Genomic DNA, 57671 nt, shown 5'->3' on the forward strand with positions numbered 1-57671 from the left:
GGATGATAACTCAGCAGCACTATAATGTTGCTTGCCCAGTGTTACGGTGCGCTGCGTACCCATATAGCGTTTAAACAGCGCGGTGGTTTGCAACGGGTGTGAGATCAACCGCTCCTTTGCTGATTTGCCTACCAATACTTCGCCGCTATTGTCGATACCAACTACTGAGGGTGTCAAATAGTCGCCCAAAGAGTTGGGGATTAACACACTTTGTTCGCCATCCCAATAACTGACTGCACTATTGGTTGTGCCTAAGTCGATACCTACCGTGATCATCACTACTTCCTGAGTTTGTAAAACCAGCGCCTAGTGTATTGACTTTGGGTATGGGAGTAAATCACTGCTACCGTTTTTGCATTTATTTTCTTATAGTCGTAAATCGACGAAAAAATATTCTGGGTAGTTGTACGTCTATTCTGTACACCTTGTCAGCGCAGGGCGCAGGCTTTCGAGCTTGCAAACCAGTCTTGCAGCATAAAAGGTAACGAATTTTTTCAGTTTTAGTTAAGAGAGGTATCTCAGTTATGTTTCCACAAGCGCCCAGTGCCGTTGTGATGATCCGGCCACACCATTTTTTGCCCAATGAAGAAACCCGGGCCGACAACAGCTTTCAGTCTCAGGACCAGCAATTTGATGGCGGCATCAGTCAACAGGCTTATGAACAAGTATCGCGTGTGGCAGAGCAGTTGGAAGAGGCGGGTGTAAGGGTCCACTTGTTTGAAGATCTGGGCACGGATACGCCCGACTCGGTATTTCCTAACAACTGGTTTTCGACGCATGCCGGAGGACAAATTGCCATTTACCCTATGTATGCGAAAAATCGTCGCAGGGAACGTCGCACAGACATTATTGAGCTGCTTAAACGTGAGTATCGGGTACAAGATGTGATCGATTATTCTGGTCTGGAATACGACGAACTGTTCCTGGAAGGCACGGGGGCTATGGTGCTTGACCATATCGAGCGCGTTGCTTATACGGCGCGATCTAAACGCACGGATTCACATGTGCTTGAGCGTTTTTGTAGTCACTTTAATTTCGAACCTATGGTGTTTGATGCCATCAGTGAGCAGGGGGTTCCTGTCTATCACACCAATGTCCTTTTGTGTGTTGGCAGTGATTACGCGTTGGGTGGGTTTGACATGATTGTGGACCCAAAACGGCGCGCAGAAATTAAACAAAGATTGCAGCTCGCAGGTAAAAAGCTGATAGAGTTGAGTGAGGCGCAAATCAATGCGTTTTGTGGCAACGCCCTGGAACTTAGCTCAGACAAGGGTCGTATTTTGGCGCTGTCACAAACGGCATATGATGCACTGGCGGCAGAACAAATAGCGGTACTAGAGTCATGTGTCAGCTTGTTACCGCTGGACGTCTCTGCAATAGAACTCGCGGGCGGTTCAGTGCGCTGCATGCTGGCGGGTGTGCACTTATCCCGGCGTTAGACGACGGGAACAAAAATAATAATTACAACAGGCAGGTGAGTATGATGGCATTTATTGTAGACCCGATTAACAATCTTCTTTGGGGACAGGGCCAGATACTTATTTACCTGCTGCTGATCGCCGGAGTGTGGTTTACCTGGCGACTGAAATGTGTTCAGTTTCGCCATTTTGGCCACATGTTCAGTGTGATGAAAGGTAGCATGAGTGGAGACAGTTCCGGGATCAGTTCTTTCGCTGCATTGTGTACCGGCCTATCTGCGCGGGTGGGCACAGGAAACCTCGCCGGCGTGGCAATGGCTATATCTCTGGGCGGTAGCGGTGCGGTATTCTGGATGTGGGTCATTGCGCTGCTTGGCATGGCGACCGGGTTTGCAGAGAGTGTCTTAGGTCAGTTGTATAAAGTCCGGGATGAGCATCGTGAGTTTCGCGGCGGCCCTGCCTATTACATTCGTGCAGGTCTGGGTAAGCCTAAACTGGCGGTGGTGTTTGCGCTGTGTTTATTCCTGGGGTATGGCTTTAGTTTCAGCGCCATGCAGGCTAATACAATTGCTGAGGCACTCAATAATACCTTTGCCATTAATCCGCTTTATACAGGCCTGGTGATTGCCGCGCTGGCTGGCATGATAGTGTATGGCGGCTTGCGCAGTATCGCCCGGTTTGCTGAACTGATCGTGCCATTTATGGGCCTGGCGTTTGTCGCAACGGCTCTGGTGATCTTAATTATCAATATTACCCAAGTGCCAGCTATGTTGCTGGATATTATTCAGTCGGCATTTGGCCTGACCGAAGCCGGTGCAGGGGCATTGGGCGCAGCCATTAAAAATGGTATCCAGCGAGGGCTGTATTCAAACGAAGCCGGGGCAGGCAGTGTCCCCCATGCTGCTGCAGGCGCGACACCCGTGCCCAATCATCCGGTTGCGCAGGGATATGTGCAAATGCTCGGTGTGTTTATAGATACTCTGGTGTTATGTAGCTGTACTGCTGTGGTGGTGCTATTGTCAGGGTTACCTGTCAGCGGCGAAATGGCGGGGATCAGTCTCACTCAAAACGCCATGCAGTCGCACTTTGGAGAAGCGGGCGAGTATTTGATAGCGGCCGCAATTACCTTGTTTGCTTTTACCTCTGTGGTGGCCAATTACGCTTATGCAGAGAGCAACCTGCACTTATTTAAATTGGATAACAAAGCAGGGCGCCTTGGTTACACCGCGGTTTACCTGGCTATGGTATTGTGGGGCGCAAGCGCCACCTTGCAACAAGTCTGGAGCCTGGCAGACATGGCACTGGGGTTAATGACCTTAGTGAATATTTACGCCATCATTCAACTCACCCCAACCATTATGAGTCTGACCAAAGACTATCAGGCCCAGAAAAAGTCGGCCCAGACAATCCACTTCGACCCTACCAAAGTAATCTACCAAGGCTCCCTACACGAGGATGTTTGGGTTCAGCAAGACCGAAGCAAAGCTTCGCAGCTTGCTGAACGCTCAGCCATGGACGGATGAGCCGGAAGCCCTCCACATGGAGGTGTTTCCACTCGTACCTAAGATTAAGTATCTCTTTTTTTGCGAACGCGAGACATGGATGTTGATGACACGCGTTACGCGCCGGAAGCCCTTCACAAGGAAGTGTGCCCACTCGTAGCTTAATATAGACCGAAGCAAAGCTTCGCAGCTTGCTGAACGCTCAGCCATGGACGGATGAGCCGGAAGCCCTCCACAAGGATGATGAGATGAACACCTCAAGTGCAAACGGCGTCGCAATGCGCCAATATTGATTTGACGATTCAATATAAATCACAAGAGGTGTTCAAATGAAAGTATGTCTAATTGGAATGGATTTGGCAAAAAATACGCTTCAAGTCTGTGGTGTTAACCAGACAGGAAAGCCTATTTTTAATAAAGCACTAAAAAGAAACAAGCTGTTGCCATTCCTGCTGAACTATCCAGACGCTATTGTCGCTATGGAAGCTTGTTCAGGCTCAAACGTTAGCCTGTAAGCAGATACCGGCTCCAGGCCGGTATGACCATGGTGTAGGTCGTTCATGTTTACAGATTGACTGTGATAACCTGCATACTAAGCGTTGTCATTGTGCATGATGCGTAAATCTACAAAGTACTTATACGGTTTGTACTCATCTCAGGGTGTCAAAAAAGCTCGGAGATAAGTACTTCATTTTCACAGTACTGGACTGAATTGCTATTTCACTATCGCACACCCGCGAAATTCTCCAGCCCATAAAAAGATCATAAACTATCTAAACCACAGAGCCTTTTGGCTCGTAATGTCACTAACTAATAAAGCTGGACAAGTCCTGAGAGCACATAATGCAGTTAACGAATGATGAGCAATCAAGAGTCATCGAGATGGCGTGGGAAGACAGAACGCCGTTTGAAGCCATCGAGCAGCAATTTGGATTAAACGAATCTGCGTTGATCAAGCTGATGCGTACTCACCTTAAGCCTGCCAGTTTTCGATTGTGGCGCAAGCGGGTTAGCGGTCGGACAACCAAGCACAGCAAGTTACGTCCTGCCGAGGTTTCCAGGGGCTATTGCCCGACACAGTATAAGCAGCGTTAACCAGCCGCTTTTATCTAAGCTGGCTGACCAGCGTGTGAGGCAGCAGGTCGTCTGCGCATCAAGAGTCCACCCAATATCATTAACAGCACCACAGCAGCTGAGCCAAATGCCCAGATCTGATTTCCTGAGGCTGGTTTATCTTGAACCTGATAGCTGGCGTCGAAACTCAAGGCCAGAGGGGCCTGGGGTACGTACACATATTTTTCGCCGTTGCGAGTACCAAATTCAGCACTTTGAATGGAGATCTCTGCGTTGGTGGCGTTATCGGGTGCAGTAAAATAAAGTCGGGCCAGGCGTCCACTACCAAGCGCACTTTTTGCCGGAGCGACCTGACTTACGATATACTGGATCTGACCTTTTTGAGAGTCTGCCTGGTTACGCAGGGTATACAGGTGATCCTCATCGAGAAAGTGGCCCTGTTCAAGCTGAACGCCTTTGGCTTTAGTGTCCTGATCAATCAAGGTCATGGTCCTGGCGTCGTAGTTGAGGGTTAGCTGTACGCCATACACTTCTGGCAAGCCGTCCACCATCACATCCACATAAAACTCGCTGCCGGTTTTAATGTGCGGATCCGAGGTATTAAGGTAAATACGTCCTTGCTCTGCAAATGCACTCAGACTCACCAGTAACACGGCAATACACACTATAAATTTCATCTTGTTGCTCCTTAAAATTGATATAAAGGGGTTAGCGTTAAACCCTAACCCCATTTATTAGTTACCAGCTTTGTGGTCCTTGTTTACCAAAGTTGGCACCCAGCAGGGTTAAATCTCGCAGGTTGATGGCGCCGTCGCGGTTAAAGTCGGCAGCCATGACGTAGCCATTTTGTTGACCTTCTATTGAGCGATAAGCGCCCAGCAGCAGGGTCAGGTCGGCAATGTCGATTTGGTTATCGCCATTGCTGTCACCGCCCACCAGGTTGATCTGACCAAAGTCGATATCAGCCTGACCCGCTGCCAGGTTGACCTGTTTTTCGGCCGTGAGATATCCCGGAGCACTTAACGCCATGGTGACGTTACCCAGGCCAACGCGGACAGAGAAGCTGCCATCCGGGTTAATGGTGACGGGCTGGCCGTTGATTAAGAGCGTCACAAAGGTGTAGTCGCCAGCGGTGCTCAGGCTGGAAATGTTGCCAGTTAAGGTGACGGACTCCGCAATGGTGAAGGCGTAGTCGGTACTGTTTTGTAGCAGGTAATTGCCTTGCTGGTCGGTCATTTGCGCTTGCAGGGTTAGATTAACGGTGCCCGCTTGCTCGGCAATCAGAGTAACAGCGGCAAAATCGCCTTCGCCCGACTTGGCGGTGGCCGGGGCCATCAGTGCGAGGGCACCATCCCATTGGTTGTCACTGATACCCATGGGCACGGATAAACGTTCATCCGACGGTAGAAACTCGCCATATTCACCACCAGAGATACGAGCTTTGCTGGTGTCACTCAGGCTCACCACGGCATCCAGGCCATATACATCGGCGCCCAATACGTTCAGTGGAAGCGTCAGTATGTCACCTTCCAGCACGGGAGATGGTGGTAAGGACAGAGCCATGGCATTGACAGGTACTGCTTCAAGCTGAAATCGCTGAGCATAAATATTGTAGTCTCCGACTGGTTCTTTGTGAGACCAGCCAATCACGAAGTCATTGGAGGTTGTAGCCTTGATAATGGGTGATACCTGTTTTTCTTGCGTTATATTGTTTACCAGGAACTCAGCACCGTGAGCTGTATCATCGGCTGTGAATACTTGCGCATAAACCCCGTCTTCGCTGCCATCTTGCTCAGTGCTTTGCCAGCTTATGATATAACCCCCATTGTCCAAAGCGGCTATAGATGGAGAAGACTGAACACCACCGCTAAAGGTGTTTACCTTAAACTCACTACTTTGTGCAACGCCGGTTGTATCATAGCGTTGAGCATAAATCCCTCTGCCAGCACTTTGCCATGTGATTAGAAAGTCACCGTTACTCAGTTGTGTACTTTTGGCTGAGGATTGTATAGATAATGCATATCCATTTGCTCTATATGCGCGACCTATAGTAGCTCCGCTAGCATCGAACCTTTGTGCACCGATCCCGTCATTATCTCCACCTATCTTTCCGCTCCAGACCATAAAAAAGCCACCGTTATTGGTGTTAGTAATATGTGGAGCGCTGGCATCTTGAACTGCATCGGTTTGTGCTACCTCTGTGCCATCAGCAGTAAAAACCTTTGCGTAAGAATAGTATTTATTACTAATACCACTGCGTCCATTAAACACATCTGTCCAGCCAATCGCGAATCCCCCGTTGTCAATAGCGGTGATTGAATGGCCGGCAAATCGCGCCGTGGTTGAAACGCCAACATAGATCTCGGTAGGACTGGCATAAACCTCAAAAGCTTGCCCAATAGGTGTTCCATCTTCCTGAAATTTTCTTGCAAACAGTTTTGACTTTGATTCACTCTGTATCCAGGAAAATACTAAGCTACCATCTGCCAATTGTGCGACCTTTGGCGTGATTTGATCACCAGTCGTTTCGCTGTTAACCCTGAATTCACTGCCCACAGGTTGACCTTGCGCGTTGAAACGTTGTGCATACACACCACTACCATCTCCATCTTGCTCTTGACTCATCCAGGTCGCAATAAATGTTCCATTGCCGAGTGGCGTTATGTCTCTCAAAAGCTGGTCATTGTCAGTATGCGTATTGACCAAAAATTCATTGCCAACTTTTAGAGGTGTTTGTGCCTGGCTGAGAAAGGGCAAGCTACATAAAAAAACAGGCAAGGTTGCACGAACAATACGTGCGCCCAAAGAGAGAGGATGGGCTGAGGTAGCCCGCTTTTCTGTTGCTTTTTTAGATACCATTTTCATTGTCAGTTCCTTGAATATATTGGGTATAAAATATTGAAATTACACTTCATCGAAATGCCTGCATAAATTACAAAGACAGCTTGTAGAGATAAATAGGGTATTTCCCCTATATCGGCTCAAATGCTTGTGCTGTGTCGGTTAAATTACAGCGATAAGCCTTGCTCAATCGCAAAACGCACCAGCTGAGCGGTTTTTTTAAATCCCAGCTTTTTCATAACCCGGGTACGGTGTGCATCTACTGTTTTGGCGGAGATAAACAGGGCTTTGCCAATTTCCTTGTTGGTTTGGCCCAGGGCAATATGGTGAATGACTTCTTTTTCCCGAATGGTTAACTCAAAATCAGTTTTATTATTACGATAGCTTTGCAATTCAGATTGATGGCTGTCACTGATGTATTGCCCGCCTGTGTGTACAGTATGAATAGCTTTGATCAGCGAGTGAAAGGCGTCGCTTTTGGGCAAGTACCCATGTGCACCTGCCTCGAGTGCATTGTCGATCACTTTTATGTCGCTATGCATGGTGAGTAAAATCACCCGGGTTTTTAGGCCTCGCGCTTTGATGCGCTGACACACGCTGAGCCCGCTGACTTCGCCCATTGTAATATCGAGAATGGCGATATCCGGCTCGTGCCTGAGAATGTGCTGCCAAGCCTTTTCACCGGAATCAACATCGGCAATGATAGAGCCGACCCTGGCAGTTTGGATCAATGCAAGCAGTCCCTGCCTGACGATATGGTGGTCATCCGCAACGATGATTTTCATTATTGTTTTTATTGATGGGTAATTTCTTATATTTCAACATATTACTAGCTTACATTGAAACGTTATCGGTACTGAGCAAGTAATTAGGTTTAATTTTAAGCTGCTTTTATAGACAGCTTTTTGTGAGTGGAAAACTTATTAACAAACCAGGAAAAACAATGAAATATACGGGAAGTTGTCACTGTAAAGTGGTGCAGTTTGAATTTGATGGTAGAAATCAGTTGTAAAGCAAATAGCCGCCATGCGACGGCTATTTCACGGGTAAGTTTGCTCAGGAGAGCTTAAAATTCCATTTGAAAAGTCAAAGAGACCTGACGAGACTTACCAATATATTGCTGACCGTAACTGGTAAACATCTTGCCCTCATTGTCGGCTTCTTTGAAGTAACTGCGGATATAATCTTTGTCGAGTAAGTTTCTGACATCCAGACGCACGCTGTAGTTATCCCACTTGTAACCCACTTGCGAGTTCACAATTAAGCGATCATCATTCACCGGTTCATTATTAAGGGCGTACTTGTCCGCTTCCAATGACACTTTAGGGTTCATGTAAGCTAAGCTTGATCCTGTGTATTTGGCGTTAACGTTGACGTACAGGCCATTGTCAAAGGTGTAGTTGGATGCCACATTGGCTGTCCATTCAGGAGCATCGGCGAACGGACGACCTGTCTGTGGGCCAAACTCGGTGAACTTGGTTTTTGCCAGGCCTGCCCCCGCGGTAACTGACCAATTTTTGCTTGGGTAATAGAATACTTCTGCCTCCCAGCCTTTTACCTCAGATTCACCGGCGTTGACGGTTTCTGTGTCGTACAGTGCTCCAGAAAGGCGTTGTTTTACCTGCTGATCTTTCCATTTCAGCATAAATGCATTGGCATTAACCACCAGCTTGCCATCTAGCCATACGGAGCGGAACGATAACTCATAGTTGTCGGTGTACTCCGGCTCGTAACTAAAGATACGAGAGCGGGCCATGTTAAAGCCAACCCCACCTGAGCGGTAACCTTTTTGGTAAATAAAGCTGGTCGATATATCCTGATTAAAGTGATAGGTCGCGCCCAGTTTAGGCAACCAGGCATTAAAGTCTTCAGTTGACTCAGGTTCTACGCCAGAGGCTGAAGCAGCAAAGCCATTCAGATAAGCATTGATCCCAGTTACAAGTGGGCTTAATTGTGCTGGTACCTGAGTTGGATCAGGTAGGTGGTTATCTATCGTGTAAGCGTTATCTGCGCTATTGGTTTGCTCTTCTGTGTCGTATCGCAGGCCAGCCAGTAAATCGATTTGATCTGTGACTGACCAGGTTACATCACCATAAATTGCTGCCGTCTTAATTTTTTGTGCTAAACCGTAGTTCATATTAAGGACAACAGGGTCGATATTAGGATACAAAGGCGCAGCCATCGCTGCTGTTTGCGCTGCAACTTCAACAGGAAGCCCTTGTTGCATCAGTAATCCGGTAACAGCCGTTGTAAAGTCCGATACACCCACCGCTTGTTGCAGGGTCAGGACACGTTGTCCCTCAGCTCGGTCATCAACATCAACCTGTGATGCATACAAGCCAAACGCGGCCTGAATATCGTCAGATTCATAGGTTAATCTGAGTTCCTGACTAAAGGTTTCATCTGTACGGCGATTGGCATTGTCTTTGACAATCTGGGTAGGTTGCATATCGCCATCCCAGTTATAGCCATAGTCAGATTCGTTGTATGTGGTAATGGAGTGGAATGATGTTGTCTCATTCACATCCCAGGTAACTTCCAAGTTATAGATATCGGTTTTGGTTTCTTCCCAGATTGGAGAGTTGAAATCTACGGTACGGTCAAACGGAGACTCACCAAAGTCGTAAAGACTCCAGAAAACACCAAAGCGATTTTCATTATTGGTGTAAGTCAGTAGCACATCGATGTCGTCATTTGGTTCAAACAGCACTTTGGTGCGCAGGGTCTGGCTTTCTTCGAAATTAGACGTATCACCGCGAGTAATGTTGTCAATGTCACCGTCGGTTTCTTTGTCTTCATAGCTGACTCTGAATGCCAGCATATCGTCTATCAGTCCCATACCACCGGCGAACGCAAATTCCTGCTGACCGTGTTGGCCAACGGTGGCTTTAAATTTAGCGGATGGCTCATAGGTTGGGTCTTGCGAGCGGATCATAATGGCACCCGCCAGTGCGTTGCGCCCTTGCAAAGTCGACTGAGGACCCCGGAACACTTCAACCTGCGCCAGATCCCAGACAGACAATCCGCCACTTTTAACCATACGAAATGGCAGCGGTGCGCCATCGAGGTACATACTGGTTAAGAAGCTATTACCGCCGCCTGATACTGAGAACGAGTCAACGCCACGTATTCTGAAGCCATCATTAAAGTCGCCAGATACGTTTGGCATCATAGAAAAGGCGTCATTGATATTCTGTAGGTTGTTTTGTTCCATGTCCTTGCTGGTAACGACTGCAACACTGCTTGGGGTGTCTTGCAAAGTCCGGTCTATCTTTTGACCTTGTACAACAATTACATCCAGTTCTTTTGTTTCATCTGCAATAGCGGTTGATGCAGTAGCGACAGAAACCAGTGCTAAACCAACAGATTTAGCCAGAATATTCAATTTCATACGTTAAGCTTCCAGAGAGTTTAGAGAGAGTTAAATTATTTTTCCGGGAATGATACTTGATTATTCTAAAAACACAAATGATATCCACTATCATTTGCAAGTGCGGACCTAAATAATCTCTTTTGTTTATCTCACTCTACGGTAGTCAATTGATGCGGCAATTTGATGGAGTACCCGCGGTCATGTAACAGTTGCCTGATTAGTGCTTCTGGTTGTGTTGCAGATCAGGTGTGAGCACACCTCATTGACAGGGGCAGTCATCTGCACTGTTAACAGTCATTCACGAAAAAGAGTGTACCCGATGGATTAGTGCCCGCTGAGGCTTTGTTGAATGTTGCGAAACAAACTCTGAACCTGACTGCGAATGCCATCAGAATTAGATCTTCTTAATATCAGGCTTTTTCAAATAAATCATGCCTCTAAATGTTTTTGTCTTGTATTTTTGTGGCGTCATGTTCACCTGCTTCGGCTTTTTGTCGCATTTTATTTGAGCGCCAACGCACACTTATTGCACTGCCTCTGCAAGTAACATACGGTTAATAAGTTTTTTAAAGTGTTATGTTGTAACGCTTTGGGTAATCGACACAATAATAATAGGGAAAATGTATGCAACAACTAAAACTTGGCCGCGCGATGCGCATTGCCTTGCTGGGTGCAGCCACGACACTGTGCAGTCTGCCTGGCCTGGCCGCCAAAAGTGATGAAGGGGTGTTATCAGCTGCCACCTTCAAGGGGATGGAATTGAGAAATATCGGGCCGGGCTTTATGTCGGGTCGTATTGCGGATATTGCCATCGATCCCAAAGATACCAGTGTCTGGTATGTGGGTGTGGGCTCCGGCGGGGTATGGAAAACCAATAATGCCGGTGTGACCTGGCAGCCTGTTTTTGACGATCAGCCGGTATATTCGATTGGTGCTGTGGTGCTGGATCCAAATAACAGCAATACCGTTTGGGTCGGCACAGGAGAGAACGTTGGGGGTCGTCATGTCAGCTTTGGTGACGGTATCTATGTGAGTCATGACGGCGGCGCAAGCTGGACCAATATGGGCCTGAAAAACTCTGGCCATATTTCAGAAATTATCGTGCATCCAACGGATTCAAATATCGTCTGGGTAGCCGCTCAGGGGCCGCTATGGAGCAAAGGGGGTCAGCGCGGTTTGTATAAAACTATCGATGGCGGTAAAACCTGGGACAAAGTACTGGGTGACAACGACTGGACCGGCGTGACCGACGTGGCCATCGATCCGCGCGATCCGAATGTACTGTATGCCGCCACCTGGCAGCGCCACCGAACTGTAGCTGCGTATTATGGCGGTGGCCCGGGTTCTGGACTACATAAATCAACCGACGGTGGTAAAACCTGGCAAAAACTATCTCAGGGATTACCTAAAGGGGAAATGGGTAAAATTGGCCTGGAAGTCTCGCCCATCAATCCGGATGTGGTATATGCCGCCATTGAACTAGACCGCCGTACCGGGGCGGTATATCGTTCTGCTGATCGTGGTGCGTCCTGGGTTAAAGGTGCCGATGCGGTAGCAGGCGGCACCGGACCGCACTACTATCAGGAACTTTACGCCAGCCCCCATTACTTCGACCATATCTATCTTGCTGGTGTGCGTTTACACGAGTCTAAAGATGGTGGTAAGTCTTTCAAAAGAATGGAAGAAAAAGACAAGCATGGCGATAACCATGCAATGGAATTTATCGCGGGTGACAAAAACTACATGATGGTGGGGTCAGATGGTGGTTTATATGAAAGCTTTGACAGCGGCATCCACTGGCGTTATCACGAAAACCTGCCTGTGACTCAGTACTACAAACTGGCACTGGATGACGACAAGCCGTTTTATAATATTTACGGTGGAACACAGGATAACAATACGCAGGGTGGCCCGTCTCGTACACTCAACAGCCACGGTATTCTGAACACCGACTGGAAAGTGGTGTTATTTGGTGATGGCCACCAGCCTGCAACCGAGCCTGGTAATCCGGATATTGTGTATGCTCAGTGGCAGCAGGGTAACCTGACCCGTTATGACCGCACTACGGGTGAGATGGTGTATATCAAGCCGCAGCCTGGCAAAGGTGAAAAGCCCGAGCGCTTTAACTGGGATGCCCCTATTCTGGTTAGCCCACACAAGCCATCGCGTTTATATTTTGCCTCACACCGGGTGTGGCAATCTGAAGACCGCGGCGACAGCTGGACGCCAATCTCCGGCGATCTGACCAAAAATCGTGAGCGTATTCATCAGCCTATTATGGGCGGTAAGCAAGGCTGGGACGGCGCCTGGGACATGTTTGCGATGTCGCAGTACAGCACCATTACCTCTTTGTCGGAGTCGCCATTGGTCGAAGGTTTGTTATATGCAGGTACCGATGATGGCCATATTCAGATCACCGAAAATGGTGGCAAATCCTGGCGTAAGGTGGATGTAAAACGCCTGCCTAAGGTACCAGATACGGCATTTATCAACGACATTAAAGCCGATCTGTTCGACCCGGATACCGTCTATATTGCGCTGGATAACCACAAATTTGGCGACTATAAGCCTTACTTGCTGAAAAGCACCAACCGCGGTAAATCCTGGAAGTCGATTGCCAGCAATCTGCCTGATAAGCACTTAGTGTGGCGTGTGGTACAGGATCACGTTGATCCGGACCTGTTGTTTGCCGGTACTGAATTTGGCCTGTTTTTCACCATTGATGGCGGTAAGCGCTGGGTAGAGCTGACGGGCAACGTACCGACTATTTCGTTCCGCGACCTGGCCATTCAGCGTCGTGAAAACGACTTAGTGGGTGCCAGCTTTGGCCGCGGTTTCTTTGTACTGGATGACTATCGGGCACTGCGTAATCTGTCGGAAGATAAGCTGGCGCAGGAGTCTCTGTTGTTCCCAACCCGAGATGCACTGTGGTATATCCAGCGCAGCCCGCTGGGCGGTGGCGAAGTGGGCACTCAGGGTGGTAACAAATACCGTGCACCAAACCCTGACTTTGGTGCCACCTTCACCTACTACCTCAAAGACGATATCCAGAGCCTGAAGGCACAGCGTCAGGCAAAAGAAAAAGCGCTGAAAGAAGATAAAAAGTCATTTGGTGTCCCTTCGTGGGAATCGCTGGAAGCTGAAAAGCGTCAGCAACAGCCGGCTGTGTGGTTTACTGTTCGTGATGCGCAGGGCAATGTGATCCGCAAGTTGCAGGGCAAGGCCAAAAAAGGTCTGCACCGCATCAGCTGGGATCTGCGCTGGCCGGCACATCAGGCCATAGGTATGCAGGGCAATTACTTCTCGCCTAATCCTCAGGGACCACTGGTTACGCCAGGCACTTACAGTGTCAGCATGAGCAAAGAAGTGGACGGTCAGGTAACTCAGTTACAGGCGCCGCAAACTTTTGAGGTGGTACAGCTGAATCAGCGTAACGCGCTGAAGGAAATTGATGGCGAAAAAGTAGCAGCCTTCTGGAAAGAAGTGGCAGACGTACAGCGTGTGGCCAGTGCCACAGGTCAGGCACTGGGTAAAGCGGTGAAACGTCTGGATATGCTGGAGCAGTCGCTGGATCGCACCTCAGTGGCACCGGGTGAGTTTGACCGCCAGTTTGCAAACATCCGTAACCAGCTGTTGGCACTGGATAGCCGCCTGAATGGTAATCCGGCGAAAAACCAGGTGGGTGCCTGGAATGACACGCCCACTGTCGGTGACCGTCTGTTCCATGCACTTCTGGGAACCGGCCTGTCCACCTACGGACCAACGCCTTCTATTCGCACCAGTTTAGATCTGGCAACGGAAGAACTCAGAGCGATCCGCAACGAATTGCAGATCATGCTGAGCGACACCATTCCGGCATTTGAGCAACAGTTGCAGGCCAAAGGGGCTCCCTGGGTACCAGGCCAGTCACTGCCGCAGATCTAATCTGCCACAGATGATAGTGAACTGAAAAAAGGGCTCAAACGAGCCCTTTTTTGTTGTTGTTCTTTGCCCCTGGCGGTGGAGAAAAATGTCCACAGCGATAGCCGTGTCTAAACTTGGCGCTTGGTTAAAAAACCGTTAAAGTAGCTGACAGATCAGTGAATTAGCATACCCTGCAGCAGGAGATTTACCCCGGATGGCCCAGTTTCAACACCCCGGCGCTTTGCGCGAAGCCCAACACCGTATTCAACAGGCACTCGAAAACGGTGCCAGCAGCCTGGATTTAAGTGGTTTACGGCTACGCCGCTTACCCGAGGAAATTGCCAAACTGGCCCCCCAACTGACGGCATTGGATTTAAGTAATTGCGGGGAGTTACGTAGTCTGGCTGGTATTGAGCCATTAACCGGGCTAACTGAATTAAAGCTCCGTAGTTGCCATAAGCTTGAAACTTTAGAGCCGCTCAGTCAGTTGGTTGAAGTAAAATTGTTAGATATAGAGTTTTGTGACCTGCTAACGTCGTTAAATGGACTGGAGCGGTTAAATCAGCTGGAGATATTGGGTGCTGATCATTGCATCTTCCTGAGTAACATTACTGCATTAAAAGGTAAAGCCGGTCTGAAAAGCATTAGTCTGGCACGGACAAGAGTATCTGATCTATCATCTGTATCTGAATCAGTAAGTTTATGCTCGTTAAACCTTTCTGGTTGTTCAAAAATAGACTCTTTAGCGCCGCTCAATGGTTTAGATAATTTATCGGACTTAAATATCAGTGGGCTACAGCTAAGCATCGACGGTATTACGGCTCTGCCTTCTTTAAAGTCATTGCAAGTTTCTGATGTAGTTGAAAATATTGATGTTATTGTCCAAGTGCAACAGCTGGAAACGTTGAGGCTGAGTGGTGCAAACGATGTGTTTATTAGCACTGTTCTGCCAGAATTGCGCTGTTTAAAGTCGCTTACTGTCTTTCAATTCAACACTCCCAATTTAAACTTTTTACAGGGGTTACCTCAGCTTGAAGAGCTTCGCCTTTTAAACTGTCCTGAACTATCTGACTTATCTGGGTTGCAAAAGATTGATCAGTTAAAGTCTCTGCACTTAAATTTAAGAAAGAATGCTGTGTCTTTAAAGAGTTTTGCCAGTTTACAAAAGCTTGAATTCCTCTCTTTACATACATCGGATCGGTTTGATGAGCTGTCTCTTGTCTCAACGTTGCCAAAGCTAAAAACGCTGAATTTGCATGTTTTTGGTTCGGTGCTAAAGCTGAATTTTGAAGACTTACCAGCCAGCTTAGAGGCTTTACATGGATACGAGATAAACTTGGTGAACCAGGAACCTTCCCTTGCGAATACTGCACATTTAACATCGCTGGAGGAAGTTAGCACCGACTCTAAGCTATCAGAATTTCAAATGGATGCGTTAAAAAGCCTGCCTCAAATGACGTCCATCCGGTCAGCTTGCACCTGGGCAAAAGAAAACGGTGTGTGGCAGCTCTCTGAGTTGCAATGCAGGGAGAGCTCATCTATTTGCGAGCTGGATGAATTATATGTGTTTGATAAATTAACAGTAAATACTCTGAAATTCTACGGGAATTCAAAGCTGCGGGACTTAACTACGTTAGGAGACTATAAAAATTTACACTCTCTTGATATTAATGACTGTAATGGGCTTCGGGATTATACGCCCTTAAAACAAACCAGTGCGCTGGAAAAACTTGAAATAGGGCGTCCGCAATATTCAGATTCAACTTTGCAGATACACCAGATCCCGAAACTGGATTGGAGTACAGCAGAGTATTTGCTTAACGAGTTACCTAAGCTTGATCTATTAGGGCAGATCTTAATTGAACATATTCCCCCTGAACTGACCTGTCCGATTAAGCAAAGCGCCATTGAAGACTGGTACTGGGATATTCAACGCCATGGGCACGCCACGCCGACGGCGTTAAAGGTGATGATCTTGGGCAATGGTCAGATAGGCAAGACGCAGCTTGCCCGGCGCCTGCGGGGTGAGGCATTTGATGAAAGCGTGAAGAGTACCCATGGCATCCAGCTACATCGCTTTGACTATAACGGGGTAGAGATCCAGTGCTGGGATTTTGGCGGTCAGGATGTGTATCTGGGGACCCATAGTTTGTTTATCGACAGCCGCGCGTTGTATTTGCTGTTATGGCATCCGAAAACGGAAAATAACGACCTGGTACCGTGCGAGCAGATAGAGATCCGTAACCGGCCGCTGAGTTACTGGCTGGCCTATTTAAAGTCGCTGGCGGGGTCGGAAGCCCAGGTTATGGTCTGCCAGAGCCAGTGTGACGACCCGGAGCAGGATTTGCGAGCCCCTGTGCCCCATCCGGTGCCATTTACCAAGCTACGTGAAGTGCCCATCAGTGCCAAAGTGCCCGGCGGGCTGGATGAATTCACGCCCTTTTTTGAGCGGGCGATCCAGTTACAGCTTAAACGCAATGGCGATATCTGGCTGCCTAAAAACTGGCTGGCGGTGGAGCTGGAAATTGCCGTGTTGCAGGTGCAATTATTACCGTACGATGCCTATCAGACACTGTGCGCACGCCATGATGTGGCAGCGCCCGAAACTTTAGTTAAGTACCTGCATCAGACAGGCCGGGTGTTTTATCGTAAAGGCTGTTTTGACGACCAGCTGATTCTGGATCAGGCCTGGGCGCTGCAGGGCGTCTACTTGCTGCTGGAGCGCGAGCATGTGATGCCGGCACTCAAGGGTGCCAGTGGCTGTTTTGCTGAAGCAGATCTGGAGCCGCTACTGTGGCAGGGGAAAGAGTTTACGGCCAGCGAAAAGGCCTTGTTTGTGGAGATGATGTTGCAGTGCGGGGTGTGCTTTAAATTAACCGATAGCAGTTATATCGCTCCCGATGCCCTGCCGGAAAAAGCGGAACGCCAGGGGCATTTTACCAGCATCTGGCAGCAGGGCGAATGTGACTATCATATTCGCCTGGAGTATGCGTTTTTACACGATGCCACCATGCGTTATTTGCTCAGCAAAATTGGTGAGCAGGCGGGACCTCAGGCCTGTTACTGGCGCTATGGCTGCTGTTATTACGATGTCAAAACCAATGCCCGGGTATGGTTCGAATGTACGCCGCTCTCGGATGAACAAAAAGGTGAGCGGGATGATTTCAGTAACTATGGCCAGCCCGGAGTGATTGATATTCGTGTTGCCGGAAAACAGGGGCTGGAGCTGGCAAAGCATTTGCTCAAGTCGATCAGTAAGGAGCAGCACCTGGAACAAAGCGCCCGGGTTGAATGGCGAGTGGGAGAACCAACGGAAGAAGCGCGTGAGATTCAAGACGAAGACACCCCGCTTGCGCCGTTTGCGGGCATTAACCCGGCGGCCAAGGCATCAACCGGACTGTACTTTTCTTATGCCTGGGGCAAGGCCCCGGATCCACATCAGCAAATATGCGATGAGATATACACTCAGCTGGCAAAGTATGAGCTTGAAGTGATCCGTGACAGAGAAGCCACAGGATATGGCGACAGCATAGCCGAATTTGAGCGTGAAATTGGCCGCGCCGATGCGGTATTACTGGTGATTAGCCGCAAGTCTTTGTATGAGTCAACGCACTGTATGAATGAGCTTAAGCTGATTTATGAGCATTGCCAGGGACAACAGAATAAGTTTAATGACAAGGTGTTTCCGGTGATCCTGGCTGATGTACACATTGACTCACTGCAATCACGGCTTGAAATCGTTCAGCACTGGAAACATGAGAAAGAAAAAATAAATGCCCTGATTGATGCCGTAGGCAAAGAAGATGCAGGACCTGAAGCGGTTGCGGAGTTAAAAGCCATGAGTGCCTTTATCGGTTGCATCAATAGCGCGTTAAGCTGGATAAGTGATAGAGTTACCGAGCGTGAGACCGAGTTACAGGCCGATGCAACGGTGCAGTTTGTAGTAGACAAATTAAACCTGAGGGTACGCAATGAAAGATAACACAATGGCACTGACCATGGAGCAAAACACTTATATCAGTGAACGGCTGGAACATCAGATCAGCTGGTATGATACAAAAAGCATGGATAATCAGCGCGCCTACCATCGCTGCCAGATTGTAGAGTTGTGCAGCGCGGTATCCATTCCGTTTATCACCGGGTTGTGGGGCAGTGTGGTGGCCGGCCAGGTGATTATTGGTATTTTGGGTGTGCTGATAGCGGTATGTGCTGGTCTGTCGAACCTGAAAAAGTATCAGCAAAACTGGCTGAACTATCGCACCAGTTGCGAAATGTTGCGTCGTGAGAGATTTCTGTACCTGACAGCCTGTGCGCCCTATCATGAGGCCGATAAATTCAATTTACTGGTGACCCGGGTTGAGGATATTCTGGCAAAAGAGCATGGTGAATGGCGGGTCAATGTACAACCCAGGCAAACCACCCATGGTGAGACAGGTCAACCCGGCTAATTATATCAATCAGGGATAAAAGGAAGAGCGATGGCAAAGATCCGACTGGCGACACCACAGGATTTATCCGGCATAGTTCAGTTGTATCCGTCTTTATTCAGTTGACATAGAGAGCTGCGCGGGCATGATCCGCAAATGAATGAGCTGGTACTTGAATCGGCATGGAGCGAGCTGCTGAGCAGCCCGGCGGTTAATATCGTGGTGGCAGAGGTAGATGGGCAGCTTGCGTCGACTTGTCAGCTGGGCATAGTACCCACCCTGACCAATGGCTGCCGCCCGTTTGGGATCATTGAACATGTCATTACCTCAGAGCGCTTTCGTCGTCGTGGTTTAAGTCAGCAGGTAATTGAACAGGCACTGTCGCTTGCCTGGGAGCAGCATTGCTATAAGGTGATGTTACTCTCTGGGGCAACACGCACCAGTGCTCACAAGCTATATGAAAAAGTTGGATTTAAATCGGATGTTGAAAATGGGTTTGTTATTAAGAATCCGATGACAGTAAATTAAAAGGGCTGGACTGACCCTTTAATGGGTAAATTTGTTCGCAGAAGTTTCGTCTTTGTGTTATTTGTCACCATTTTTTATCTATGAATATCGTGAATTTATGGTCCTCTGGACTGGTACAGGATAAGCCTTGCGAGAGCGGCGTCCTGCTTGGTGAATATCACCACCCTTATTATAATAAACGTTTTTCTCTAAAGCTGATTGGGCACAATGATTTGGCGCGTTTTTGTCGCTGGATGAATGACCCCAGGGTTGCGCACTTCTGGCAACAGGCATGGAGTGAAGAAAAACAGTGGCAGTATCTGAGTGATAAACTTGCCGATGCCCATACTTTACCCCTGATTGGCTACCTGGACGACCAACCTTTTGCTTATCTGGAAGTTTACTGGGCTGCCAGAGACAAGCTGGCTGGTTATTATGATGCGGCGCCCTATGATCGGGGGATACATCTGCTGGTGGGGGAGCAAAGCTGCCGTGGACCGGATAACTTTCGCTGCTGGATGACCTGCCTCAGCCATCTGATCTATCAAAGCCAGCCCAAGACCCAGCGTATTGTGCTTGAACCCAGAGCCGATAACGTGCGCCTGATGAACCATATGGCAGGGCTGGGCTATCACAAACAGTTTGAGTTTGACTTTCCCCATAAACGTGCCGCACTACTGATGGGACACAGAGCGCATTTTTATGAGCAGATCTTGGCCAAACATGACGAGTGTGAGTCAGTCGCCTAGGTCATTGGCATACTCTGAATGAAGGTGTATGGTGCTCAGACTATGTCAGCAAAGGAACATCAATATGGACCATACACAAGCCCATGCTTATCTGCTTAATAAACCTTTTTCTTCCGTTGGTCAGCCTTTTGGGCCCGGTGTCGATGTATTTAAAGTGAAAGACAAGATGTTTGCGACACTGGCTCCGGGCAAATATAACGAAGGAGAGGTCCGTCACTGGTGGCTGAATCTGAAGTGTGACCCGGATGAGGCGCATGCTTTGCGGGACATTTTTGATGCGGTTATTCCCGGTTACCATATGAACAAACGGTTGTGGAATACAGTGATCCTGGATGGCTCTGTGCCCCGCGGAGAAATAGAACGCATGATAGATAACTCGTTCTTGCTGGTGGTGCAAAAAATGACCAAGAAGCAGCGCGAGGCCATCATGGTGCATCTTTAGTTTTTATACGTAATTGAGTTATTCTTATCGGTGAATAGGATAATAACAATTACATGACACTATGCGTTACCAGTTTGATGACTTTGAGTTCGACAGCACTGATTTGATTTTGCATCGCGCAGGTGAAGCGCTGGCAATTCGTCATAATGAAGCAAAACTGCTGACTTTGCTGCTGGAAAATACGCATCGCGTGCTCAGCAAAGAAGAGATCCTGAATGAAGTCTGGCAGGGGAAAGTGGTCTCTGATCAGGCGGTATTCCAAAATATCAGCCATTTACGGGCTTTGTTCGGCAACGATGCCATTAAAACCTATGCAAAGCGAGGCTACCAGTGGCAACGTCCGGTAAATGAGCCAGTAATAGCTCAGGTAACCAGTCCAAAAACAGCGCTCAGTGATGTTGAGGGAAAGCCAGTTGCAGCATTCATTGCAGCGACTGCGTCGGGGTATGGCTCAGGCATAAAGTGGTTTGGTATATCACTGTGCGCTTTATTGATCCTGTTTGTTGCGACTTTTATCAGCCAGAGCGATGAACCTCAGCAGGCGCCCTTTACACTGACTTACCTGCCATTCGAAGGCGTTGAACCCGAAAAGTGGCAACTACAAGACACAACCCGGCTGGACTTTACCCCTCTTGCCACGCTTTCTGCTGCGGATTTCAGAACATCACAGGAACTGGTTTATCCCAAGGTTGCGGCGCAGCATCCGGTGATCCTCACTGCCAGTGTGCGCCAGGTCGATGCCTTCTGGTACCTGACCTTTTGGTTGAAGGGCCCGGCAGGGCAATGGCAGGGGGTATTGCACGGTGAAACACCTGAAAGGGTGCAACAGCAGCTCTATCATCACCTCACTCAGCCTGTGGTCCAGTCTTTATTGCAAAACCCTCACTCTCCGGATCTGAAGCTGGCCATGCTGACTCAGGCTCATCAGGAGGCAGCGGAAGATTTGATCCTGTTGGGCGCCTTGGTCAATGCTTATCTCGATGTTCGGGAGCTGGACAAAGCGATGGTAATGGCTGAGAAACTGGCGGTGCAGGCCAAAGCGCAAGCCAACTCACTGCAACTGGGCCGTGCACTGGCTTATCAGGGGGAAATTCTGTCGCGTAAAAACCTGGTTGACCTTAGCCTGATAAGGTTAGATGCCGCACTGGAGGCGCTGGCAATGAGCCAGGATCTGAGGGCACAGGCAGATGTCTGGCACAGTCGTTCCTGGTTACATCATTTACAACGGGATTATGAGCAGGTCAAAGCCAGTTTGCTGCACTCGGCACAGCTGGCACGGCAGGCGAAGGACATTGCCAGAGAGCTGGATGCCCTGACTTACCTGTCGATTATGGCGAGTAAAAACCAGCAGGATAATGACAAATACCTTTACCTGCGGCAGGCGGAGGAGAAAATGCGACATTATGCACTGCCGATTTATCATTTTGCCAAAGTGCCCTTTCACTATGCCATTTTTGCAGAAAAGCCAGCCGACAAAGAGCCTCACTACCGACGGGTGCTGGAATATACCGCACTGACGCCGAACCATTGGGTGGCTCAATCCAGCCGTAAATCGTTGGTGCGTTACTATCTCAGTGAAGCTCGCTATGACGAGGCCAAGTCTCTGATTGACAGTGTGAGCCAGAACAATGCAGAAAATGCTTATCTGGCGGTGATGTATGCTGCGGCGGTGCAAACTCAGGCCGAGCTGTTGCCCCTTGCGCTGCGTGCCTTTGAGCTGGCGCAGTTATCGGGAGATCGCCGCATTGGTCTCGATGTGGCCTTGTTGTTGTGCCAGATGCCAGTAGAATCGGGTGTAAATAGCGATTTCTATGTGCACTATATCAGCGAGCACGCGACACCAGATTGGCGCACTCAGAATGAAGCACAGTTACTGGCGCTCAATCTGACTTCAGTGGGGGCGGAATGACGTGCCAGACTCAGCGGCTATCAGGGTCGCTGAGTCTGACTGATTATGGGATTAGTATACGAAAGGGATCAGTTTCTTTGTTTTTGCCGCGTACTGATCAAACTTCTCGCCATATCGCTCTGATAGGTAGCTATCAAGTGCCGGGATGTGGAAGCTGATGAAAGAGTAAGCCATAAAGAAAGGCAGCAGCAGCGTCCAGTAGTTGTAGCTCAGCAAGCACCAGCCCGTGAACAGTACCACATCACCAAAGTAGTTAATGTGCATTGAATGTTTAAACAGTCCTTCGGTGTAGCACTGACCTTTGTTGGCCGGGTCCTGTTTCCACCATTTTCTCTGGATCTCTGAGCCACTATTGAGGTAGGAGCCAACCGCCAGCAGAACCAGCGCAACGATATCCAGCGTACCGAACGGAATAACCTCACTTCTGAATGCGCCGCCACCTACCAGCAACAGACCAATTTCAAACAGGGCCATAAAACACAGCAGACCCAGCGCTTCACCCCAGTCAATTCTGCGCTGTAACAGATATAGCACAGTAATGGCATGGCGGATCCAGTAGACAAATACACAACCAAGCATGATCAGGGCTCTGTCCTGATCAACCAATACCCACTGTTGAGAGAATAGTTGACCAATGTGAGTCCAGCCATCGGCCATTGCCAGCCAGGCACAGAAAAGGACCAGGCCAAAGTGCAGACCGACAAAAGTCCATCTTTGCGCCAGCGTGCGGCCGTGTTCGCGGTTGACCCCACCTCCGGCGTTTTGACTGTCCGGGGTCTGATTTACTGTTTCCATGTTTTTTCCTTCAATCATATTAGCTTAGAATTAGGTGTTGGTTGCTACTGGGGCTCAGCAGTCAGTTCAACAGGTTGCACTGGGCGGGTGCGGTAGACCAGGTAGTTGCACACAGAGATCAGTGCCAGCGTGGCGGTGCTCAGAGTTATCCAGTCTGCTTGATTGGTATCGATAGCCCAATACAAAATTAACCCGTACAGCAGCTGAGTGACGGCTTCCATATGCAGGCCCAGCTTGGCACCGTCAAAGACCAGACCGTTAAAATGGCACAGCCAGAAAAACAGCAGAGACATACTCACCAAAGGTAAGGTTGGCAGATCTCCAAAGTAACTCATCAGGTAGGTAAACAACATCACTATGCTGCTAAAGCGCACAAATGCAGTCCATTTGGTGCGTTTGCAAATATACGGGTCTTTGGGTTTAAAATCTTTAGAGCGTACTTTGGCGCTGAGTGAGTAAAAGTCGGCTTTATTGGCCTTTTTAGGTAGCCAGGCTGGTGGTGCAAAAATAGAGCAGAACACTTCAAAGACTGAGCTGGAACATTTGATCTTTTGCCAGATGGTTTTTAAATAATAGGAGTTGATCACCAGAGGACTAAAACTGGGGTATGACTCGCGCACGCCATATACCACAGGATCGTCGTCCAGCTCTCGTTGGTACGTGCCAAACAAGCGGTCCCAGATGATCAAAATACCACCATAGTTTTTGTCTATATAGGCGCGATTGCGGGCATGGTGGACACGGTGTAGCGACGGCGTATTGAAGATTTTATCGGCGCGAGGCGTCTTTTTCAGATACTTGGTATGAATGCAAAATGCCCAGATGATTTGCGTGTAGCTGGCTGCCAGGAATACTTCCAGCGAAATACCCATAAACGCCATCGGGATAAAAGTCATCCACATGGTCAGCTCAGTGAAATAGCTAATCCGAATGGACACGCCAAAATTAAAGTTTTCCGCGGTATGATGCACCAGATGATCGGCCCAAAACAGCCCTATCATGTGGTGAAAGCGATGATTCCAGTAGTATAAAAAGTCATAGACAAAGAATGCCAATACGTAGATCAGGGGGTTGCTCTGATCCAGGTTAAACAGGCGATACTCATTATAAACCAGGGTATAAAGTGCCACCACGGCGAGCAAAAAAATAAATGATAAACCCAGGTTGCCAAGCGCAATGGTGGCATTTGTGAGTGTATCGTTAAGGCGATAGTTTTTTTGCTTACGCAAAAAGTTGATGGTTGCCAGAATAAATAGCGGCCCCAGATAGAAGGGCAGGGTATACATTACTTCTTCGGTAAAGTTGAGATCCATGTTAATCCCTTAGTGTGTCGTCTGAATAAGTGTACGGTTTACCATGCAAAGGCAGATAAGTGCGCATATCTCACCCACATCGCCACAATGGATGTGTTGTAAGCATCTTGTTGTGGAAGTGAGGTAAAATATTTATATCCATGTTAACATTAAATTATCTTTTATTTCACGTTTTTTGTGTTACGCCACATTACAGTGAACAGTATTCTGTTGCAGAGTCTTTACTTCCATCCTATTTCAAAGCTGAGCGTTTGGTTAACATTGTGTTCTTCAAATGTGAATAAAAAATGGATCTAGAATAAATCTTTTGTTTTCATTTCTAAGAGGGAATAAAACTTGAGTATTTGCTCAACCTACTTTTAACCGTGCCGATAGAGTCTTTGAGATATAAAAAAGGAAATGAAAACAATGAAAAAGCATATGTTACCGTTACTGAGTTTGATGGCACCAGCCGTAATTGTGCAGGCCGCTGATATACCTACAAAAGTGATCAGTCAGGACTTTGATAACGCTTATTGGATCTTATGATAAATACCATAAAACAGGGTTTGCCAGGACTTGCCGTTATTATTGGAAGACTGCCAGTGCTGGTGAACCGTGTCGTTCTTTTTAGGTTGCCAGGTAATGCGATGTAAAACGGGCTTACCCTCACTGTCCTGCCCGGGACCTTGCAATACCATGCCGTTATTGTCCCTGTTGCCATTGAGCTGCAGCAGTAACCCCGCGTTGTCAGTCCAGCTCTGGTGCCACTGCTGTTGTTGCTTGTCGAAGATATTCAGACTTTTACCCTGATAGCCGGAAACAGCCTGATATTCTTCTAAAATCACACACCCATTGAGTATCTTAGTGATTTTGCTGTTGCCTGCAAATTGCCCCTTGGACATGACCCGCCATTCCCCTATCCAAAAATCAAAGGCATGATATTGAGGGCTGTCACATAACGAACGCGCATGGACAGAGCCGGCGCAGCAGCTGAGTAAAAGCGAACATAGGATCTTTTTGAACATGTGGCGATACATTCCGTATTGTGGACTATCTGAGTGACAGTCAAATCCGCAATTCTTAATAAAAATAGTCAGTTTTACGCGAATTAGGCAAGGTGGGGAAAGCGAGTTTCCCCAAATTCATCGTTATTCTTGATTTAGTGCCAGCCAGTTGAGCTTCCAGTTAGTGTCGTGAGAGTGGAGTTTTAGTGTATGTTTACCCGCAGCCAGATAAATACGTTCTCCTTGTTGTGTTTGCCAGTCATTGTATCCGCCTGTGCCACGGACCGCGTGCGTCGAGATTGGTTTATCATCAACTTTGACGGTAAACCCTTTGCTGTCGCGGGGTCCGGCGATACGGTAGCTAAGACGATAGTAGCCACTTTTGCTAACGTTGATCTGATAATCAAGCTGAGCATCCTCAGCAATGCCATCGCCACCGGTCAGATTTAAGCGTCCGTCTGTGTCTGACGTGCGGGCGGTATTAGCACCAGTCACGGCGTAAGCATACTCTGCCTCTATGCGACCTGGCACCGACAGCGCTTTGCCGCGGGTTTTGACCAGGTTGCTGTAATTACTTTGCAGGTTGCGACGCACTGCAACTACCGTATATTCGTATACATTGGGAGAGGCATTGGCATCGGTAAATTGGGTATCAATGACATTGTCGGCAATCAGTTCAAACATCGAGCCTGCGCTGTGATTGCGATAGATTCGATAACCCGACACATCCTGTTCCGTACTGCGGTCCCAGCTTAATGTGGCGTACCCATTGCTCTGCGACAGGGTTAAGTTTGTCACCGACTGAGGGTAGGCAAACTGTTGATCCCGGCGTCGCTGCTCCTGCTTCTGTACCATGACGAGTTGCTGTTGGAATCGACGGGAGGCTTTGCTTTGCTCCGGCGCAGGACCGTCCAGTGCGACACGAAACCCTTCGGCCGCACCAGCAAAGTCTTCGGGCATGCTTCCACGACGGGTAACCGGCCAGATATTCCAGTGCCAGCTGCTGCCTCTTACCGAGCGGCGTTCGCATTGACCTGATTGAAAGGCGCGGCCATTTTCGCTGGCTTGCTGATAATTGTCCTGGTAGCAATCACCCAGTATTTCAGCGACATTGCTGAGCATATCGTGCAAGCCGTAGGGATTTGATTGGTACATGCCGACGACACTGGCATAGGTCGCGTGATCAACGCAATCGGCAAACCCGTCAACAAAGTTCACATAAGTACTGTTGGTGGTGCGTTGTAGCGCGTTTTCACCACTGAGATCTGCTGTATTCTCATACTGACACACCGAAGGATGCTTGGGGTCATCGCCAAAGTAAAAGCCGCTTGTTGTCCCCCCACGTGCTGCATACTCCCATTCGGCTTCACTGGGTAGTCGATAGGGCTTCCCGGTCGTTTTTGCCAGCCAGTCTACATAAGCTTTGGCGCCAGTCCAGCTTACGCAGATAGCAGGCTGGAAATCGTTGACTGTCAGGCTGTTGTTATCCCAGCTGCCCGGTGTGTTGCCAATAAACCAGCTATCAAGCTGGTGATAGCATTCCTGGGGCGCCACAAAACCTGTGGCTTCGACGAAGCGTCGGTACTCTCTGACCGTCACTTCATATTTGCCCAGACTGAACTCGGGCAGTGTGACCGTGTGAACGGGCAGGCTGTTCTCATTGTCAGAGCTGCCCATTGCGAAACTGCCTGCCGGAAGTGTGACCATAATGGGCTCAATGGGGGAGGGAGAATTCCCGGCTAGTGTCGGTGCACAGATTGTCAGCAATATCAGTGTTGAACAGGGGAGTGTGATTTTCATGATTATTTTTCCTGTAAAAAAGACGCTTTCACCATGCCTAACCAGCGAGGGTGAAATCCTAGCGATTTTTTACAAAGTGAGAAAAATAGAAATATTTTAGATTGGGTTAAATAGAAATGGCTAACTAACGTATTGATATATTTGTTTATTTAATTTTTTGAGGCGCTGCGAAATTTAAGTCAGCGTGAAAATGCAGGGAAGGTAAATGAAACACGTTGAAAGAAACTCTGGCCGCAGGGTACGGCCAGATAAACAGGCTTACTGTTCAGCAGCCTGTTTTGCCAGGTACTCGTCATAAGTCCCCTGGAAGTCAATGATCTGACCGTCTTTGATTTCCCATATACGGGTGGCCAAAGACGATACGAACTGGCGGTCGTGTGACACGAAGAACAAGGTGCCTTCGTACTGTTCCAGTGCCATATTCAATGATTCAATGGATTCCATGTCCATGTGGTTGGTCGGTTCATCCATCAACAGAATGTTAGGTTTGTGCATCATCAGCTTACCAAACAGCATGCGACCTTGCTCACCCCCGGAAATCACCTTAACTGACTTTTTAATGTCGTTTTGTGAGAACAGCATACGACCCAGGAAACCCCGTACGACCTGCTCGTCGTCACCTTCCTGTTGCCATTGTTCCATCCACTGGAACAGGTCCAGGTCTTTTTCGAACTCGTCCGCGTGATCCTGGGCATAGTAGCCAATGTTGGCATTTTCTGACCACTTAAACGCGCCCGACTTAGGCGCCATACGCCCGGCCAGGGTGTTAAGCAAGGTTGTTTTACCTACGCCGTTTTCACCAATGATGGCGACTTTTTCACCCACTTCAACTAAGCCATTGAGGCCACTAAACAGCACCTCTTCATAACCTTGCGACAGGGTTTCCAGCTCCAGCGCATTGCGGAACAATTGTTTGGACTGTTCGAAGCGAATAAACGGGTTTTGACGGCTTGAAGCTTTAACTTCTTCCAGCTGGATCTTATCAATCTGTTTGGCACGCGACGTGGCTTGCTTCGCTTTAGAGGCATTCGCCGAGAAGCGAGAAACAAACTGCTGAAGTTCAGTGATCTGGGCTTTCTTCTTAGCGTTGTCAGCAAGCAGGCGCTCCCGTGCCTGAGTGGCAGCCAGCATGTATTCGTCATAGTTGCCCGGATAAATACGCAGCTCACCATAGTCGATATCGGCCATGTGAGTACATACCGAGTTCAAAAAGTGACGGTCGTGCGAGATGATGATCATGGTGCAGTCACGCTGATTCAGTACGTCTTCCAGCCACTTGATGGTATAGATGTCCAAGTTGTTGGTCGGTTCGTCGAGCAGCATGATATCTGGTTCGGCAAACAGTACCTGAGCCAGCAATACCCGCAGTTTCCAGCCTGGTGCCACCTCTGACATAGGTCCGTAGTGCTGCTCTGTTGGGATGCCCACGCCCAGCAACAGCTCACCGGCTTTGGCTTCGGCGGCATACCCATCCATTTCTGCGAATTGAGTTTCAAGGTCGGCGACTTTCATGCCGTCTTCTTCACTCATTTCCGGCAAAGCATAAATGCGGTCGCGTTCCTGTTTCACTTCCCATAGCTCTTTGTGACCCATGATCACCGTATCGACCACCGAGAATTCCTCGTAGGCAAACTGATCCTGGTTTAGCTTGGCAATGCGCTCATTCGGATCATAAGAGACGTTGCCTGCGCTGGCCTCCAGTTCTTTGCTGAGGATCTTCATAAAGGTCGATTTACCACAGCCATTGGCACCGATCAGACCGTAGCGATTACCGTCGCCAAATTTGACCGAGATATTTTCAAACAGCGGCTTGGCGCCAAACTGCATGGTGATGTTGTTACAAGACAGCATAAGGGGTGCTCATTAAATTCAATTGCCGCGATTTTAGCACTAAATCGCGGCTGGGGGGGAAGGTTATTGCAGTATAACCTGATATGGCTTTATATAGGCTGGCAGCGAGTAATCAGGGTTTTTTGCGAAGTGCAAACGCGATTGCGCACAAACCCAGGCCAGCAATAAACAGGAACAATCTCCAGAGATTGTTTTCCAAAACAAACTGTGAATAGCTTTTGAGTGTAACCCCATCTTCTTTGATTACTTCATACACGGTATATGCCGAAATATCAGCGCGATACTTGACCAGTAATTGCACATTGTCGCCCGGCTTAAGAGGCGCATTGGTTTTTTTGTGCAACACCATTTGAGTACTGCCGGTGTTTATCTTGATGAAATAGCACTTGGCTTTACCACAGGCGGTACTAGACAGATAGGGTTCACCCAACTGACCTGACACCTCTCTTAAGGAGGTTTTATCGGGCAGATCCAACAAGAACAGGCTCAGTATAATCATCAGCAAACCAATTCCCAGTATATTGGCTAAGCCCTGTTGCCTATCATCTTCATTAGTGTATTCCGAGATGGGCGAGGTATAAGGTTCTTTGTGCATTCTTATTCTCTAAATTCGTTTGCCAGCTGGCACAGTGTATCAGCCACACTTTCCTCTGTCAGGCGGATAAAATCACACTTTGGCGCTATCTGTTCGCCGATAACATAGGCTTGCCGGGCAGCTTCGAGCATTGCAATGTCATTGACGTCGTTACCAAAACAAACGGTTTGCTGCATATTCAGGCCAAGCTCCAGCAGTGCCATGAGCTTGTTGCTGCGTGCGGGTACCAGATCAAAGCAATGATGGCCATTGTGATGATAAATCTCATAGCTGCTTAGTGTTTGCTCACACACTTGCTTGACCTCATTATGACGATCCTCTTCTAACACCAGCAATTTCACAATGGGCTCTTGCCTTAGGGTCTCATTGTTACCTGGAGGGATGCCAAGTTCGGCCACATGTTGATGAAAATGGTGAGGCTTATCAGAGATGGCATACTGCCAGTGGCCGTCAAACAAGTACGCTATCTCGTGGTTATCCAGCCAGCAGAGTAGGGTTTGCACCTGAACGGGGTCGAAGCTATGGGCTTTGATCACGGCTTTGTTCTGACTGAACATGGCGCCATTACAGCCAATGATGGGGTGGTGCCAGAAGCATTCAGGCAAGACCGGCAAAGTATCTCTGAGTGGCCGGGCTGTGGCGAAATACAGGTTGCCACCACTGCGCTCTAGCGCTAGCAGGGCATGTTTAATGTCGTCTTGCATGCGCTGGGCATGGAATACGGTGGTGCCATCCAAATCAAAAACAAAATTCATAGTTACTTCCGGGTACAAAATCGAGTGTTTACTTTGCCAAACTGACAACTTAGTATTTTAGTTATTGGCTCAAAATATTTGAATATTGGCTTAAGTTTGATATTGAATACTGGTAAACCTGCCCCAGTGCGATTTGCACTGAATCAGTCCGTACGGGTGAAACATATTGCTGAGCAGGGAGTCCTGTTTGAGTGGCATCAGCATGACTGCTTCGAGCTGATCCTTACTCTGGGTGCCCGAGGTCGTGGATTTATTGGCGAGGCGATCCATGAGTTTGCTGACATAGATCTGGCCCTGATCGCACCGGGCGTATCTCATACCTGGGATTGCCAGGTACCCTATGAGACAGCAGAACTGGTAGTCGTGGTGTTGTGGCCAAAGGCTTTACTGGGAGGCCGGATCCCTGAGTTGGCAGCAATGCAGCACTGGCTGGATGGCATTGACAGTGGCTTGGTGTTTAATCGAGAGACTGCAGAGCGTGTCCGTGAATCTTGTCTGGCGCTTCACGCTGCAAGTCCGCTGCGTAGGATAACTTTATTGTGTGAGATCCTGGATGAACTGCAGGCCAGCCCGGCAATCGGGTTCCAATCTGGCTATTCGCGTAACAGTGAGCGTCTGGCCAGTGTGCAGGCATTTATCGCCAACCGAGTCGCTGAGCAACCAAGCCTGGCTGAATGTGCAAGCCATGTTAATGTCAGCACAGCAACCTTAAAACGCTGGTTTCAAAATGAGCTTGGCTGCTCGTTTTCACAGTATTGTGCGTTACAGCGACGTCAGCGAGCTCAGCATTTGCTGGCGACGGAGCGTCGTCCCATTAGCGTGGTGGCACAGCAGTGTGGGTTTAGCAGTGCGGCGTATTTCAATCAGTTTTTTAAAACTCAGACGGGCATGACGCCCACCGCATATCGCCGTCAGTTTAGTTGGCGAAAGCGCTAGTGGACTGGGTCAGCAATGTCATTCGGAATAAGCCTCAAGTCATCCAGCACCACTAGTTGCTCACTCTGTTCGTTCAATGTAAAAGATAACTGGCAAGGATCGCAGGTAAGTGCTTTGTCCTCGATATAGTCTGGAGAGATTTCCAGATGGTACGCCCCTTGTTTGAGCTTATCAAAAAAGAAAAACCCATCTGGCTCTGTGTAAAGCACGGTTTTTTCGCCACTTGTCAGGCGGGTCAGTGCAATCGGGATCCGGCCACTGATATCAGCTTCTTCGCCATTTTTATTCATCAGTATGATCAGACCCTCGGCCTCAAACTGCAGGTGAAAGGGGATGTCGAGTGTCTGATTTGCCCCGGGGTGCAGGTTGGCTTCAATCAAGCCAAACTCAGGTTGCAGGTAAAGTGCACCCATTTCGTTGTGTTCTATCTCTAAGGTCGCCGGGCGGTTGCCTGGCAGATATAACAAGGTTTTTTCATCTCCCTGTTCCAGCATGTCGGCCTCATTGCCATTATGCATAATGGTGACATGAGGCAGATAGGGCTCGGAGGCGTCAAAGCGTTGGTTGCTGTTTCTGTCATAAAATGCACGAATTTTCAGTGCGCTGTTGTTTCGGGCACTCTGGCTGGTCATAGTGTTCAATGGGCTGGGACCATAGAATGAAAATGAGCACGACAGACCAAATTGCCAGCCACTGGCTTCGTGATAGGCGGCATTGGCGCTGATAGCCAGACTATCAAAGGTTTTTGACAGGGTCAGCGATGAGACATTACGGCGCTCAGACAGTGACCGTCTCAGCTGCAAGGTACCATAGTACCCGGCAAACTGATGGGCATAACTTAAAGCGAGCGTGTTCAGCTCAAACAGCCCCTGGGTTTTATTCCAGTTGAGTCTGGCTCTTCCCCAGTTACCGCTCAAACTGCCTATCAGTGAATAGCTTTGTTCTCTGGAGTCGCCGCCTTCAATGTGGCCGAAGCTGCCTGCGAGGCTCCCGGACCCTGAACGATAGCTGAGATAAGTATCCAAAGATTTGAACTGTACTTTGTTTATCCGGCTGAGGCCAAACGAGGAGCTGGCCTGCCAGTCGGAGAGATTGAGTTCATAGCTTAATGTATTGATCTTTTCTGAGCCAAAGAGGCCAACTCCTTTTTGTGCGGACAGGCTGACGTTGTGTACTTCACTAAGCGGCTTGAGCCACTTAAAGTCATAATACCAGTGTTCGTCTTTACCTGCTTTGACATGCCATTTTGCCTTACCCGGCTGCCCAATACGCTCCCAGCCGAGATAATACAATGACTTTTTTTTTCGCAGGTTGTGCAGCCACTCTTTGCCAAAATTGATCTCATCCTGATCGGTCAGGACATAGTTAAACTGCGGGTTGATGTACTTCTCTTCGGGATTAAAACGTGTTTTTCTCAGTACAGAGGCCTTTGTTGTATAGGCGGTCAGGGTTGGATACCACTGTCCGGCGTTATAACCTGACTTAGCTTGCGTCATGACCTCTCGACGTTCACGCCGTCCGTCGGGATGCTGGATCATCAGATGATAGCTATGCTCTGAGTTATAAATCTGCAGTGGGCGAAAGCGATACTGGCCACTGTCATTAACACGTACTAAATCAAATAATGCGTCGTTACGGTATAGTTCGACATCACTGCCGGGCTCTGCGTGACCTTCAATAATCAGCGGCTTGCCAGTTGCACTGTGCTGTGTCCCGTATTGAATACCCAGGCCGCCGCCGCTGCTATCAAGTAACACACCTGAAATTCCCTGCAAGTCACCAACCTGGTATTCAATCTTATCGGAAAGTTCTCGTGTGAGCAGTAATTTGCCGTTGAGCTGATCCTGATTAGATTCGGTCAGGACAATGTTCGCCTGGTGATGTGCTAAGTCCTGATTTATTGTCACATAGGCGGTTGAGTTTGTATTGTGCTTACTTTGTGAAGCAGACAGCTGTACATCGACATAGGGTGCTGTGTACCACTGGTACTGGTCTTTTAACACCACCTGGTTGGCACGTTTTTTATTCATGGCCGTCAGGATGAGTTTGCGCTCTTCGCGCTTTTTTTCCAGGGACTTAGGGTGTCGTTGTTGTGTGTCAACAATGAGCACCTGAGTTCGGGCATTGAAGGTAGACGCTATGTTGAGCTGGCTTAGCTGATCTGTCCTGATATGGGGCTCACCATCCAGAGTGACTATGCTCTCCTCATCGACGGAGAAGTTCACGGTTTCCCCCCACAACTGACCTGACACTTTTTTACTTGAAAAATCGATGGTTAACTCACTGGTCAGCAAGGTGTTCAGATTGGCCTGTGATATAAAGTAATGGTCGTAATCTGGGGTAATGAGCTCAGTGCCCTCAGGAAAGAGCTGCTTATCAATATACAAATCAGCAAAGATAAAATCGGCGACATCGCCTACTTCCCGAGAGTAGACCAAGGAGGAAAAGCACAATAAGAAAAAGAGATAAAGATACTGCATGCAAAAGGCCCGGCTGGGCCGGACCTTTAGAAAATGATGGGGATCTTACTGGTAAGCCGCAACAAAATCATAAGTAAATGTTTTGGTACCAGGTGCGTTGATGGCAATATCTTTGTCTTCAAGCATTACCACTGCTGACATTGAGACTGACGCCTCACCACCTGCACTCAGCTGAACTGCTGAAGAGAAAGGTGTCAGAGCAAATCTCAGCCCGTCCTGAATTTGGTCAGGCGCAGAATATGAGTAGCTCACAATTGCACGAGGGGTACCTCGTACGGTGAAGATACCTTGCTGACCACCTACATTAGGATCGTTACATAACGCTGAAGCAGTAGGATTAGCAAAGGGCGTGTCTACCGCATAACAGCCGTCACCATTTTTAGATGCTTCGTTTACCAGTAGCTCCGGGAAACTCATTGGCGTTGTTTGCTCGATTTGGATTGGTGCACGTTCCACGACCAGATTAACATCAACCTGATAAGTTGCTGCCACAGAACCAAAACTCATAGCTAATAGTGCGATTGCGCTGGAGGTTTTTTTTAGCATTGTTTATTTCCTTAATTATTATTGGTATACCGCAGTAACTGTGTAGCTGAAAGCGTACTCCCCGCTGCCTGTTTCATAGGCGTTACTGAGCGTTACAATACCTCCTGCACTAAACGTGCCAACTCCTGATTTTTTTATTCTTACGCGCTTATTAAAGCCTCCTGATTTGTTTTGTACTGTAAAGGTTAAACCCTGCTTTGTTTCGTTTCCATATACTTCTATGTCCACGTAACTCCTGGGCTGGCCAGTGATTTCGAATTCAGCTTTATAGCCTCTTAAACCCGGGCAGAGTGACTTTTTAACTGTTTTATTGTTTTTTCGCCCATTTGCCTTACAGGTGGCGCCTTCCCAGGTTACCGGGGTCTGTTTAAGTGGTGGGAAGGTTAGAGGTGTCAATAAATTGATGCTGATCCCAGTGGAAAGGGTTTGATTTTGCTGTTGTTGCTTCAGATATGTCAAAGTATCGACTTCCTGAGCGGTCGTCGATAACAGAGCAAAACTGGTCAGCAAACTGGCTATCATTATTTCAGCATTTGCTCAGAAATAGTGACGGTTTGCTCCTTCAGGAGTTCTTTAGATTCAACATCTTCCAGACGTAATGTCAGTTTTTTGTCGATCAGGGACTGATATTCAAGCGGAAGAGACATATCACGCTGGCTTAGCTCGGGATACAAGCTGAACTGGTTGATACGAAAAAGCTCTTCTTCGCCTTCCATCACAACCAAATTTGCGCTGGTATGGCCCGGACCCTGTTTATGCAAGCTGACGAGCATATTTTTGGTGTCTTTGCTGAAGGCCACAGCACCGAAAGTCAGTTCTGTACTGGATGACGTATTCTTGATAAAAACAGGAATAATCACTTTGTAATTGGCTCGTACTGTAACGGCACCACTTTGTGGTTGTGATGAACTGGCGCTGAGCGCTTCAACCATCAGGTGGGCACGAAACTCACCGTCAGGGATTTTGCCTTTTTTCATCAGGCGGATTTTTTGAAATTGTTTGGGTAATACGTCTTTGGCAACCCTGGGACCTACACGAAGATAAGGCTTGGCAGAGAACTGATATTGGTCAGCAATTTTCAGGGAGCCCGTTGCATCCATTTCCATATCTATCAGTGATACCCGGTAACTTTGCAGACTGTCTGAGGTATTGTATATGCGTAACTCACCGCGACGAGTTTCCTGATCGAGAACCACCCGGTGCCTGTCCAGTTTAAAGGTTGAAGCCCATGCCTGTGAAGTCAGGGCCGAGAGTAGCAGTACCAATGTAAAAAATGCTTTGTTCATATAAAATGCTCTTTGAATTATTAGTTTGATGAGCGCAGATTAAAGTGACGGTATCATATCCTAATCAGATTTGGCTGCAACTATTAGACTGTGAGGGAAGAGTAAGCCTGGGAGCCGGCGTTATCTGCCGGCAGGCTAGCAGATTAGTTTTCAGGCATTACTTGAGACTCAACCTGACTGGAGCCGGGCTGAGCTGTGGCATGCTTCATTCCACCTAAGAAGGTTAGGTTTCCAAGGAAATCGGGTAGTATTCGTTCACTATTGTAATCGCGAATGTCGTCAATTTGCTTGTCATGAAATGCCTGTAACAAGGGGGGGATTGCAAGGCTTGCCCAGCTTTCCAACGCATCGGAACGCACGAACTGCTCGTTAAAATGCTCTGCGTCATCAAGTAATTGCCCCCATAGCTGTTGTTGTATTTGCGGTGGCGTGCCTGCTGTATGTTCCAGTGCATCATTAATCCATCCCAGCCCATATTCGTCGTATGCGGTGAGAATATCGGAGTAAAGACGCCCACGGTCGGATTCGCTGGGGGGCAGGTCCTGTTGCACGACCACATCATTCTTTTCCGTCTGGTAGTATTGGCGGTGTGCAGACAGGTCAACTTGTTGACTCAAATAAGCGAAAACATTGTGCTCACTTTCTTTGTCTGCTTCGTCCAGCATGGCCAGCATACTGTGTTTCTCAAAAGGTTTTATAACGTTTGCCATATCCAGTATGCCACGACTCTGAGAGAAGGTACTTTCCTGCAAGTGCGTGTTAAGGGTGCTCAGGTCGTCCCCTTTAAATTTCCCGCTAATAAGTAAGTCTGTGTAGCTGTGTAACAATTGCAGATCTTCCGGGGGCTGAGCCAGCTGATGCTTCCAGTACTTATCCCGGTCAGATGAGGTCATCAGAATGCGTTCACGGCCTTTTTCATCCACACCCACTGGCGAGGTGGGTGCCTGATAGGTGTCACCTTGTTCAGTCAGGCTGGCGAATGTCTGCATGGTATCGTGAAGAATATCATCGGGCAGGCTTGAGAGGGCTTCAACAAGCTCGTCAGGTACGTGGTTTCGCTTCTCTTGCGCAAATATGGAGGTATTACCTGCGCTTATCAAAATATCTGCAAGCTGGGAGAGCGCATCATCGTCCAGGCGCTCAGCCAGGGATAAAAGCGATTTACTGGGCTTGATATGTTCGAGCTTATTTCTTTGCTCGGGTGGCAGGCGATCAAGCTGGGCTAAAAAGGCATTGATATCATCTTTATCAGTCAGGTCGCCATAGGCATATTGAGTACTCAGCTGGCCATGCTCATTCTTAGTCATTTCCTGACTGGTAATATGAAATCGTTTGAAACCGATATAGTCCGGCAGTTGCGCATTTGGCCTTGGGTAAGTAAATGCAGAGGCGAAGTCGTTACCCTGCGCTGGTTGCAGTATCGTGAATTGCGCGTCGTTAAGTGGGGTATCATCGGGGGCACCGGCTGAGAGCACCTGGTTCTGAATATGCTCAGAAATTTCTTGCGAGTTTTCTGCGATGCGACTTTGACTGGCCATCGCAGCCTTGCCTGCATTGCTGTGAAAGTGAAGCTTCATAAATAACCTTATCCTTGTTACTTAAAGTTAAACGGTTATCGGCCGTTTGCATAAGGACTTCAAGATGGAAATGAAAACCCCGGTGGATAGCGATGAAAACCATCAAAGTCCCCCTTACTTAAAGGTAGCCCTGCCGTGCGGAGGATCGCATAGGCCATCGAGCAGTGGAAAAGAAAGTTAGGCCAGGCGTAAAACTGAAAATACTTGTCAGGTTCCAGCGTGTGGTTGGCAAACCCGGCTACAAAGGTGATACTGGCTGGCATTGACTCCCAGGGATCGTTGTGCAAATTAGTCAGGTATTCTATGGTGTCGTCCAACTCTTCTAATAGATTACTCACACTGGCCGTCGGGCGCTTAAAGTTGATCACTTCTTTATGGAAAAGAGGGCAGCAGCATCGTAGTGACAATGCGGCTGCTGTGGACACCTGCTGATGCAGTGGGAACATATCTGGGCACAGCCGCTGAGCCAGTAAGTTTTCCGTCATGTCCTCACGTTGCATTATGGCCCGCAGCTGATTCAGGTAATGTAAAAATGGCTCAATAGTATTGCTCATGTTTCCCTCGCTTATACAAATTAAAATACAGGTTAAAGAAATATTCTAGCCAGCCGATAAACTCTCTTTTTTGTTAACAAACCAAAATGCTAAAATTTTTGCTTAATTATTACTTTCAAACACCTAGAACAAATGTAGTCGATAAATTCAATTGACTTATTAGTTTAATGGAACGTTAAAAAACGTGACTTTAAATGGATTTTTGTGTACCTTCTTGAGTTCGTTGGTCAGCCGTATACGGACTTAATTTTAGACATTAGCCCGTAAAGCTGCCAGCGCGGTACACGGGGGCAGGTATTCCCTGTGCGTGTCTGTCGAAGTGAGATGCATTCTTGCTTCTCATCAATAAGAATAAAGACAAACCATAAGGAAATTTTATGCTTAAAATGTCAAAGCTGGCGAAAGCTTATTACACGGATACGGTAAAAACTCAGGCGCTGCAACCATTTGACCTGGAAGTACAGCAAGGCGAGTTTGTTGCTGTGATAGGCCCATCCGGTTCAGGTAAAACAACTTTTCTAAATATTGCGGGGTTGCTGGAAGACTATTGTGAAGGCCAGTACACGCTAGACGGTAAAGACGTAACGGGTCTGTCAGATAAGCAAAAATCACGTTTACGAAATGAAAAGATAGGCTTTATTTTTCAAGGCTTTAATCTAATTCCAGAACTTAACTTGTACGACAACGTGGAGATGCCATTGCGCTATCGCAGCTTCAGCGCCACTGAGCGAAAGCAGCGAGTGATGGACGCGCTGCAACAGGTCGGCCTGGCGAGTCGCAAAGATCATTACCCACAGCAGCTATCCGGTGGACAGCAGCAGCGTGTCGCTATTGCACGGGCGCTTGCGGGCAGCCCTGCATTTTTGTTAGCGGATGAACCAACGGGTAACCTGGACTCTAAAATGGCAGATGGCATCATGTCATTGCTCAAAGACATTAATGCCCAAGGCACTAGTATTTTGATGGTGACACACGACACTGAACAAGCCAGTCAGGCACAGCGGATCATTGAGATCAAAGATGGTGTATTGAGTGAGCGTCGTGCCCCAGAGCAAGCAATTGCTTAGGAATACATATGCTAACTTATTACTTTAAGCTGGCCTGGCTCAGCTTACGTAAGACACCCTTATTGAGTGTACTTATGGTGAGCACAATCGCGTTGGGTATTGCAGCCGCGATGGTGACCTACACCGTCAGCTACATGAAAACCAAAGATCCTTTACCTGCTAAAAGTGACCGTGTTTTCACCGTTCAGTTAAGTGTCTGGGGTCCTGATCAGCCCTACCGCACGGCCGATGGTCAGGAAGAAATTCCGGAAATGGTGTCCTATCGGGATGCGAAAAACCTCAAAATGGCTGGTAAGGCGCATCGTGAGTCGGCGCTTGGTCTGTTTAAAATGATGAGTCGTGCTGAAGAACAAGCTCAACGCGATGCGCAGATGCGGATGATACGTACTACCCACAACGACTTCTTTGCGATGTTCGATGTGCCCTTTTTATACGGTGGCGCCTGGTCTGAGCAGGATGATAGTGCAGGGAATCAGGTTGTTGTTATCACTAAAACACTGAATGAAGAGTTGTTTGATGGTGCTAACTCGGTAGGGCGCCACATCATCTTAGGTGATGCTCTGATGCAAATCGTCGGGGTAATGGACGACTGGTTCCCGATCCCGAAATTCTACTACTTGTCTTCTCATGCTTATCGTGATCCTGAATCAATTTTTACTCCTCTTGAATATCAGATAAACCAGGAGATTTTTTCACGCAATGATGTGACCTGGGCGTGCTGGCAAGATATTGAAGATGTTGCGTTTAGCGACTTTATGGCGTCAGATTGCGTTTGGCTCTTTTATTGGGTAGAGCTGGAGTCGGGTTCAGACAGAGCTCAGTATATGGACTTTATTAACGCCTATGTTGAACAACAGAAACAGGCGGGTCGTTTTGCCAGAGAAAATCTCAGTCGATTATTTACCATAGATGAGTATCTGCGCTGGGCGAAAGTCCTCAGTAACGAAAATGATATGGCGGTGTGGCTGGCATTTGCATTTTTACTGGCCTGTCTGCTCAATTGCATGAGTCTGATGATGACTAAGTTTTATGGCAAAGGGAGTGAAATAGGGCTCAGGCGTGCAGTTGGTGCCAGTCGCCACGATATCTGCTGGCAATTTTTGTGTGAAGCTTTTCTGATTGGGTTGTTTGGTGGCCTGCTGGGTCTGCTGTTTGCGCAGCTGGGACTACAACTGGTACAGCAAATATTTACTTACCTTAATGCCAACATTATGCAAATGGATTTAAGGATTATGCTCATGACACTCGGGTTATCTATTGTGACCAGTATTCTGTTTGGGCTGTGGCCAATTTATCGAGCTGCTCAGATCCAGCCCTCTAGCCAACTTAAGAGTCTGTAGGAGCGGATCATGAAAGATTTTACCGTGATTCTTAAAACGATTTGGCGCAGCAAAACATCTCCTTTGTTACTGATATTGCAAATAGCAGTGACCTTTACGATTTTTGTCAACGCTGTCTATATGGTCTCACAAAAGCACGATAAAGTGACCGCCCCCAGTGGCCTCAATGAGTCTCAGGTGTTTTCATTGTTTATTAATCTGCAGGAAAAGGGCGATGCCAAAGTGGCTGAGTTTGAGCAGGTTATAAGAGATATCAAGGGACTGAGCTCGGTAGACAATGCCATTCCTGTGACATCGGTGCCTATGAGTGGGTTTGGGCGATCTGTCGATATTGGTTATGGGCCTGCAGATGAGGATAAGCTCACCGCAAGCGGTTATTATGGCAGTAACTTCGACAGTCGCGACACGCTAGATCTGGATCTTATTGCGGGACAATGGTTTGAACAAAGCGATGTCTCGCACTCCTATTTTGGCGCACAATCTGGCGGAAAAGTGGTGGTTTCCAGAGCGCTCGCGCAGACATTACACCCTGATAACTGGCGAGATGTCCTGGGCAAAACTTTGTATGTTCAGAATGAGCCGCAACAGGTAATTGGCGTGGTGGATAATCTCAAAGCTGTTTGGAGTTTTTGGCGACTGTTCGATCACGTTGTGCTATCTCCAACGTTCGAAGTTCATGACAAGGTTGGCATTATGGTGAAAGCACAACCTGGCGTGCTGGAGCAGGCAATGTCTGATGTGAAGGCCATGCTGCTGGCGACGCCAGGCAGACAAATTGACAAGCTCAAACCTTTTAGCCAGACGCGGGAAGAAAGCTATCGCACTGATGTTGCGGAGCTGGAAACTCTGAAGCTGGTATTGGTTGGACTGCTGGTACTGACTATGCTGGCGATATTTGGTCAGGCACGCTTCGCGATTCTGAAGCGACGCAAACAAATTGGTACTCGTCGTGCGTTGGGCGCTAACCAGGTGCAGGTATTACGTTATTACCTGATGGAAAATCTGATTGTTACGCTTGTTGGGGTGGTCATTGGCGTGATCTGTGCGGTATTAGTTAACACTCAGTTGGTGAGCTATTTTGGCTTAGCCCCTGTTCCGGCATACTATCTGCTGGTTGGTGCAGTGATTATGCTATCCGCAGGTCAGCTTGCCGTGATCCAGCCAGCGTGGCAGGCAGCACGTGTTTCGCCCGCATTGGCAACACGTAGTGTTTAAATCAGCGGCCACATGATGTGGCTTCTGAACAAAGGAAATACTAAATAATAATAAAGGAATAAGTATGTTACTTCATTATACGAAATGGGAATTGTTTGTACCTTTTATGGTTCCTTACCGGCATGTCAGCAGGAGGTTGACATGCTAATAGGTTACTATTTCAAGATTGCCTGGATAAGCCTTAAAAAAACACCTTTGTTAAGCGCGCTCATGATAGGCACAATCGCAATGGGCATTGCGGCTACCATGATCACCTCTACCGTTAGTATCATGATGGCAAAGGACCCGTTACCCGAGAAAAGTGAGCGCACCTTCTCAGTGCGTTTAAGCAGCTGGAGTCCGGACAAAGCCTACCAGATAGCCAGAGGGGAAGAAGTGATCCCACCTATGCTGACTTATATGGATGCGATGAATCTGCTGGAAGAAGCGAAAGGGCAACGTCAAACCGCTGTGGTGATGTATAAGAATATGGTGCGCAGTGAGTCTCAGACAGAAAAAGAGGCAAAAATGTTGCGTGTCAATTCAGTCAACAATGACTTTTTTGATATGTTCAATGTCCCTTTCTTGTATGGCTCTCCCTGGTCTGATATCGAAGACAAAGAAGGGGCTGCGCTGGTGGTGTTAGATAAGCAAACAAACTATCGGCTATTTTCTGGGGCCAACTCCGTGGGTCAGCACATATTAATTGGTAGGCACCTGGCTCGAGTCGTTGGGGTACTCGACAGCTGGTCGCCGCTTCCTCAGGTCTTTCATGGACGTCAACACGCACATAGCCTGCCCTTTCCCATATTCACCCCATTCCAGTTTCAGATAAACAATAACTTATTGTCAAAGGGCGAAATGAGCTGGCAATGCTGGGCTCCACTGGATGACAGTTCACTGGCGACGTTCCTGGCCTCTGAATGTGTCTGGGTCCGCTACTGGGTGGAGTTGTCGTCAGCGGCACAACGCAGCGATTACATGGATCACATTAACGCCTATGTAGAGCAACAAAAAGGGTCGGGGCGCTTTGCTCGTGAAAACCTGAGCAAGGTTTTTAACATCAAAGAATCGCTTAAAGAAGATAAGATCGTAGAAGAAGACGACTTTATTGCTGTTTGGCTGGCCATTGCATTTTTGGTGGCATGCTTACTCAATTGCATGGGCCTGATGCTCATCAAGTTTTATGGTAAAGGGGCAGAAGTGGGACTGCGCAGAGCGGTCGGCGCCAGCAAGCAACATATTGCCATGCAATTTGGCTGTGAGACGGTGCTTATTGGCACCCTGGGAGGCTTTCTGGGCCTGGCCTTGGCTCAGCTTGGCTTGCGCTTAACTGCCGATATTTTTGCTCATTTACCAGAGGGCTTGATGCAGATGACTCTCCCGCTGGTGATTATGACAGTGGTGCTGGCAGTGGTGAGCAGCACGGTGTTTGGATTGTGGCCTATCTATCGGGCTGCTCAGATCCAGCCTTCGGCTCAATTGAAGAGTTTATAGGAGTCGTCACATGAAAGATTTAAAACCGATTTTGAGTACTCTGTGGCGCTCCAAATCAGCACCATTGTTACTGATTTTACAAATTGCCGTGACCTTTACTATTTTGGTTAATGCCGTGTACCTGATCATTCAAAAAGAAGCTTTGCTGATTGAGCCAAGTGGTCTGGATGAAGAGGTGATTTTTACACTACACACTAACGTACAAAGTAGTGAAGCTGAGGAAATGATTGCACTGGTTAAGCAGGACCTGCGTGATGTGCGTGCCCTTCCAAGTGTTGAAAATGTTACTGTGATGAATTCATTTCCACTTAGCGACTGGGGGAGCTATGCGCCAACGGGGCTGGGACCCACCGAAGAAGATATGAATATCTATACGGGTTATTTCACCGGAGATGAACATGCTATTGCGACTATGGGATTAGAGTTGATAGCCGGAGAAGGACCAAGTGAGGGAGAAGTCCAGGATTCGATAGACTTTAGCGCTGACACGACGCAAACGGTGGTATCTAAGGGGTTTGCTGAGTTGTATTATCCGGATGACTGGCGTGCGATTCTGGGGACTACGGTTTACCTCAATTATGAGCCTTTTATTGTCAAGGGGGTCGTTAAAGAACTGAAGTCCGTCTGGCCTGGCTGGTACTCTCATGCCAATACGGTATTGATCCCGTTACGGCATATCAGTAGCAACTATAAAATGTTGATCCGCTCAAGACCAGGAGAGCTGGAGCAGGCTAAACAACAGGTGGTTAAAGAGCTGATGAAAACACCGGGCCGTCATTTGGATAAAATGATGGATTATCAGCAGATACGGACAGACAAGTTCAAATCGGAAACGGCCGCAATTAAGACGCTGTACTGGGTGATTGCCGGACTGGTGCTTCTGACCTTGTTGGGAATATTCGGCCAGGCCAGGTTTACTGTGGTTAAACGTCGCAAGCAGATTGGCACCCGCAGAGCATTGGGGGCCAGCCGGACAGACATACTGCGTTATTGCATGACAGAAAACGCCATTGTGACATCAGTGGGCATTGTGGTCGGTGTGATCTGTGCATTGCTTGCAAATGTACAGTTAGTCAACCACTTTGATATGGCGCCAGTGCCGGTAGTCTATCTGTTTCAGGTGGCGGGTGTCATTCTGGTTGTGGGGCAGCTGGCCGTGTGTCAACCTGCCTGGATGGCCGCCAGAGTCTCTCCGGCACTGGCGACGCGCAGTGTCTGATTCAGCCTGACATAACTGTGACTACATTTAGAACCGAAAATCGATAAAATTTCCCCAAAAGAGTTCACAGGCACTCTTTTGGGGGTTATTCATGTCAATTTATAGTTATTTTGTAATTTTGTTCTAACATTATATGAAACTAATGTTATCAGGAATGAAATTATGCATCAGACTGGCTTACTACCAGCCGCAGATATCTGCTCTGAATCAATCAATAACAATGGCTGTTACGGTGTTGTTAAATACACTCTGGGTGAGCAGAGTGTTTATGTTAAACAGGTGTTTATTAATCGACTTGGCGGTGGGGTAAAACCTGACCTCAGTGCTGATGACATCGAGTTCTTCCGTTATTTGGATTCTATTTTACGGTATTGCTATGTGCTGGTGTACGTCAGAAATGCCTCTACGGGCGATTATGACAGTGCCATTTTTCTTGACGATTATGAAGCCATTCAGGGGATCAGCAAAGAAGAGGCGCAGCAGCGCCTGGTTGATTTAAATACAGTCGTAAATTATCTAAAAACTGCGATGAAGTGACCAGCAAACATCAGGGGTGTATCACAATATGCTGCTGATCACAGTGTTCTGCCAGGCAAGCCGTGATAACCACATCCCCCAGATAATCTGACAACGACAAAGTCGCATCGGTATGTGGTACATGATTGATATACCAACGCACAGCATCTGAGGGCATACTCTCTGCCCCCGTTACCGCCAACCTTAATTCTGATATTTGTTCCCTGTAATAATGCTGACCACTGCGTGGCTGAGTGATACGGATCTGATTTTCTCTGCGCTGTAAAAGAGGGGCATTATTGGATGCCAGCCAGGTAGCAAGCTCTGCCGGCCAGCGGGACTCAGTGACGAAATCTCCCTCACTGTGCATAGTCGGCGGTGTCATGCCATTGAGTGTATATGCCTGCAACTGTTTGTGACATACATCAGCGGGTGTATTGTCACTTGCAAGGCCCCCTGGCCAGCAGATCTGCTTTGATATGACCTGCGCTGGTTTTGCAAGACTGCGGGTGTCTTGGGGCAGTAGGTCGAACACATCAAACATCAGCGGCGCGGCGCGCGTTGCACCCAGATATCCAACCACCGGGCTGGCATCCGGCCGACCCACCCAAACTGCCACGGTATAGTCCGGGCTGACACCGACCGACCAGAAGTCCCGATAGCCATAACTTGTTCCTGTTTTCCAGGCTATTTTACGTCGGTTGCTGGGGACAACCCGATCCGGTGCAGAAAGTTGGCTCAGCATATCAAAGGTGATCCAGCTTGCTGCGGGCGAGAGCAGCGAAAATTCCGGGCGAGGATAACCTGGGTTGTCCGAAACAAGCGACAAGTCTTGCACTTTGCCCTGGCTTGCCAGCGAACGGTATAAACGCGCCAGCTCCATTAACTCTATGCCTGTGCCACCGAGTCCGACAGCCAGATTGGCATCCTGATGATGCAATTGAACCTGCGCATGACGTAACTGGTGTTCAAAGCGCTTGGCACCCATCCGGTGTAATAGCTGAATAGCAGGGACATTGAGAGAGTGTTGCAGCGCCTTGGTAGCACTGACGGCACCACTAAAACGTCCTGTTAAGTTTTGTGGTTTATAGCCATCGAAATTACTTGGAATATCGCTCATCAGGCTCTGGCTGTGGATCAGGCCAAGGTCCAGGCCCAGTCCATAGATAAAAGGTTTGAGTGTTGAGCCAGGCGAGCGTACTGCACGGATCATATCGACATGGGCAAAACGACTGTCGTCGTTAAAATCAACGGAACCCTGATAGGCCAGCACTTCGGCGCGCTGATTGTGCACGATTAGTACGGCTGCCGAGCTCTTGCCGGTTAATCTGGGTTTGGTATTTGCCAGCAATTGACTCAGGCGTTGTTGTAAATCGTAGTCCAGCGTTGTGCGGATCACATGCTGACCGGGGTGTTGACGCTTCAGTCTGCGGCTTAACAAGGGCGCCAGCGGGGCCTGCATAGTTTGTTCCAAACGCACGGCTTCTAGGCTAAGCAAAGTGAGTTGTTCGGGTGAGAGCAACTGGCTGCCAGCCAGGCGCCTGAGTACCTTGTTTCTCATTGCTTTGGCACGCTCAGGGTACCGATCCGGACGATTGTATGAAGGCTTTTGTGGCAACACGACGAGTAGAGCAGACTGATTAATCGAAAGTGAGCGAGCGGGCTTGTTAAAATAACGCCGCGAGGCAGCTTCGACGCCTTCTATGTTGCCGCCAAAGGGTGCCAGATTGAGATACAAAGTCAGGATTTCGGACTTGCTGTAGTGCCATTCCAGTTGCAGTGCTCTGGCGATTTGCTTCAATTTTCCTACAACGGAGCGCTCGTGTGGGTCCAGCAGTCTGGCAACCTGCATGGTCAGTGTAGAACCGCCGGAGATAATTCGGCCATATGCCAGCCATTGCCACAATGCTCGACAAAGGGCGAACGGATTCACACCTGGGTGATAATAAAACCAACGGTCCTCGTAATCCAGTAAGGCTGTCAGATAAAAAGGGTCGACGTCCGAGACCGTGACCTGATAGCGATGCACACCACGGGCATCACTGAATGACCGTAGCTGCTGCCCATCACGGGATGTCACAACCGTTGCAGGTCCATTCGGGTAGGGCACAGGCAAGGGGTAATACCAATCCAGCCACTGCAGCAGAAGCAGGCATAGCACCCCAGTGCACAGTGCAAACCGAAAAGTACGCAACGGTTGCGCTGCTCTAATGGCCATTACTATTGCGCTCACATGGCATCTTAGCGAACGACCTCCATTTGATAGGGGTATTGCCAGTAAATCACATGTTTATGAGGTCGGTACATGGACTCAAGGTAACTCGGAGGTACCTGATATAGGCCGGGCACTTCGGCGCGCAGTATATAAGCAAACTGGTATTTACGGGTTGTGAGTTTAAGCGCGGCCACAAAGCGGTCGTTGCGATATTCTGTGTGGTCTGTGGTGGCCAGCTTGACGTGCTCCGGTAATAGCTGGGATATCGGCGGGCCTTGCATCAGGGCCGGGTTTTCCAATACAAACCCGGCCGGAATACGTTCAATCAGTAGTGCGTCCGGAACTGGTTCCTTGGTTTGAATATCTAGAACGACCATCAGTCGCTCACCCACTTTGAAGCGGGCCGTGTCCAGCGGTTGTCCGTTCAGGTCAAACAGGCGTCTGACCATACGTTTGGTATCCAGCGTATTAAAGGGACTGATTTCATTGGCAATACTGGAGTCCAGCTGCAGTCGGCCTTTGGCCATTAATTGCAGGTAAAGCGGTTCGTCATTCGGGTTACTGAGTGTCATTGTCTGTGACAGTGTGTGACTCACCACTTCAGGCGCCTGTGTCTGTTCACCATCAATCTCTAGTCGCACCGGGTGATGAGCGTTTGCTTCGCTGATATGCACCGCGGTACGCAGTAAAGCCGCACGCTCTTGTGTGCTGAGCCAGGTTTTCAGGGCCTGATCGGGGAGTTGTTCAAGTAACTGAGTTTGTAATGTGCGAGACTGAGACCGCAGCGCAGTATGTCTTGCCAGTCTGGTCAGTACCAGAGCTGACTGGGCATCGTCACGTAAGGTTGACCCATAATCCGCAAAATAATCAGCCGTGCGATGAAAAGTGTGTGCTTGTCTGAGCAAAGCTGAGGCTTGCTGGATTGCTCCCACGTCGGCCAATGCAGACGCCATGTGCAGCAGACTTAATCTGGAGGGGTATTCAGTGATCCGCATTGATTCCAGATCACTGTAGCTTAATTGGCCACGCTGGCTGGCAAGGTAAGCTGCAAAGCTCTTTGCGGCGGTTGCCTCAAATGCGTCCTGACTCAGGTCATCGACTGTGCTATCCCGGGTGTATCTGAGCATGCGATAGTGGGCCCGATTGAGCATGCTTGGCGGCACTGTGCCCGGAAAAGCCGCGTGTGCCTGAGTCAAAAACTCGGTTATATAGGCACTTAACCAGGGCTGTTCATTTCCCTGGGCATCCCACAGTGCGAACCCGCCGCTGGGTTTTTGCATGGTTTTCAGTCGTTGTACGGACTGACTGATCAGTGTACGCGGATCGTCAGGTTGCCCGGCCTTTGCCTGCTCACTGTCCAAAGCTTGCTGTAGCAAGCCGTCAAGCTGAGGGTGCTTAAGTAAAAAGGGCCAGGCTTTACTGGTGGTTTGCTCCGCGCATCCATAAGGGTAGGCACGCAGCGCAGATGCATATTCTCTGATGGGGAGTCTGGGCGTATGGCTGGCATATAAGGTGCCAGGGTCTGTCTCATCGACGTGCAGCCCCTGCCAAAGCTTTGAATCGACCTGATAAGTTTGTCCTGGCGTTAACATGAGCGTGGTCGCCTGCACCAGCTGAGGTTCAATCGCTTTGATGGGCACAGACCAGCTGCGTGTTTGTGATATCTCTGTGCCCTGCAACTCAATTTGCATCGTTGCAGTATGCGACCAGGGAGTCGCGCCAACAAGTACGCGCATGGAGCGACTCCAATGGGCCTGGTCGTCCAGGGTTACCGTAAATGTGTGTTCATCAACAAATTGCACCGGGCCTGAGGGCTGGACCGTGACTGACAGAGTCTGTTCACGGCCACTGACGTTATGCAGGTCCAGCGTGACAGAAGTCTCATCTTTGGGCACCAAAAACCGCGGCACGCTCAGTTCTGCGATCACCGGCGCACTGACCGGGCGAGCTTCGACCTTATGGCCTACCTGAGCGTGATTGAAAGCGGTTGCGACGATTTGTACTTCACCATTGTAATCAGGCATATCGACAGTAATGCTGGCTTTACCGTCAATCAGTTGGACCGGCTGGGTCATCAGGATCACGGTTTTACTCTCGACCAGGTTGTCGTTGCGGTTGTCACTGCGTTCATTACTGTCACTGCCAAAGCGGGACTGAGCAAACGGATCGGGACGGTTATCGTAATGTCGTGAATACAAGTCAATCACATCACCACCATAGCGACGCTGATTGAACAGATAGTGATGCGGGTCGACCGGATAGTAACGGCTCAGATTCAGGATCCCTTTGTCGACAACCGACAGTGTGACCCAGCTATGTTCAGCCTGTGAGTCAGCGATATCTGAAGTTTGAACTTCCACGGTTAGCGGCTTAAGCGGTTCAATCTTATCCGGTAAAGTCAGGTCCAGTTTCAGTTCCCGGTCCTCGCGTGACAGCCTGACAGGAACAATACCAAAGTGGCGTTGCAGTGTGCTGGACTGGCCGCTTAGCAAGGTGGCACTGAGGTAGAGGTCGTGGCGGGCCAGCGATTTATCGAGCGGGACACGTAGCGTCGTGTTACCTTTACTAACCGACTGGCTTTGCGTCCAAAGTACACTGTCGGCTTCGAGTGCCAGCTGTAGCTGTCCATCGGCCGGTGCATCCAGGTCAACGACCAACATGTCACCTGCCTGATAATGGCGTTTATCCAGCTGCATTGACAGGTGCTGTGGTTTGGCTTTGAGCTGCTGATACCCCCGGTGCCAGCCAGCATAAAAGTCATAAACTGTTTTGACTTTGCTCTGCTTGTCTGTAATCGTCAGACGGTAGTTCCCCCAGTCGACGGGGAATTGCACCGTGTGAGTGTCCTGATTAAGCACCACGGTTTGTTTGGCTTCACTGCGCCACTGTGGTTGAGACTGACGGCGCCAGCCTATGCCTTCTTCATAAAACCAGAAATAACGACCCTGATCGTAACTGAGTTCGACGTCCAGCTCTCCACTTGTTAAGTGTTGGCCATCTGGGCTGAGCAGCGCCAGTTCAAATTGCGCGTCTGAGGCATATTTGAACTCAGCCTGGGCAGGCTTAATCGCGGGTATTGGGCTGGATTTCCAGCTGGTATAGCTAAGTTGTCGTTGCACTGCGGCGCCGCCAGACTCCAGCAGGCTGAGGTTCACCTGAGTTTCTACCGGGCTTTTGAGCATATCGGCACGCACTGTGGGCAGGGATAGGGCCAGCTTGCCCTGTTCAGATAAGCGCTGATCAGGTAGTGTTTGAAATCGATTGCTGAGATAAAAATCTTCGCCAACGAAGAAGTCGGCAAATGGACCCGGGTAATGGCGCACGGCTCGATGCACCAGGCTGGCTTTTAAGGTGTTTCCAGCAGCGGGGCTGCCGAATAAATAGCGCCCCTGCACCGTTAGTGGCATGGATTTACCTGCTGTAACAAATGCCTCTTGTCCACTGAAGGTCAGATCCATGCGCTCTGGCACAAACTCTTCCAGCTGAAATTCAAAGTGACCAATGGCAGAGCGAGCGGTTGGGTCAAGCATCACCGAGACTTTATAGCGTCCGGTTGGCCAGCCTTGGTCGGTATATAAATGCTTATTGAAAAAGCCCGCCGCACCTGGTGTCAGCTGTGTGCGCAGTATCTCCTCCTGCAAGGGGTTAGTTACAGTCAAAGTGACAGGCTGCTCTGTGATGGCAACACCATCGGCATCGCGCAGTAAAATATTAATGGGCAGCGTCTCGCCGGGTTTAACCAGATCCCGGTTACTGTATATATATGCCTCCATATCCTGGTAGGGGCGGCCGCCAACCTGGTAATCCGATAAATCCAGCGGTACCTCTTTAATCGGCAGCAAGGCATATTCAGGCTCGCCCTCATCATGGGGATATTCAGCGACTATGATGTCATCTCGATGCAGCTGGATATCAAAATGCACAGCACCATGTTGATCGGTTTTCGTTTCTCTCAGTAACTCATGCTTGCGAAAGGCCTTAACTTTGACACCTTTGATCGGGCGTCCTGTAGACAGGCGGTTGATCTGCAAGCTGGCGTGTTGCTTAAACACTTTTGCCTGAATGCCCAGATCGGTCAGCAACAGATGATTTGCCTGTAACTCATTAAACATGCCCGGGGCTTTGAGCACGACGATATACCAGCCACTGGCCAGCGACTTTGGAATCGGTAATCGGGCCGACTGAATACCAGACTGAGTGTTTTTGGGGAGGGTAAATCTATCGGCAAAAACACTGTCATAGGTATACTGCAATCGATCCAGTGAACTTGGATATAGCTTGTCTGTCAGATAGTAGCGGCTGAGGAAGTCATGGGCGCTGGTGAGGCGCAACAATTCTACATCGACCGCATCTATATGCTGATAGGTGATTGGAATGGACTGGCCGCTTCCTTTTGCAACCAGAGGTCCCGAACCAACAATGGCCAGCTTAGGTTGTTGCATCACTTTGGCCTGCGCTGTGCTTTGCAGCAACAACATGAATAAGAGAAAGAACACGGCTATGGGGTTGAAAGGGGGTTTGCCCGACATGCTAAAGCTCCTTGGGTCTGCGTAGGGTGCAGATGAGTACTGAAAATATCCTTGGTTGCCAGTAGCGGCTTGACCAGTAATGGCAGTTTAAGATCATATCATATACCGGATTATCAATCTGGGGGAAAGTATCGCGATAAGAGAGTGTAGCCCATTAGGGTGAATACTGGGTGAAGCGCAGAGCATTGCCCTAGTGCAGGATCAGCAGGTAAAATGATGGATTGATAGAGTTTAACAGTGGCACGCACTTAGGGTGTCTGGGTAGAGTAAAAATGATATTACCGGTTATTTTATGTGGTGGATCCGGAACCCGGCTTTGGCCCTTGTCCCGCGAACGTTATCCAAAACAGTTTTTGCAGCTCGGTTCTTCACACTCACTGTTGCAAGACACATTACTGCGACTGGAACCGGACAGCCACCAACCGGCACTGTTGATCTGTAACGAGGAACACCGGTTTATTTGTGCAGAGCAAGTGCGTGCGATTGGCTATCAGCCGGGCGGGATCATACTGGAGCCTAAAGGTCGTAATACAGCCCCAGCCATAGCACTGGCTGCGCTCAAAGCTCGAAGCCAGGGAGATGATCCTGTCTTGTTAGTTTTGGCATCAGATCACTATATTGGGGATGTTACGGCTTTCAGGCGAAGCATTAATCAAGGTCTGGCATTGGCACACAGTGGCAAACTGGTGACGTTCGGTATTACACCCGACAGCCCACACTCCGGCTATGGATATATTCAATGTGGTTCACCGCTTAAAAATGACAACGGTCAGGTGATTGGTGCTGGAGTTGCTGCTTTTGTCGAAAAACCTGATACTCCAACCGCGCAGCGCTACCTTGATAACGGAAATTACCTTTGGAACAGTGGAATGTTTTTGTTTAAAGCCAGCGATTATCTGGCTGAGTTGGCGCTGTACCGGCCCGATATTCTGCAAGCTTGTGAACAGGCGATGGCGCAGTTGCATTCTGATCTGGATTTTACCCGAATAAACCGCGATGCTTTTTTAGCATCTCCAGCCGAATCGATAGACTATGCCGTAATGGAGCACACTGAGCGTGCAGCTGTGGTGCCTATGAATGCAAGCTGGAACGACATTGGCAGCTTTGAGGCACTCTGGCAAATCTTGCCCAAAGATACTGACCGTAATGTTCACCTTGGCGATGTTACGGCGTTGGATTCACAGGATAATTTAGTGATTACCCAGGATCGGCTGGTGGCAACGCTAGGCGTGCAAGACTTGGTGGTGGTTGATACCAAAGATACGCTCCTGGTGGCTCATCGAAGTCAGAGCCAGGCTATCAAATCACTGGTCGATGAGCTGAAAAGCCGTAATGCAGCACAGGTGACTGAGCACAGAGAAGTTTACCGCCCCTGGGGTAAGTATGACATTGTAGACCGGGACGAGCGGTTTTTAGTCAAGCGGATCACTGTACGACCGGGGCATAGCTTGTCACGGCAATTACATTATCATCGCGCAGAGCACTGGGTGGTGGTGTCTGGTACGGCAGCGATAGAAATTGGCGAAGAACGTCGTTTACTGAGCGAGGACCAATCCGTGTTTATCCCTGCAACGGTTGTACATCGGCTTAGCAACCCTGGCAAAGTGGATTTGCAGCTGATTGAGGTGCAGTCAGGCAGCTATCTGGAAGAGGATGATATTGTCCGGTTTGAAGATGATTACACCCGGGGAAATCAGGATGTCAGCTGATTGCGCACACCTCATTGCACAAAGTGGTATTCAGTTTGGCACCAGTGGTGCCAGAGGGCTAAATACCCAGTTTACTGCTCAGGTGTGCCACGCATTTATGGTGGCGATGGTTGAGCAAATGGGGGCACGCTACCCTTTCGATACGGTGGTTTTGGGCATGGATAATCGTCCCTCCAGCCCACAGATTGCCCAGTATTGCATCAGTGCTTTACGTGCCCTTGGCATTAAAGTGTGCTTCGGTGGTGTGTTACCGACGCCGGCACTGGCTTTGTATGCACAGCGCAACGCGATGGCTGCGGTGATGGTCACAGGCAGTCATATACCTCATGACCGTAACGGATTAAAATTTTACCATCCCCGTGGCGAGATAGATAAGGTCGATGAAGCCGCGATACTGGCTTGTCGCTCGGGCGTTGGTCCTTTGACTATACAACCACTTCCAGCCCCTGACAGCCAGATAGGTGCGCCTTATCTGTCGCGGGCGATTGATGTTTTTCCCGCCGATTTATGTGCGGGGCTGAGGATTGGCCTGTATGAACACACCAGTGCCGGGCGTGAGCTATACGCGTCTGTATTACGAACTCTGGGGGCGCAGGTTATCTGCCTGGGTCACAGTGAGGAGTTTGTTCCGGTTGATACAGAAGCCCTCAGCGAACAAGATATAGCAAAAGCCGAACACTGGACCAAAGAACATCAGCTGGATTTGTTATTCAGCACCGATGGAGACGGCGACAGGCCAATGATAGCAGATCACACCGGGCAGTGGCACAGAGGTGATATGCTCGGGCTGTTAAGTGCCAAAGCGTTGGGTATTGAGGCACTCAGTGTGCCGCTGAATTGCAATTCTTCACTGGAGCTAAGTGGCGAATTTGAGCAGATTCAGCGCACGCGAATTGGCTCTCCTTATGTTATCGAGCAGTTGGCTGTCCTGGCGGAACATTACGAGGCGGTTGCAGGCTTTGAAGCCAATGGCGGTTTTTTACTGGGGTCAGATATCACCATAGAGGGTAAGACCCTGGTGCGCTTGCCGACCCGAGATGCCTTACTCCCTCTGCTGGCTATCCTCTATTTGAGCAAGCAATGTGGCGCCAACCTGGCTCAGCTAATGTCTCAGTATGGAAGTCGCTTTACTGCCAGTCATCGCCTGCAGGGTATCGAAAAAACCGCCTCAGATCGCCTGCTCGCTTTGCTTCAGGAGCAGCCACAGCGGCTTGCTACTATGCTGGCGTGTCGTGGTACAGCCAAAGTTCTGAGCACGCTGGATGGGGTTCGTTTTGCACTGGATGCAGATTGCATTGTTCATCTGAGGCAATCGGGCAACGCGCCCGAGCTGCGATGCTATGCAGAGGCACCATCGCAGCAACAGGCGAATGAACTGGTTGAAACACTGTTAAGTGCAGTGGTGCAAAACTTATCTAGTCCTGCACCAGACAGTTAATCCTGGTGAGTAAGTCTTGGGGTGCGGTGTCCCGGGTGTCATTCAGGTATTCCTCAAACGGCGGGAAATCCATCAGTTCCAGGCCACTTTGCGGCAACCATTGGCCAAATAACCAGTTATAGGGTTGCTCCAGTTCGCTGTAATCACCCTTAAAGGTCAGCGAGATCAGCTTACCTGCCGGAATGGTCACGGCTTCAAAGGTCTCTTTATCGAACTCAGTGCCAGAGGCTAAAGTGATACATGCCATGGCCCTGAGGTTGTCCTGATCTACCGTTTGCGGATCGTCGTAATAAATACCAAAGTAACGAGTTTGCTCGTTGATAAGGCCTGTGCTGCCTGCCATCATACCGAGCTTTTCGAAGGTCTTGCCTATCTGCATATAGTCCCCCTGGTGTGCCAGGCCAATTAGGGTTAATGCATTTTGTTGCGTTTGTTCTACCTGATACATAATGTTGTACTCCTGTGATTGAGCCGGATAAAACGCAGCGCTTTGCAGGGTATCGCCTTGCTGTTGCTGACGAAATTGATTGGGCGTCATGCCATAGTGGCGGCTGAATGCGCGATTAAAGGCCTCAACGCTGCCATAGTTTACCCGTCTGGCTATCTGCTGCTGCGTCAGTGTGCTGCGAACTAAGTAGGATGCCGCCTTCAACATGCGCATACGCCTGACCGTGGCGTTTACCGGTTCACCCATAAATTCCCGAAAAATACGATGGAAGTGATAGCAGGACATACAGGCCACGTCGGCCAGTGTGTTTACGTCCAGGTCCTGCTCAACATGGTCATACATATAATCAATCACATGCAGCAGCCGTTGCTGATAGTGATTGAGTGTGGTGGCACGTGTGGTCATGTTGCTTTTCTCGCTTGGGTTATTGGTAAATCAGTCTAGCACTCAGTTGATACATATTGCTGTTGCTGGCGACGGAATTTAGCGTAACCCAGGGGCGATTGATAATGTTTGCGCACTTGGCATAGTTCACATGTTGGCTACATTTTACACTGTTTAGCCACTTGCGCAGGCTGGACAGTGCTTCTACTAAGCAGTGTCAGCCAGCGCGACAGGTTTCATAGCCACAGTAGAGGCGAAAAGGTGAAAACCTTGCCACAACTGGGCATGACCCGGACGATATAGAGGCTGTCGACAAGGCTCTCTTACGGCTGTTTTAGCGGCTGGCTTGTGCCATCAAAGACTGCCACCAGAGTCGATTTATGTAGGCCTGGTTAATGGTGAGCACTTCGCCAGGGGTTGGCGTGTTGATCACCACGCCTTGTTGCTGAGCGGCTTTGAGCACTCGCTCCAGAGGGTCGTACCAGCTGTGAAAGGCCAGATCAAAAGTCCCGTTATGAATGGGGACCATAATTTTGCCACGCAGATCCAGATGCGCCTGCACACTTTGTTCTGGGGTCATATGAATATCTGCCCAGTCGTTATCATAGGCGCCTGTTTCTATCAGGGTATAGTCAAAGGGACCATAGCGTTCACCAATAGCTTTAAAACCCGTAAAATAGCCCGAATCTCCGCTGAAATACAGGCTCTCATGGGCCGTTTTTATAACCCAGGAACCCCATAAAGTGCGATTCGCATCACTCAGGCCACGTCCGGAAAAGTGCTGGGTCGGCGTAAAGGCCAGCATGACGTCCTGCTCATGTTGCTCCTGCCACCAGTCAAATGAGCGAATTTTTTCTGCTGCTATGCCCCAGCGAACCAAATCACCCTCCACACCCAGTGGTACCAGGAACTGACGTGTTTTTGCGTTGAGTTGTTTCACGGCATCTTTGTCGAGATGATCATAATGGTTATGCGAGATCAGCACCTTCTCAATGGGTGGCAAAGCATCAAGCGAAATAGGTGGCTGATGAAAGCGGCTTGGTCCAATAAACGAAAAAGGCGAAGCGCGTTCAGAGAAAACCGGATCCAGCAACCAATAAGCGCCATTCACTTTCAGCAGCACGGAGGAATGGCCCAGCTTAATGATATGAACCCCTGAGTCTGGCAAGGCATCCAGCTTAGCACGGGTAATCGTTTCTACCGGTAAGGTGTGCTCGGGCTCAGCAGCGATTTTGGTTTCAGTAAAAAAGCGCCAGGTGATCGCCAGGGTTTTGCTCAGGCTGGTTGGCATGGTTGGGTGCAGGTTTTTAAACCGGCCTGCCTGAAAGTGCTCAGACTGATAATTCTGAGACGGTACATGTGCATTGAGATTAGAGATCATGGAACAGCCCCCTGTAATGCTGCCTAAAATAACGGCAAAAATAACAAACCACTTCTTCATTGTGCTACCTAAAAGTAAACTACACTGTGCAGTTTACTTTTATTTTAGTAAAAAAGTAAACTATAAAGTGTAACTTTTTATGGTTCTGTCATTAAGTGGCTGACTGATAACACTTAATCACTATGCCGTGGTGCTGAAAATAGTTGCCTGAGTTTATTTTTAATTCCCCTGGCTTTGTTCAGTTTGCCGAGCAACACCCGACATTCATGAAAATTGATAGACAGGAGAGTCTCTTTTGGTGCACTGCCGACGATCCCATAGCGGATCTTTTCTGTGGGCTGTATATCGATATAAGTGCCAAACAACTTGTCCCAGATGATCAATACGCCAGCAAAATTTTTGTCCAGATAACACAGGTTACTGGCATGGTGAATACGATGATGCGTTGGGGTATTAAATACCCATTCGAGCCAGCCAAGCTGACCGACAAGCTGGGTATGAATAAAAAACTGAAAGGCGAGGTTAATGGCAACGACAGCCAGCACTAACTCGGGTGCAAAGCCCAACAGGATCATCGGTGTCCAGAAAAGCCACATTCCAACAACCGGGTACAATAAACTTTGACGAAAGGCGGTCGAGAAGTTCATCTGTTTTGAACTGTGATGGACCACATGCGCCAGCCACAGCCAGTGTACTTTATGGGATGCACGATGAAACCAGTAGTATAAAAAATCCTGCAGTAAGAAGGCGCCAAACAGGCTTAGTGGTGTCAGCGGCACGTCAAACAGGGCAAAGTTATAGAGCCAGTAGAACAGTGGCATCAATACGATTAGGGCCAGCATATCGCTGCCCTGATGCAATAAGGCAAGCGCCACATTGTGCAGGCTATCCCTGAGGTTATAATGCCGCCGGGCCACACGGTACTCTGCTGCAATGGCGACAAGAAACACCGGGCTAAGTAGCAGTAAAATGAGTTCAACGGGGGGCATACAGGGCCTCCAGTCGGGTCAATGCAAGGTTGATGTCTCGTGTGACAACACGGCGCAGCACAAAGCCTGGTAAATACCTGGGCGCCGCAAAGCGTACATGGTAATCAACCCGGGTGGACTGCTTGC

43 protein-coding genes and 1 pseudogene (2 of these 44 cut by a window edge) are annotated in these 57671 nt (G+C 48.9%); 20 read left to right on the plus strand and 24 right to left on the minus strand.

What is annotated here, in order from left to right:
• On the minus strand, positions 1 to 276 hold the 5' end (the start) of the coding sequence (locus CWB99_RS01300; protein WP_138553281.1) for a molecular chaperone HscC. 1416 nt of this gene lie to the left of the window's left edge; only the first 276 of its 1692 coding nucleotides appear in the window; it begins with the start codon at positions 274 to 276; the stop codon falls past the left edge of the window.
• Between the two features lie 248 nt (positions 277 to 524).
• On the opposite strand from CWB99_RS01300, the gene ctlX reads away from it, so the two are divergent.
• From ctlX to CWB99_RS01320, 4 genes and pseudogenes are all read left to right on the plus strand, one after another.
• Positions 525 to 1439 (plus strand): citrulline utilization hydrolase CtlX, encoded by a 915-nt coding sequence (ctlX, locus tag CWB99_RS01305; protein ID WP_138553282.1) that lies wholly within the window; start codon positions 525 to 527, stop codon positions 1437 to 1439.
• 41 nt (positions 1440 to 1480) lie between these two features.
• Positions 1481 to 2941, plus strand: a complete 1461-nt coding sequence (locus CWB99_RS01310; protein ID WP_249331591.1) for an alanine/glycine:cation symporter family protein — start codon at positions 1481 to 1483, stop codon at positions 2939 to 2941.
• A 308-nt stretch (positions 2942 to 3249) separates the two neighbouring features.
• Positions 3250 to 3423 (plus strand): annotated as a pseudogene (locus CWB99_RS01315) (IS110 family transposase); the annotation flags it as partial.
• A 340-nt stretch (positions 3424 to 3763) separates the two neighbouring features.
• On the plus strand, positions 3764 to 4015 hold the full coding sequence (locus tag CWB99_RS01320) for a TIGR03643 family protein (RefSeq protein ID WP_138553283.1): 252 nt from the start codon (positions 3764 to 3766) through the stop codon (positions 4013 to 4015).
• A 14-nt stretch (positions 4016 to 4029) separates the two neighbouring features.
• Here the strand turns inward: CWB99_RS01320 and CWB99_RS01325 are convergent, their stop codons facing one another.
• The 4 genes from CWB99_RS01325 to CWB99_RS01340 all read right to left on the minus strand — a co-directional run bounded on the left by CWB99_RS01325 (position 4030) and on the right by CWB99_RS01340 (position 10226).
• Positions 4030 to 4671: a cohesin domain-containing protein gene (locus tag CWB99_RS01325; RefSeq protein ID WP_171045231.1), complete on the minus strand. Its 642-nt coding sequence runs from the start codon at positions 4669 to 4671 to the stop codon at positions 4030 to 4032.
• 61 nt (positions 4672 to 4732) lie between these two features.
• Entirely contained in the window at positions 4733 to 6859 is a 2127-nt protein-coding gene (locus CWB99_RS01330; RefSeq protein WP_138553285.1) for a dockerin type I domain-containing protein, read from the minus strand.
• 143 nt (positions 6860 to 7002) lie between these two features.
• Positions 7003 to 7620, minus strand: a complete 618-nt coding sequence (locus CWB99_RS01335; protein WP_138553286.1) for a response regulator transcription factor — start codon at positions 7618 to 7620, stop codon at positions 7003 to 7005.
• A gap of 281 nt (positions 7621 to 7901) precedes the next feature.
• A complete protein-coding gene (locus tag CWB99_RS01340) occupies positions 7902 to 10226 on the minus strand; it encodes a TonB-dependent receptor (RefSeq protein ID WP_138553287.1) in 2325 nt (774 codons plus the stop codon).
• Between the two features lie 606 nt (positions 10227 to 10832).
• On the opposite strand from CWB99_RS01340, the gene CWB99_RS01345 reads away from it, so the two are divergent.
• The 7 genes from CWB99_RS01345 (at position 10833) to CWB99_RS01375 (ending at position 22145) form a co-directional block, all read left to right on the plus strand.
• Positions 10833 to 14132 carry a VPS10 domain-containing protein gene (locus CWB99_RS01345; RefSeq protein ID WP_138553288.1) on the plus strand — a complete coding sequence of 1100 codons (3300 nt, stop codon included), beginning with the start codon at positions 10833 to 10835 and terminating at the stop codon, positions 14130 to 14132.
• Between the two features lie 193 nt (positions 14133 to 14325).
• On the plus strand, positions 14326 to 18093 hold the full coding sequence (locus tag CWB99_RS01350) for a COR domain-containing protein (RefSeq protein WP_138553289.1): 3768 nt from the start codon (positions 14326 to 14328) through the stop codon (positions 18091 to 18093).
• Positions 18083 to 18559 (plus strand): DUF4231 domain-containing protein, encoded by a 477-nt coding sequence (locus CWB99_RS01355; protein WP_138553290.1) that lies wholly within the window; start codon positions 18083 to 18085, stop codon positions 18557 to 18559. Before CWB99_RS01350 ends, CWB99_RS01355 begins: the two co-directional genes overlap by 11 nt.
• Before the next feature lie 135 nt (positions 18560 to 18694).
• Positions 18695 to 19066 (plus strand): GNAT family N-acetyltransferase, encoded by a 372-nt coding sequence (locus CWB99_RS01360; RefSeq protein WP_138553291.1) that lies wholly within the window; start codon positions 18695 to 18697, stop codon positions 19064 to 19066.
• 89 nt (positions 19067 to 19155) lie between these two features.
• Entirely contained in the window at positions 19156 to 19794 is a 639-nt protein-coding gene (locus CWB99_RS01365; RefSeq protein ID WP_249331595.1) for a GNAT family N-acetyltransferase, read from the plus strand.
• A 64-nt stretch (positions 19795 to 19858) separates the two neighbouring features.
• Positions 19859 to 20236 carry an MmcQ/YjbR family DNA-binding protein gene (locus CWB99_RS01370; protein ID WP_054015535.1) on the plus strand — a complete coding sequence of 126 codons (378 nt, stop codon included), beginning with the start codon at positions 19859 to 19861 and terminating at the stop codon, positions 20234 to 20236.
• Positions 20237 to 20297: 61 nt separating this feature from the next.
• Positions 20298 to 22145 carry a winged helix-turn-helix domain-containing protein gene (locus CWB99_RS01375; protein WP_138553293.1) on the plus strand — a complete coding sequence of 616 codons (1848 nt, stop codon included), beginning with the start codon at positions 20298 to 20300 and terminating at the stop codon, positions 22143 to 22145.
• Positions 22146 to 22196: 51 nt separating this feature from the next.
• Here the strand turns inward: CWB99_RS01375 and CWB99_RS01380 are convergent, their stop codons facing one another.
• The 7 genes from CWB99_RS01380 to CWB99_RS01410 form a co-directional block, all read right to left on the minus strand.
• Positions 22197 to 22940, minus strand: a complete 744-nt coding sequence (locus CWB99_RS01380; protein WP_138553294.1) for a DUF1295 domain-containing protein — start codon at positions 22938 to 22940, stop codon at positions 22197 to 22199.
• Between the two features lie 44 nt (positions 22941 to 22984).
• On the minus strand, positions 22985 to 24253 hold the full coding sequence (locus CWB99_RS01385) for a sterol desaturase family protein (RefSeq protein WP_138553295.1): 1269 nt from the start codon (positions 24251 to 24253) through the stop codon (positions 22985 to 22987).
• A 512-nt stretch (positions 24254 to 24765) separates the two neighbouring features.
• On the minus strand, positions 24766 to 25137 hold the full coding sequence (locus CWB99_RS01390) for a DUF1579 family protein (RefSeq protein ID WP_171045232.1): 372 nt from the start codon (positions 25135 to 25137) through the stop codon (positions 24766 to 24768).
• A 246-nt stretch (positions 25138 to 25383) separates the two neighbouring features.
• Entirely contained in the window at positions 25384 to 27039 is a 1656-nt protein-coding gene (locus CWB99_RS01395) for an SUMF1/EgtB/PvdO family nonheme iron enzyme (protein WP_138553297.1), read from the minus strand.
• A 258-nt stretch (positions 27040 to 27297) separates the two neighbouring features.
• Positions 27298 to 28890: an ABC-F family ATPase gene (locus CWB99_RS01400; RefSeq protein WP_138553298.1), complete on the minus strand. Its 1593-nt coding sequence runs from the start codon at positions 28888 to 28890 to the stop codon at positions 27298 to 27300.
• 112 nt (positions 28891 to 29002) lie between these two features.
• Positions 29003 to 29485 carry a hypothetical protein gene (locus tag CWB99_RS01405; RefSeq protein ID WP_138553299.1) on the minus strand — a complete coding sequence of 161 codons (483 nt, stop codon included), beginning with the start codon at positions 29483 to 29485 and terminating at the stop codon, positions 29003 to 29005.
• 2 nt (positions 29486 to 29487) lie between these two features.
• Positions 29488 to 30240: an HAD family hydrolase gene (locus CWB99_RS01410; RefSeq protein ID WP_138553300.1), complete on the minus strand. Its 753-nt coding sequence runs from the start codon at positions 30238 to 30240 to the stop codon at positions 29488 to 29490.
• Positions 30241 to 30342: 102 nt separating this feature from the next.
• On the opposite strand from CWB99_RS01410, the gene CWB99_RS01415 reads away from it, so the two are divergent.
• Positions 30343 to 31176, plus strand: a complete 834-nt coding sequence (locus CWB99_RS01415; protein WP_138553301.1) for an AraC family transcriptional regulator — start codon at positions 30343 to 30345, stop codon at positions 31174 to 31176.
• On the opposite strand, the gene CWB99_RS01420 is transcribed toward CWB99_RS01415, so the two are convergent.
• The 6 genes from CWB99_RS01420 to CWB99_RS01445 form a co-directional block, all read right to left on the minus strand.
• On the minus strand, positions 31173 to 33656 hold the full coding sequence (locus tag CWB99_RS01420) for a hypothetical protein (RefSeq protein ID WP_138553302.1): 2484 nt from the start codon (positions 33654 to 33656) through the stop codon (positions 31173 to 31175). The two genes, CWB99_RS01415 and CWB99_RS01420, sit on opposite strands and share 4 nt — an antisense overlap.
• A 45-nt stretch (positions 33657 to 33701) precedes the next feature.
• On the minus strand, positions 33702 to 34202 hold the full coding sequence (locus tag CWB99_RS01425; protein ID WP_138544846.1) for a hypothetical protein: 501 nt from the start codon (positions 34200 to 34202) through the stop codon (positions 33702 to 33704).
• 18 nt (positions 34203 to 34220) lie between these two features.
• Positions 34221 to 34712, minus strand: a complete 492-nt coding sequence (locus CWB99_RS01430; RefSeq protein ID WP_138553303.1) for a hypothetical protein — start codon at positions 34710 to 34712, stop codon at positions 34221 to 34223.
• Between the two features lie 11 nt (positions 34713 to 34723).
• Entirely contained in the window at positions 34724 to 35488 is a 765-nt protein-coding gene (locus CWB99_RS01435) for a hypothetical protein (RefSeq protein WP_138553304.1), read from the minus strand.
• A 143-nt stretch (positions 35489 to 35631) separates the two neighbouring features.
• Positions 35632 to 37065 (minus strand): hypothetical protein, encoded by a 1434-nt coding sequence (locus CWB99_RS01440; RefSeq protein ID WP_138553305.1) that lies wholly within the window; start codon positions 37063 to 37065, stop codon positions 35632 to 35634.
• Positions 37066 to 37124: 59 nt separating this feature from the next.
• The gene (locus CWB99_RS01445; protein WP_138553306.1) at positions 37125 to 37619 is read right to left on the minus strand and encodes a DUF1993 family protein; all 495 of its coding nucleotides are present in this window, start codon (positions 37617 to 37619) and stop codon (positions 37125 to 37127) included.
• A 377-nt stretch (positions 37620 to 37996) separates the two neighbouring features.
• On the opposite strand from CWB99_RS01445, the gene CWB99_RS01450 reads away from it, so the two are divergent.
• The 6 genes from CWB99_RS01450 (at position 37997) to CWB99_RS01475 (ending at position 44473) form a co-directional block, all read left to right on the plus strand.
• On the plus strand, positions 37997 to 38686 hold the full coding sequence (locus CWB99_RS01450) for an ABC transporter ATP-binding protein (protein WP_138553307.1): 690 nt from the start codon (positions 37997 to 37999) through the stop codon (positions 38684 to 38686).
• Between the two features lie 8 nt (positions 38687 to 38694).
• Positions 38695 to 40026, plus strand: a complete 1332-nt coding sequence (locus CWB99_RS01455) for an ABC transporter permease (RefSeq protein WP_138553308.1) — start codon at positions 38695 to 38697, stop codon at positions 40024 to 40026.
• A 9-nt stretch (positions 40027 to 40035) separates the two neighbouring features.
• Positions 40036 to 41241, plus strand: a complete 1206-nt coding sequence (locus tag CWB99_RS01460) for an ABC transporter permease (RefSeq protein ID WP_138553309.1) — start codon at positions 40036 to 40038, stop codon at positions 41239 to 41241.
• 141 nt (positions 41242 to 41382) lie between these two features.
• Positions 41383 to 42717, plus strand: coding sequence for an ABC transporter permease (locus CWB99_RS01465; RefSeq protein WP_138553310.1), 1335 nt, complete (start codon positions 41383 to 41385; stop codon positions 42715 to 42717).
• A gap of 10 nt (positions 42718 to 42727) precedes the next feature.
• Entirely contained in the window at positions 42728 to 43936 is a 1209-nt protein-coding gene (locus CWB99_RS01470) for an ABC transporter permease (RefSeq protein WP_138553311.1), read from the plus strand.
• Between the two features lie 162 nt (positions 43937 to 44098).
• On the plus strand, positions 44099 to 44473 hold the full coding sequence (locus CWB99_RS01475) for a hypothetical protein (RefSeq protein WP_138553312.1): 375 nt from the start codon (positions 44099 to 44101) through the stop codon (positions 44471 to 44473).
• A gap of 10 nt (positions 44474 to 44483) precedes the next feature.
• Here the strand turns inward: CWB99_RS01475 and pbpC are convergent, their stop codons facing one another.
• Both pbpC and CWB99_RS01485 read right to left on the minus strand, forming a co-directional pair.
• On the minus strand, positions 44484 to 46685 hold the full coding sequence (gene pbpC, locus CWB99_RS01480; protein ID WP_249331598.1) for a penicillin-binding protein 1C: 2202 nt from the start codon (positions 46683 to 46685) through the stop codon (positions 44484 to 44486).
• An 8-nt stretch (positions 46686 to 46693) separates the two neighbouring features.
• On the minus strand, positions 46694 to 51196 hold the full coding sequence (locus CWB99_RS01485) for an alpha-2-macroglobulin family protein (protein ID WP_138553313.1): 4503 nt from the start codon (positions 51194 to 51196) through the stop codon (positions 46694 to 46696).
• Positions 51197 to 51468: 272 nt separating this feature from the next.
• On the opposite strand from CWB99_RS01485, the gene CWB99_RS01490 reads away from it, so the two are divergent.
• Positions 51469 to 52905 carry a mannose-1-phosphate guanylyltransferase/mannose-6-phosphate isomerase gene (locus CWB99_RS01490; protein WP_138553314.1) on the plus strand — a complete coding sequence of 479 codons (1437 nt, stop codon included), beginning with the start codon at positions 51469 to 51471 and terminating at the stop codon, positions 52903 to 52905.
• Complete coding sequence (locus CWB99_RS01495) at positions 52895 to 54343, plus strand: phosphomannomutase (protein ID WP_138553315.1); 1449 nt, start codon at positions 52895 to 52897, stop codon at positions 54341 to 54343. The genes CWB99_RS01490 and CWB99_RS01495 overlap by 11 nt, the downstream gene beginning before the upstream one ends.
• Here the strand turns inward: CWB99_RS01495 and CWB99_RS01500 are convergent.
• From CWB99_RS01500 to CWB99_RS01515, 4 genes are all read right to left on the minus strand, one after another.
• A complete protein-coding gene (locus CWB99_RS01500; protein ID WP_138553316.1) occupies positions 54321 to 55196 on the minus strand; it encodes an AraC family transcriptional regulator in 876 nt (291 codons plus the stop codon). The two genes, CWB99_RS01495 and CWB99_RS01500, sit on opposite strands and share 23 nt — an antisense overlap.
• A 313-nt stretch (positions 55197 to 55509) precedes the next feature.
• Positions 55510 to 56616 carry an MBL fold metallo-hydrolase gene (locus CWB99_RS01505; RefSeq protein WP_432760817.1) on the minus strand — a complete coding sequence of 369 codons (1107 nt, stop codon included), beginning with the start codon at positions 56614 to 56616 and terminating at the stop codon, positions 55510 to 55512.
• 113 nt (positions 56617 to 56729) lie between these two features.
• The gene (locus CWB99_RS01510; protein WP_138553317.1) at positions 56730 to 57545 is read right to left on the minus strand and encodes a sterol desaturase family protein; all 816 of its coding nucleotides are present in this window, start codon (positions 57543 to 57545) and stop codon (positions 56730 to 56732) included.
• On the minus strand, positions 57532 to 57671 hold the final stretch of the coding sequence (locus CWB99_RS01515) for an SRPBCC family protein (protein WP_171045233.1). 295 nt of this gene lie beyond the right edge of the window; the window shows 140 of its 435 coding nt (coding positions 296-435); its start codon lies off the right edge, out of view; its stop codon occupies positions 57532 to 57534. The genes CWB99_RS01510 and CWB99_RS01515 overlap by 14 nt, the downstream gene beginning before the upstream one ends.

Origin of the sequence: Pseudoalteromonas rubra (assembly GCF_005887095.1) — a bacterium.
Taxonomy (GTDB): domain Bacteria; phylum Pseudomonadota; class Gammaproteobacteria; order Enterobacterales; family Alteromonadaceae; genus Pseudoalteromonas; species Pseudoalteromonas rubra_E.

Excerpts from the sequence above, each read along its gene's own strand:
- CWB99_RS01330 (WP_138553285.1), bottom strand. The coding sequence starts at position 6,859 with ATGAAAATGGTATCTAAAAAAGCAACAGAAAAGCGGGCTACCTCAGCC.
- CWB99_RS01375 (WP_138553293.1), top strand. The coding sequence starts at position 20,298 with ATGCGTTACCAGTTTGATGACTTTGAGTTCGACAGCACTGATTTGATT.
- CWB99_RS01445 (WP_138553306.1), bottom strand. The coding sequence starts at position 37,619 with ATGAGCAATACTATTGAGCCATTTTTACATTACCTGAATCAGCTGCGG.
- CWB99_RS01370 (WP_054015535.1), top strand. The coding sequence starts at position 19,859 with ATGGACCATACACAAGCCCATGCTTATCTGCTTAATAAACCTTTTTCT.
- CWB99_RS01455 (WP_138553308.1), top strand. The coding sequence starts at position 38,695 with ATGCTAACTTATTACTTTAAGCTGGCCTGGCTCAGCTTACGTAAGACA.
- CWB99_RS01435 (WP_138553304.1), bottom strand. The coding sequence starts at position 35,488 with ATGAACAAAGCATTTTTTACATTGGTACTGCTACTCTCGGCCCTGACT.
- CWB99_RS01475 (WP_138553312.1), top strand. The coding sequence starts at position 44,099 with ATGCATCAGACTGGCTTACTACCAGCCGCAGATATCTGCTCTGAATCA.
- CWB99_RS01355 (WP_138553290.1), top strand. The coding sequence starts at position 18,083 with ATGAAAGATAACACAATGGCACTGACCATGGAGCAAAACACTTATATC.
- CWB99_RS01460 (WP_138553309.1), top strand. The coding sequence starts at position 40,036 with ATGAAAGATTTTACCGTGATTCTTAAAACGATTTGGCGCAGCAAAACA.
- CWB99_RS01325 (WP_171045231.1), bottom strand. The coding sequence starts at position 4,671 with ATGAAATTTATAGTGTGTATTGCCGTGTTACTGGTGAGTCTGAGTGCA.
- CWB99_RS01385 (WP_138553295.1), bottom strand. The coding sequence starts at position 24,253 with ATGGATCTCAACTTTACCGAAGAAGTAATGTATACCCTGCCCTTCTAT.
- CWB99_RS01345 (WP_138553288.1), top strand. The coding sequence starts at position 10,833 with ATGCAACAACTAAAACTTGGCCGCGCGATGCGCATTGCCTTGCTGGGT.
- CWB99_RS01495 (WP_138553315.1), top strand. The coding sequence starts at position 52,895 with ATGTCAGCTGATTGCGCACACCTCATTGCACAAAGTGGTATTCAGTTT.
- CWB99_RS01500 (WP_138553316.1), bottom strand. The coding sequence starts at position 55,196 with ATGACCACACGTGCCACCACACTCAATCACTATCAGCAACGGCTGCTG.
- CWB99_RS01390 (WP_171045232.1), bottom strand. The coding sequence starts at position 25,137 with ATGTCCAAGGGGCAATTTGCAGGCAACAGCAAAATCACTAAGATACTC.
- CWB99_RS01335 (WP_138553286.1), bottom strand. The coding sequence starts at position 7,620 with ATGAAAATCATCGTTGCGGATGACCACCATATCGTCAGGCAGGGACTG.
- ctlX (WP_138553282.1), top strand. The coding sequence starts at position 525 with ATGTTTCCACAAGCGCCCAGTGCCGTTGTGATGATCCGGCCACACCAT.
- CWB99_RS01505 (WP_432760817.1), bottom strand. The coding sequence starts at position 56,616 with ATGAAGAAGTGGTTTGTTATTTTTGCCGTTATTTTAGGCAGCATTACA.
- CWB99_RS01340 (WP_138553287.1), bottom strand. The coding sequence starts at position 10,226 with ATGAAATTGAATATTCTGGCTAAATCTGTTGGTTTAGCACTGGTTTCT.
- CWB99_RS01470 (WP_138553311.1), top strand. The coding sequence starts at position 42,728 with ATGAAAGATTTAAAACCGATTTTGAGTACTCTGTGGCGCTCCAAATCA.
- CWB99_RS01360 (WP_138553291.1), top strand. The coding sequence starts at position 18,695 with ATGAATGAGCTGGTACTTGAATCGGCATGGAGCGAGCTGCTGAGCAGC.
- CWB99_RS01510 (WP_138553317.1), bottom strand. The coding sequence starts at position 57,545 with ATGCCCCCCGTTGAACTCATTTTACTGCTACTTAGCCCGGTGTTTCTT.
- CWB99_RS01410 (WP_138553300.1), bottom strand. The coding sequence starts at position 30,240 with ATGAATTTTGTTTTTGATTTGGATGGCACCACCGTATTCCATGCCCAG.
- CWB99_RS01405 (WP_138553299.1), bottom strand. The coding sequence starts at position 29,485 with ATGCACAAAGAACCTTATACCTCGCCCATCTCGGAATACACTAATGAA.
- CWB99_RS01420 (WP_138553302.1), bottom strand. The coding sequence starts at position 33,656 with ATGCAGTATCTTTATCTCTTTTTCTTATTGTGCTTTTCCTCCTTGGTC.
- CWB99_RS01465 (WP_138553310.1), top strand. The coding sequence starts at position 41,383 with ATGCTAATAGGTTACTATTTCAAGATTGCCTGGATAAGCCTTAAAAAA.
- CWB99_RS01320 (WP_138553283.1), top strand. The coding sequence starts at position 3,764 with ATGCAGTTAACGAATGATGAGCAATCAAGAGTCATCGAGATGGCGTGG.
- CWB99_RS01380 (WP_138553294.1), bottom strand. The coding sequence starts at position 22,940 with ATGGAAACAGTAAATCAGACCCCGGACAGTCAAAACGCCGGAGGTGGG.
- CWB99_RS01490 (WP_138553314.1), top strand. The coding sequence starts at position 51,469 with ATGATATTACCGGTTATTTTATGTGGTGGATCCGGAACCCGGCTTTGG.
- CWB99_RS01440 (WP_138553305.1), bottom strand. The coding sequence starts at position 37,065 with ATGAAGCTTCACTTTCACAGCAATGCAGGCAAGGCTGCGATGGCCAGT.
- CWB99_RS01400 (WP_138553298.1), bottom strand. The coding sequence starts at position 28,890 with ATGCTGTCTTGTAACAACATCACCATGCAGTTTGGCGCCAAGCCGCTG.
- CWB99_RS01485 (WP_138553313.1), bottom strand. The coding sequence starts at position 51,196 with ATGTCGGGCAAACCCCCTTTCAACCCCATAGCCGTGTTCTTTCTCTTA.
- CWB99_RS01450 (WP_138553307.1), top strand. The coding sequence starts at position 37,997 with ATGCTTAAAATGTCAAAGCTGGCGAAAGCTTATTACACGGATACGGTA.
- CWB99_RS01395 (WP_138553297.1), bottom strand. The coding sequence starts at position 27,039 with ATGAAAATCACACTCCCCTGTTCAACACTGATATTGCTGACAATCTGT.
- CWB99_RS01310 (WP_249331591.1), top strand. The coding sequence starts at position 1,481 with ATGATGGCATTTATTGTAGACCCGATTAACAATCTTCTTTGGGGACAG.
- CWB99_RS01350 (WP_138553289.1), top strand. The coding sequence starts at position 14,326 with ATGGCCCAGTTTCAACACCCCGGCGCTTTGCGCGAAGCCCAACACCGT.
- CWB99_RS01425 (WP_138544846.1), bottom strand. The coding sequence starts at position 34,202 with ATGCTAAAAAAAACCTCCAGCGCAATCGCACTATTAGCTATGAGTTTT.